Consider the following 57671-nt stretch of genomic DNA (forward strand, 5'->3'; position numbering starts at 1 on the left):
GACGGGCCTGGCGTGGACGTCCCACCCCCGTGCCGCCGCGGCCTCGTTGATCAGCCGGGAGAGCAGTTCGCCCTCGCGCATCGAGCACCACAGCCTGCGGGTGCCGGCGTCGTGCGCCTTCCACGCAGCCCATTCGGCGAACCCCGTCAGGACCGGGCCGAGCACGCCGGCGCCGTACCGCCACGCGACGTCCAGCGCCGACGTGGTGAACGGGACCCCCGAGTGGACGGCCTTGGCGCGCAGGCTGGTGAGGCCGAAGTCGCCGTACCGGTCGTCCAGGTCGGGGGCGTGGTCGCCGAACGGCTGGACGGGCTCCTTCTCGCGGCGCAGCACGTCCAGGTAGGCGTCGTCGAGCCGCCGGTAGTGCACCGTGCGGACGCCGAGCGCGGACGGCACCTCGTGGTCGGCGACCTCGTGGTCGCCGATGTGCACGATCTGCTCGGGGCTGCGGCCGAGGTCGCGCAGGACGATCTCCCAGAGGCCGGTCGCCTTGCCGGTGCCGTGCTGGTTGGAACGGAAGATCCGGACGGAGTCCATCGGGCCCAGCTCGGGGCGGTCGAGGAGCCGCGCGAGCTGGTCGTCGGTGAAGTAGGTGTCGGACACCAGGACGACCTCGATGTCCTGCTTGCGCGCCGCCCGCACGACCTCGGCGATGTCGAGGTCGACGATGGTGAGCTCCCGTTCCAGCCGCAGTTCGGCGTCGACGAGCTGCTCTAGGGGCACCGGGCCGAAGACGCCGTCCGGCATGGCGCGCCAAATGTCGAACAGCGAGACTTCGGGGCCGAGGGTGCCGCGGTCGCGGCGGGCGGCGTCCTCAGCCGCGATGCGCATCCGGCGGAACGTCGCGTCGGTCACCCACGGCGGGCACAGGCCCGCGTCCCGCAGCCGGGAGCCGAGCAGGCCGAACGCGTCGGCGGGCCGGGGGACGCGGCGCCACAGCACGGTGTCGAAGATGTCCAGGGACAGCACGGAGCACGCCCTGTCGGCGACGATGCGACGCACGTTGTCGAGCAACGGGCTCCCGGCTTCCTGCTTGGTCAACGCCGTACCTCTCCCCTGGCTCCGGACCGGCGGCGGCCGCTGCCCCGGCCGCGGCTCGGGATACCTTATCCACCGGTATCTCCCGCTGTGGTGGAAGTTCTGGCCGCGGCCGCCGCGGCGGCGGCCCGGCGGGCAGCGCGGTCTTCGCGGACCAGCCGGCCCGCCTCCTCGGTCGCCCCGTCGAAGATCAGCCGGCCCTGCCGCATCGTGATGCCGCGGTCGCAGAGGTCGACGAGCATCTTGATGTCGTGCGCGACGACGACCATGGTGCGGCCCTCGCCGCGCAGCTCCCGGATGCGCTCCAGGCACTTCTCCCGGAACGGCGGGTCGCCGACGGCCAGCACCTCGTCGATCAGGAACACGTCCGGCTCGGTGTGCGCCGCGATCGAGAACGCCAGCCGCATGAACATGCCGGACGAGTAGAACTTCACCTGGTCGTCCAGGAACCGCTCGACGCCGGAGAACTCGACGATCGCGTCGAACTTCCGGGCGATCTCCTCCCGGGACATGCCGAGGATCGCCCCGTTCAGGTACACGTTCTCCCGGCCGGTCAGCTCGGGATGCAGCCCGGCGCCCACGTCGATCAGCCCGGCGACGCGCCCGCGGACGCGCACCGACCCCTCGTCCGGCCGCATGACCCCCGAGATGAGCTTGAGCAGGGTGCTCTTCCCCGACCCGTTCAGCCCCATGAGGGCGACGGTCTCGCCCTGGTCGATGGTGAGGCTCACCTCGTCCAGCGCGCGGAAGCGGTCCGACAGCCGCTGGCGGCGCAGCGCGCGGACGCTCATCTCCTTGATCGACCGCGCGTGCCGCAGCGTGAAGTTCTTCGTCACGCGATCGATGACGATGGACGGCTTGGACGGCGTGGGTGGCGTGGATGAGGGTGGAGGTGGGGGCGTGGCGGGAGAGGGCATCGGCTAGAGCTCCTGCGCGAAACGCGTCTGCATGCGGGCGAACGCCGCGTGCCCCGCGACGAACACCAGCAGGCTCACGGCGAGGGACATGCCCGCGCGGGCGTACAGGTCCGGCGGGAACGCGAAGCCGCCGCCCTGCCCCGGATACCAGAAGGCCCGCTGGAACAGCGACACCGCGCTGACGAGCGGGTTGGCGAGGTAGACGTCCAGCACCCAGCCGGGCGCGTGGGTCCGGACGTGCGTCCACGGGTAGATCATCGGCACTGACCAGGTGATGACGATCATCAGGATGTCGACGACCTGCTCCAGGTCGCGGAAGAAGACGTTCACCGCGGCGCACAGCAGCGCGATGCCGAACCCGAGGACGATGATGATCGTGAACCCGAGGACGGCCGCGCCGAGGCCCGCGAGCGAGGGCCGCCAGCCGGCCGCGAGGGCCCCGCCGAGCAGGATCAGCATGCCGGGCAGGAAGTGGACCAGCGAGACCAGCGCCGACGCCGTCGGGAACAGTTCCCGGGGCAGGAACACCTTCCGGACGAGCGGCGCGTTGCCGGTGACCGACCGGGTGCCCGAGTGCAGCATCTCGGTGAACAGATTGATCAGCACCATGCCCGCGAACAGGTAGACCGGGAAGTCGTCGATCTGCCGGTCCATGCCGAGGAAGACGCCGATGACGTAGAAGTACACGGCGAAGTGCACGGCCGGCCGCACGTAGGACCAGCCGAGCCCGAGCAGCGACCCCTTGTAGCGTGCGCGCAGCTCGCGGCGGACGAGGAGGCGCAGCAGGTACTTGTTGCGGAACGTCCGGCGGAGCCCGCCGTCCTCTCCGGGTGTGCGCAGGCCGGTGTCCTCGCGGATCGGCGTGACGGTCATCCCGGCCCGTCCCCGGGACCGCCGCCGGAGCCGCCGGGAGCGGCGCCCGCGTCATCCTGGCCGGGGCTCGCCGCCTCGAACGTGGCGCGCCATGCCTCCGGCGAGGCGATCTCGGCCATCGCCGCCCGGTAGCGCCGGCTCAGCTCGGGCCACTCCCGGGTGAGCCGCGCGTGAAGCAGCGACGTCCGCGCGAGCAGCCGCCGGAACCGCTCCGGGTCGCGCTGGTACCAGGCCACCTTGGTGCCGTCGGCGGAGGAGACCAGCGCGCTGTCGACCTGCGCCAGCAGGCTCCAGTGCCGGTCGATGTGCGGCACGGCGAGCTGCGGGTTGCCGCGCGCCGCCGGGTCCACCGGGCGCAGCTGCTTGACGGTGCCGAGCATCGCGCTCGCCAGCACGTTCACCGTGCCGCGCGGGGGTTTGAACCCGCGTCCCCGCTTGGGCGGCCGGCTCCGCCGCACCCGCGGGAACTCCTCGTGGCTGGCCCGGTTCCGCGCGTCCGGGAAGTTCGCCCGGAACCGCATGATCTCGGGCAGCTTGGTGGCGATCCCGGCGTGCATGTGCTCCGGGCCGCTCAGCACGTCCTCGATCGCCGACAGCATCAGCTCGGCGGTGGAGTACTGCATGGCGAGCGCGTGCTTCACCGAGATGATGAAGCTCTCCTTGACGAGGTTGCCGCCGCGCTCGTAGGGCGAGTGCATCAGCGCGGTGACCAGCCGGTTGCGCTCGTGGAAGTACGCCTGCCAGTCGATGCCGTCGTCCTTGTCCTGCCAGGGGACGTGCCACGCGGCCATGCCGGGCAGGCTCACGGTCGGGAAGCCCGCCTCGCCCGCGCGGACGCAGTACTCGGCGTCGTCCCACTTGATGAACATCGGCATGGACAGGCCGACCTTGCGCACGACGTCGACGGGGATCAGGCACATCCACCAGCCGTTGTAGTCGACGTCCACGCGCCGGTGCAGCCACTTGGTCTTGCGCAGGCTCCCGGTGCTGGGCCGCGCCTGCTGCTTCGGGTGCGCGTCCGGGGAGGCGGCCGGGCTCGCCGGAAGCGCGAAGTCGTGCTCGCGCCTGGTGTGCGGGGCCTCCTCCCACCACCAGCGGTACCGCCCGATGGTCTCGCCGTAGGCGTGCAGCTGCGAGCGGACGAACAGGTTGAACATGTGCCCGCCGACGATCGTCGGCGTGCGGGCGAAGTCGGCGAACGCGACGCCGCGCAGGATGCCCTCGGTCTCGGTGACCACGTCGTCGTCGAGGAGCAGGACGTAGTCGCTCGCACCCGCCCTGACCGTCTCGTCCATGGCCCGGGAGAACCCGCCGGACCCGCCGAGGTTCCCCTGCTCGATGACGCGCAGCGTGTCGCCGAGCGCCGCGGCGGCCCGCGCGAAGTCCGCGTCGTCGCGGACGCGTTCGGTGCCCTGGTCGACGACGTAGACGGCGTCCACCACGCCGAGGACCTCGGGGGCGTCGGCCAGCGCGAGGAGCTGGGCCACGCAGAAGCCGGGGCGGTTGAACGTGGTGATGCCCAGGCTGACCCGGCCCTGCCGGACGTTCTTCGCCGGGTCCCGCACCGCGCACCAGTCGGCGCGTTCCAATACCGCGTCGCCCTCGCCGGCCAGGACGTCCATCCAGTACCAGCCGCCGTCGATGAACGGCCGGAGCGGCAGCCGGAACGACTCCTCGCGCGAGGTCTCCGAGTCGACGCGCACGGAGTCGACGCGCTGGATGTGCCCCTTGGCGCTGGACCGGTAGACGATCACGGTCGCCTGGCCGCGGACGCGGACGCGCAGGACCACCTCCTCCACCGACGTCCAGCGCCGCCAGTAGCCGGCGGGGAACGCGTTGAAGTAGGTGGCGAACGACACCCGCCGCCCGACCGGCACCACCACGCTGCGCCGGCCCACGCTGTCGGCGAGGCCGGCCAGGACGCCGGCCTCGACCGCGGCCTCGGCGGCGAGCGCCTCGGCGCCCCTGGCGATCTCGCCCTCGACGTACAGCTTGAGGACGTCGAGGTCGCGGTCGACGGGCATCACGACGCGCTGCAGGACGCGCAGGTCCGCGGGCGCCGCCCCGGCGTCGCGGCCGGCGGTCTCGGCGGGTGCGCTCATTCGGCCCTACCTCCGCTCTTGAGACGCGCCCCGTCCTCGAAATGGGGGCGCAGTTTGTTGTCGACCATGCTGAGCGCCGCGGCGATGGCCATGTGCATGTCCAGGTACTTGTAGGTGCCGAGCCGCCCGCCGAACAGCACGCCCGGCTCCCCCTTGGCCAGCTCGCGGTAGGCGAGCAGCCGGGCCCGGTCGGCCGCGGTGTCGACGGGGTAGTACGGCTCGTCGCCGCGCGCGGCCGCCCGCGAGTACTCCCGCATGATCACCGTCTTGTCGGGCGGGTAGTCCGCGCGCTCGGGGTGGAAGTGCCGGAACTCGTGGATCCGGGTGTAGGGGACGTCCTCGTCGGCGTAGTTCATGACCGGGGTGCCCTGGAAGTCGCCGGTGGGCTCGACCCGCGTCTCGAAGTCCAGCGTCCGCCAGCCGAGCTCGCCTTCGGCGTAGTCGAAGTAGCGGTCCAGCGGCCCGGTGTAGACGACCGGCACGTTGCCGACCGCGTCGCCGCGCAGGTCGAGGAAGTCGGTGTCGAGCCGGACCTCGATGCGCGGATGGTCGGCCATCCGCTCCAGCCAGGCCGTGTAGCCGTCGACCGGCAGGCCCTCGTGGACGTCGTTGAAGTAGCGGTTGTCGAAGGTGTACCGGACGGGCAGCCGCGTGATGATCTCCGCGGGCAGGTCGCGGGGGTCGGTCTGCCACTGCTTGGCCGTGTAGCCGCGGATGAGCGCCTCGTACAGCGGGCGCCCGATCAGGGAGATCGCCTTCTCCTCCAGGTTGGCCGGGTCGGTCACCTCCGCGGCCTGCCGGGCGATCAGCGCCCGCGCCTCGTCGGGGCTGAAGGCCCGGCCGAAGAACGCGCAGATCGTGCCGAGGTTGATCGGCATCGGGTAGACCTTGCCCCTGAACGTGGAGTACACGTGGTGCCGGTAGCCGGTGAAGGCGGTGAACCGGTTCGCGTACTCCCACACCCGTTCGTTGGACGTGTGGAACAGGTGCGCGCCGTACCGGTGGATCTCGATGCCGGTCTCCGGCTCGGCCTCGCTGTAGGCGTTCCCGCCGATGTGGCCGCGCCGGTCGAGGACGAGCACGCGCAGCCCGAGCCCGGCCGCGCACCGTTCGGCGACCGTGAGCCCGAAGAACCCGGAACCGGCCACCACGAGGTCGACGTTCACAGGGCGGCGTCCATCACAGGGCGGTGTCCATCACGAGGCAGTGTCCATCACAGGGGGTGTCCATCCCGTGCGGGGGGAGCGGAGGACTCGGCCGCGCCACGGTACCGGCCGGTCCATACGTACGGATTGCGGCTAAGATACCGGGGATTTCATCGGCACCAAGGCAGGGCTCCCCAAGGATCGCGGTGGTCGCACCCACTCCGGGCGGTACGGAAGGCGGTACCGCGGGCGGTACGGCGGGCGGCCCGCGCCGGGCGGTCTACCTGCACGTCGGAGCGGCGAAGAGCGGCACCTCGTTCCTGCAGGACGTGCTGTGGCAGAACCGCGGCCGGCTGCGCGAGCACGGCGTCCTCTTTCCGGGCGCCGATTTCTCCGCCCAGGTCAGAGCCGCTTTCGACCTGCGCCGGACGTTCTTCCCCGAGGCGTCCGACCCGTGGACGCGCGATGCCTGGCGCGACCTGGTGGACGAGGTCCGCGCCTGGCCCGGGAACGCGGTCATCTCCCAGGAGCTGTTCGCCCCGGCGAGCCCCGCGGACGTCCGGCGGGCCATGGCGGACCTCGGTTTCGCCGATGTCCACCTCGTCTTCACCGCCCGCGACCTCGGCCGGCAGATCCCCGCGCACTGGCAGGAGGACGTCAAGAACCGGTTCACCACCTCGTTCACCGAGTTCGTGGCCGCCCTCCGGCGGCGCAGCTGGCGGACGTTCGAGAGCGCCCGGCTGTTCTGGGGGCTCCAGGACCCGGTCGCGGTCCTCCGGCGCTGGGGCGCGGGCCTGCCGCCGGAACGCGTCCATGTCGTCACGCTGCCCCCGCCCGGCGCGCCCCGTGACCTGCTGTGGCGGCGCTTCTGCGCGGCCACCGGCCTCGCCCCGGACGAGTACGACCTCTCCGGCACGTTCGCCAACCCGTCGCTCGGGCTGACGGAGACCCAGTTCCTGCTCCGCCTCAACGCGGCGCTCGGCGAGCGGATCGGCTGGCACGCCTACAACGACGAGGTCAAGCTCTTCCTCGCGCAGCACGTGCTGGCGGGACGGCCGGCCCCGGTCCGGATCGAGCTGCCCGCCGAGCACCTGCCGTGGGCGACCGAGCGGGCGGTCGAGATGGCCGAGGGGCTGCGCGCGGCCGGCTACCACGTGGTCGGCGACCTGTACGAGCTGATGCCGATGGCCGCGTCCGGCCCCGCGCTCGGGACGCCTCCCGCGCCCGACCCCGACGAGCCGCGCTGGGCGGAGATGGCGGACGTGGGCGTCGACGCGGTCGCGGCGCTGCTCGCCCGCGTCCGGGAGCGGCACGAGCACGCGGCCTCCGTCCCCGGCGCCGAGATGCCGGTCCGCGACCGGATCGGGCCGCTGCGGCGGGACGCCGCCGCACTGGCGGAGGAGACCGCCCGGATGGCCCGGGACGCCGCGCCGTTCGCCGCGCGCGCCGCCCGGGCCGCCGGGGACCGCTACCCGGCCGTCCGCCGCCTCCGCGGCGCCTACCCTCGGTGGCGGGGCGCGGCGGCGCCGTCCGATGCCGAGACGAGAACGACGAGGTGAGCGCGCTGGTGAGCGAGCGGAGGTCCGGCAAGTCCGTCTACCTGCACGTCGGTGCGCCCACCGCGGGCACGGCGTACCTGCACCGGGTGCTGTGGGACAACCGGCGGCGGCTCGCCGACGCCGGCGTGTGCTACCCCGTCGCCGGGCCGCAGGAGCATTTCGGGGCCGTGATGGACCTGCGCGAGATGAGCTGGGGCGGCCGTCGCGACCCGGCCTGGGACGGTGCCTGGACGCGGGTCGCGGAGCGGGCGCGCGACTGGGACGGCCCGGCGGTCGTGTTCTCCCAGGGGCTGCTCGCCGGCGCGACCGAGGAGCAGGTGAAGCGCGCCGTGGCCGCGCTGGAGCCGGCCGACGTCCATGTGGTGTTCGCCACGCGCGGCCTGGGCTGGCAGCTCGTCCTCGACTGGCAGGAGCAGATCCGGCACGCCCACACGGTCCCGTTCGGGCGGTTCGCCGACGACCTCGTCGCGCTCGGCATCGAGGCGCCCGAACCGTACGGCGCGATGTTCTGGGGGCTGCACGACCCGGTGCGGGTGCTGGCCGCCTGGGAGTCCGCCGTGCCGAAGGAACGGATCCACGTGCTCACGCTGCCCGCGCCCGGCGGCGGCTCCGCCGTGCTGTGGGACCGGTTCCGCGCCGCGACCGGGATCGGCGCGGGCGTGTGCGACACCGGAGGGATACCGGCGGACGAGCCGCTCACGGCGGTGGAGGCCGAGCTGCTGCGCCGGTTGAACGAGCGGATCGGCCCCGCGCTGGGCGAGGACTACGAGCGCGTCGTCCGCGCGTACTTCCTCGGCGAGAACGGTGCTGGGGGCGCGGCGGCGGACCGGGCGCCGATGGGCCTGCCCGCCCGGCACGCCGAGTGGGCGGCGGCGCGGACACGGGAGACGGCCGCGTCGCTGCGCGCGTCCGGCTACGACGTGGTCGGCGACCTCGCCGAGCTCACGGACGCCCCGGCCCCCGCGGCCGGGCTCGTCCCGGACGAGGTGCCCGACGAGCTGATCGCGACCGCGTCCGTCGAGGTCGTGGCGCACCTGATGGAGGAGCTGTCGATGACGCGGGAGCGCGTCGGCCTCGCCCACCTGCACGGCGAGCTGGCCGGCATCCGGGAGAACGTGCGCGAGCTCATGGAGGCCGCCGCGGACCCGTCCCCGGCGCTGCGGCGCGCCGCGCGCCGGGCCGCCCGCCGGCGCGGCCGATGAGCGGCGGGGGTGAGCCGGAGGCGGACACGGCCGTGACCGCCGTGGTCGTCACCTACAACCGGTGCGACCTCCTGGCCGAGGCACTGGCCGCGCTCGCCGCCCAGACGCGTCCCCCCGACCGCACCATCGTGGTGGACAACGCCTCGGCGGACGGCACCGCCGCGATGGTCGCCGGCCGCTTCCCGGAAGCGGACCTGCTGTCGCTGCCCCGCAACGTGGGCGGGGCCGGCGGCTTCGGCGCCGGGATCGCCCGGGCGCTGAGCGGCGGCGCGGACCTGCTCTGGCTGATGGACGACGACACCGTCCCCGAGCCGCCCGCCCTCGCCGAGCTGCTCGCCGCGCGCGAGCGGGCCTCGGCCGGTGCGGACGGCCCGCCCGCGCTGGTGGCCAGCCGGGTCGTGTGGACCGACGGCCGCCCCCACCCCATGAACACGCCCCGCCCGAAGCCCCGCGCGACGGCCGCCGAATCGCGGCTCGCCGGCGCGGCGGGATGCGTGCCGATCCGCTCCGCGTCCTTCGTGTCCGTGCTCGTGGACGCCGCCGCGGTCCGGGAGCGCGGGCTGCCGGTCGCCGACTACTTCCTGTGGAACGACGACTTCGAGTTCACGACGCGGCTGCTGCGCGGCCGCCGCGGGCTGCTCTGCCCGCGCAGCGTCGCCGTCCACCGCACGGAGCGGTTCGGGGGCGCGGACGCCGATCCCGGCGACCGCTTCTACTACGAGGTCCGCAACAAGATCTGGCTGTTCACCGGCAGCCGGGGGCTGGCGCCGGCGGAACGCGTCCTGTACGCGGGGTCGACGCTGCGCCGCTGGTCCCGCACCTTCGCGGGCTCCCGGGACCGGCCGGTGCTGCGCCGCGCGCTGGCCCGCGGCCTCAGGGACGGCCTGACCGGGCGCCCGCGTCCCACGGCGGCGGTCCTCCGGGAGGTCGGGGTCGAGGTCCCGCCGGACCCCTACCGCACCTCGACGTAGTCGACCTGTCCCTGGCCCGGGCCGCCGAGCGGGCGCAGACCCACCGTGTTCCATCCGGCGGCCAGCTCGACCTGCGCCGTCACCGACGTCCAGGCGAAGCCCCGTGTCGCGCGCAGCCGGACGGACGTCGCGGCGTACCCGTTGACCGCGAACTCCATCTCGGCGTCGGCCCCCGCGGGGTTCGCGTACTGCGTCCGGACCGCGTACTTCCCGGCGACCGGCGCGAAGACCGGCACGTCCATCCGGCAGTCGGCGCGGACGAGCGGCCCGACCGCCACGCCGCCGGACGCGCCCGGCCGGGCCGCCGCGGGCGCGCAGCCGTTCAGCCGGCCGCGCTCCGCCTCGAAACGGGCGGGGACGCCGCGGACGGCGGGGCGGGCGCCGTCCCAGCCGAGGCGGGCGACGTACATGCCGCGGGTGACGCGGGAGCCGCCGTGGTAGTCGAGGATGCCGTGGAAGACCAGGTAGTCGCCGGTCTCGTCGGTGAGGACGTCCGCGCTCCCCGGGCCCTGCACCGCGCCGCCGTACTGCCCGGTCGACTGGATCGGCCCTGCCTTGCGGTACGGCCCCTCGATCGACGGCGCCACCGCGTAGCGGGTCTGGTAGTTCGACTGGAAGTACCAGCCCGCCGAGTAGAGCAGCACGTACTGGTTCCCGCGCCGGACGAGGTCGGGCGCCTCCACCAGGACCGGCTCGTCCGGCGCCCGCGCCATGATCTTCTTCGGCTCGGCCGCGCGGCGCAGCCCGTCCGGGCTCAGCTTGACCAGGTAGATCGACGCCGTGGCCCGGGCGTCGGTCTTGTAGAGCAGGTAGCGCGTCCCGTCCGTCTCGATGTAGGACGCCGGGTCGATGGCGCCGCCGAGGTCCAGCGGGCAGACCAGCGGCCCGCCCTCCACCGGGACGAACGGGCCGGCGGGCGCGGTGGCCGTGGCCACGCCGACGCACTGCGCGTCGCCGCCCTTGCGGCGGGCCGAGAAGTACAGGATGTAGGGGCCGGACCCGTGCTGCGGCGGGACGACCTCGGGCGCCCAGGTCCAGCCCTCGGCGGCCCAGGCCGGCAGCCGGGCGAGGGCGTCGCCGGACGTCCGCCAGGGCCCGGTCGGGGACGGCGCCGTCGCGACGGGCACCGCCGCGTCCGCGTTGTTGGTGCCGTAGGCGAAGTACGTCCCCGCGGCCTTGATCACGGTGGGGTCGGCGAACGAGCCGTCGATCACCGGCTTGACCGGCGAGTAACCGGGCGGGTCGAGCGGTACCGGGGAGCCGGCGGGGCTCGGCAGCGGCGGCCGCGCGGAGCCGCGCGCCGGCCCCGGCGAGGTCCCGCCGGAGGAGGGCAGGCAGGAGACGGCCAGCAGGACGACCAGCGCGATCACACCGCTGATCGCGGCCCCCGCGACCAGCGGCACCAGCGGCGCGAGCGCCCGCGGATCCCCGCCCGGTCTCCTCATCTCACCGGCATCATGCCAACAAGGCGCAGGTGCGGCGAACCGCCCGGACGCGCGGAACGGCGTCCGAATCGTTACGCTTGCCCGGCGACCGCATCGTGGAGGGGAAGACGTTGATCCGACACCGGGGGGCGGCCGCCGTCCTGTGCCTGATCGCCGTCCTCGCCCTCGGCGGGTGCTTCCTCCAGCCCGGCGGCGACGCGAAGACCGGCGGGGACGCGAAGGCGGGGCAGGGGGCGCGCAAGCCCAACATCGTCTTCGTCCTCACCGACGACCTCTCCTGGAACCTCGTCGCGCACATGCCGCAGGTGCTCCGGATGCAGCGGGAGGGGCTGACGTTCGACAACTTCATCGTGGCGGACTCGCTGTGCTGCACGTCCCGCGCCACGATCTTCACCGGCCAGTACCCGCACAACACCCGGGTCCGGACGAACTTCCCGCCCGACGGCGGCTTCGAGGTGTTCAAGCGGAACGGCGGCGAGCAGATGTCGTTCGCCCCGGCCCTCCAGAAGGCCGGGTACCGCACCGCCCTGCTCGGCAAGTACATGAACGGCTACCTGCCGAGCATGAAGCAGGGCGGGACGACGCCGTACGTGCCGCCGGGCTGGACCGAGTGGTACGTCAACGGCAACGGCTACCCCGAGTACAACTACAACCTGAACGAGAACGGCCGGCTCGTCCACTACGGTTCCGCGCCGCAGGACTACCTGACCGACGTCCTCGCGGGCAAGGGCGTGGACTTCATCAAGCGGTCCCAGGGCTCGGACAAGCCGTTCTTCATCGAGGTGTCCACGTTCGCGCCGCACGGGCCGTTCATTCCGGCGCCTCGGCACGCGGGGATGTTCGCCGACCTGCGGGCGCCGCGGTCGCCGTCCTTCAACGAGGCGGACGTGCGCGACAAGCCGTCCTGGCTGCGGTCGCACGCTCCGCTGCGCAAGCCCGGACTCAACGGGATCGACGCGGGCTTCCGCGACCGCGTCCGGATGGTCCAGGCGGTGGACGAGATGATCGGCCGAATCCGAACAACGCTGAAGGAACTGGGCATCGACCGCGAGACCTACGTGGTGTTCGGCTCCGACAACGGCTTCCACATGGGCGAGCACCGGCTCGCCGGCGGCAAGATGACCGCGTTCGACACCGACATCCGGGTGCCGTTCGTCTTCACCGGGCCGGGCGTCCCGGCCGGCCGCACCGTCCCGCAGATCGCTCAGAACACCGACCTCTCCCCCACCTTCCAGGAACTGGCCGGAGCGCGTCCCTCGCCCGCCGTCGACGGCCGGTCGCTCGTGCCGTTCCTGCGCGGCGGCACGCCGCCGGACTGGCGCGAGACGGCGCTCATCGAGCACGTCAAGCCGCCGCCGTCCGCGGAGGACCCCGACCGGCAGGACTCCGCGCCCGGCGCGCCGACGACCTACAACGCGCTCCGCACGAACGACATGCTCTACGTGGAGTACGCGGCCGGCGAGCGGGAGTACTACGACCGCACCCGGGACCCGCACGAGCTGAACAACATCGCGGGGACGCTCCCGGAGCAGCGGCGGCGGCACCTGTCCGACCTGCTGTACGCGCTGACGCACTGCGCGGGGGCGAAGTGCACCGCCGCCGGCCGGAGCCGGTGAGGACTTCCGTCCCTTATGCGCCGCTATCATCGCTGACGACTGCGGCGACGCAGCGCGACGTTCAGGGTGAGCAGATACGGGGAGAGCCGGCGTGACTCCAACCGGAAATCCGGACGACGACCACGAGGCGGAGCGTCCCGACCCCGGGCAGCCCGCTCAGGTCCCGCCGCCCCCGCGTTGGCTGGACGGCCAGGGCGGTCCCTCCGGGCCGCTGCTCCCCGGCGACGGCGGACCGGCGAAGGCCCTGCCCCCGGAACCCCCTGCCGAGGCGGCACCGCCCGCGGAGACGGCACCTCCTGCGGAGACGGCACAGCCCGCGGAGGCTGAGGCGGAACCGCCCGCCGCCGAGGAGGCGCAAGCCCCCGAGACCGGGGTGGCCGACCGCACCGTCCTGGAGTTCAGGTTCGAGCAGGAGAACGAGGCGAAGCCCGCGCCCGCGGCCCCCGTGGCTCCGGCGCCGGCCACGTCCACCGACATTCCCGGGCCGCCGCCGTTCCCGTACGCGCAGCAGCCGCCGGCACCGCCCGCACCGCCCGCGCCGGTCCCGGCTCCGCGTCCCCCCGCCGCGCAGCCTCCGGCCGTGCAGCCCCCTCCCGCGCAGCCCCCCGCCGTGCAGCCTCCGCCTTCGCAGAGCCCGCCGGCCCACGAGCCGTTCCCGTTCGCGCAGGAGATCCCGAGCGCCCCGCCGCGTCCGGCCCCGGAGCCGTTCCCGTACGCGCAGGAGGTGCCCGGCGCCCCGGCGCCTCCCGCACCCGAGCCCTTCCCGTACGCGCAGGAGGTCCCGGGCGCGCAGAGCGCTCCCCCGGCCGCGGAGCCGTTCCCCTGGGCGCAGCAGATCCCCGGCCCGGGCCCGGCCGCGCAGGACGCCGGCCGCCCGGCGCCGCCGCCACCGGTGATCGACGAACCGTGGCGGACGGGGCAGAGCGCGCCCAAGCAGCGCAGGAGCCTCAAGAAGCCGCTCCTCATCGGCGGGGCGGGGCTGGCCGCCGCGGCCCTGGTCGCCGCGGCGGTGCTCGTGGTGCCCGGCCTGTTCGAGGGCGAGGAGGACGCGGGCGGCGGTGACGCCAAGCTGGCCGGGGCGGTCTTCCCCGTCGACGGCGCGGCGCCCACCGACGGCCGCGACCAGCAGATCACCGGTGTCGCGGCGTCCGGCTCGACGGTCGTCGCGGTCGGCGGCGAGACCGATCCGCAGAACGCCCGCGGCCTGTTCCTGATCTCCGGGGACGGCGGCCGGACGTTCGAGTCCGTCCCGCAGCAGAGCACCGACGGCGGCGTCGCGCCGCCCGGCGGGGTGCCCGAGGCGGTCGGCGCCTCGCCGCGCGGCTGGGTCGCGATCGGCAGCCGCGCGGGCGGCGCCGGCGCCGTGTGGACCAGCGAGAACGGCCGGGAGTGGCGGCGGCAGCCCGACGCCGTCGGCGACGTCTTCGGCCCCAACGACCGGGTGACCCGCATCGTCGGCACCCGCAGCGGCTTCATGGCGATCGGCGAGTACTCCAGGAAGGGCGACTTCAGCGACGCCCAGCGCGCCATGTGGCTGTCCTCCGACGGCCGCCGGTGGGAGGCGCGGATCGGCGACCAGACCGGCCTGCGCGTGGAGAAGGCCGGCGTGTCGTTCGTCGAGGCCGCCGCGAGCGGCGACGTGATCCTGCTGCAGGCGCTCGTGACGCCCAGTTCCCGCAAGCCCGGCCCGTACCGGAAGGTGTGGCGCTCCCAGGACGGCGGCCGGACCTGGGCCGGCTCCGAGGTGCCGGTGCCGAAGGGCAGCCGCGGGCTGATGATCGGCGGCGGCGCGGCCGGGTTCGCGGCGATGCGGGAGATCACGGTGTCCGGCAGGCCCGCCGGGCAGGCGTTCCTTTCCAAGGACGGCAGGACCTGGACCAAGGCCGGCGTCCTGGCCGCGGGCGGCTACCGCAACACCACCGGGATCGCCGTCGACGGCGACGGCTTCACCGCCGTCGTCGCGCGGGACGGGGACACCCTGCTGGCGCGCAGCGCGGACGGCCGGACCTGGCGCAACGCGGGCACCGCCGAGTCGAAGCCGGGCCGGGAGATCCTGGACGCGGCGGCGGCGGGCGGCCAGGCGGTGCTCGTCGGCCGCGAGCCGGGCGGCGGCGACACCAACGCGGTGCTCGGCGTCTGGGACGCGAACGGCACCGAGGTTCCGATCGACCTCGCAAAAATCCCTGGCGCCGTCCGGCCCGACCACTCGGTCCGCTCCGTCAGCGCCACCGGGAACCTGGCCGTCGCGGTCGGGAGCGCGAGCGGCGACGCCGCCGTGTGGACGTCCCAGGACGGCGGCACCTGGAAGGCCGCGCAGGGGCTCGGCGCGGCGTTCACCCGCCCGGGCTCGCAGCAGCTGACCGACGTCGCCGCGGGGACGTCGGGCTGGCTCGCGGTCGGCTACGACCAGGCGGCGGCCCGCCGCCCGCTCGTCGTCACCTCGGCGGACGGCGTCGGCTGGCAGGCCGCCGACTCGGCCGCCGCCTTCGCCGCCGACCGGAGCGGCCAGCCCGTCACGTACGCGGCGGCGGCCGGCGAGCGCGGCTACGTGGTCATCGGCACCCAGGGGACGTCGGCGGTGACCTGGTTCTCGTCCGACCTCAAGAACTGGGAGCGCGGCACCGGGGCCGACCCGAAGGCGCTGACCGGCGGCAAGAACGACCCCCGCTGGATGCTGGACGTCACGACCGGCCCGTTCGGCTTCGCCGCCGTGGGCGGCGTCCGCGACGCCAAGGGCAACCATCCGTCGGTGTGGCTGTCGCCCGACGGCAAGAAGTGGGCGCCGCAGCAGCTGCCGCTGCCGTCCGGCGCCACCGAGGCCCACCTCACGAACGTGGCCGCCAAGGAGAGCACGGTCGTGGTCGCGGGGATCGCCGCGACGCCGAAGGGCCTGGACCGGTTCGGCTTCCTGTCCACCGACGCCGGCCGGACGTGGCGTCCGATCACGCTTCCGGGCGGCGAGACCGTCACGGTCACCGCGCTGGCCGCGACGGCCAAGGGGTTCGCCGCCACCGGCACGACCGGGCGGCCGGGTGCGACGGACGTCGTGTCGTGGACGTCCGCGGACGGCGCCTCCTGGAAGTCCGCGACGCCCGGCGGCACGGGCCTCGGCGGTGTCGGCGACCAGCAGATCACCGGCCTCGTGACCTTCAAGAACACGCTGCTGGGCGTGGGCCGCAGCGCCGACGGGAACGGGGACCAGCCCGTCCTGTGGTCCCGGCCGAACTGACCCGTCCGGCGTCCGGTCCGGGAGGCCGGGCCGGACGCCGCGCTCCGCTCGGCGGTCAGCGGGCGGGCGGGACGGGTGGGACGGGCGGCTCCTGCGGCGGCGTCGCGAGCGGCGGCGGGGCCTGGTTGGCGCGGCGGGCGTGGCGGGGGATGTAGGAGAGGGCGCCGGCCGGGGTGGTGCCGGTGTCGGAGCGGTCGCGGGTGCGGTTGCGGCGGGCGCCGTAGGGGGCGACGACCGCGCGGTAGAACGGTTTGCGGATCACGGTGGGGACGAGGCGGTAGCCGCCGCGGACGACGACGTTGCGCCAGTACTGCGGCTGGGAGATGAAGCCCTCGCGGAGCATCTCGCGCTGCAGCCGCAGTTCGGAGCGCAGCAGCTCGGTGCCGCCGCGGCGCTCGTAGGCGCCCTCGCCGACGCGGTAGTAGACGAGCGGCTCGGCGACGTTCACCATCCGGGCGCCGTTCGCGATCATGCGGACGAACAGCCAGTAGTCCTCCATGAGGGGCAGGTCGCCGTAGCCGCCGGCGGCGACGACGGCGCTGCGCCGGTAGACGACCGTGGGGTGGTTGAACGGGTCGTGGAGCCGCGAGTAGCGGGCGATGTCGGCGGGGTCGCTCGGCGGGATGCGGCGGCCGACGACGTCGGTGATGTCGGTGCCGAACTCCAGCAGGCCGGCGCCGACGAGGTCGGCTCCGGCGCGCACGAGCGGCACCTGGGTCTGGAAGCGGTGCGGCATGGCGACGTCGTCGGCGTCCATGCGGGCGACGATGTCGTGCCAGGCGGCGTGCAGGCCGGCGTCCAGGGCGGGGCCGAGGCCGCGGTTGTGCTCCAGCGGGACGAACACCACCTTGACGGGGCTCCCGGCCATGAGTTCGCGCAGGCACGCCGACAGCTCGGGCGGGACGGGGCCGTCCTGGACGAGGACGACCTGGTCGGGCCGCAGGGTCTGCAGGTGGACGGCGCTCCGGAACGCGTCCCGGACATGTTCCGCCTGGTCGCCGCCATAGACGGTCATCAGCAGGGAGAAGGGTTCGGGCTGCATGCGTCCGTTCCGGGGGAGCTCGGGCGGCCGGTGGAGCCCAGTGCGGGGAGGCGGCTCGTCGGGCCAGGGTCGGAGGGAGTCAACTAGGCCGTCCTACTAGGGACGCTTTGAGGCGGTTAAGGGTTTGCGCGGGCCAAGATATCGCTGATGCGGCTCCGCATCAGGTGTGGGCGCAGATGTCACGGTCCGCACGGATCTCGCCGGCCACCTTGGGCACGGCCGGCGCGAGCCCGCGCAGCCGCGCGCCGTCGTCGCCGATGAGGAGGTACACGTAGCCGGGCTTGGCGGACCGCCAGGGGCGCGGCGTGTGCCCGGGGACCGCGATCGCCACCCGCGCGGCCTGCCGTTCGGCGCCCTCGCCGTACAGGATCCGGGTGCGGGCGTACTTCTTCTTGCTGGTGCCGACCTTGACGACCTGGTAGCCGCGGTCGGCGAGCTGCTCGGCGGTCCGCTGGGCGAGGCCCTCGGTGGCGGACGCGTTGTAGACGCCGATCTTCACCTGCGCGGGAGGGACGGGCTGCACCGTGTTCTGCGCGGCCACCGGGGCGGGCGGCGGGGTCGGCTCCGGCTCGGGGAGCTTGTTGTCCTCCCGGACGGCCTGGAAGAGCGGCTCCGCCAGCGCCTGATTGAACTGGACGCGGTTCTTGTCCTGCGGGTACGCCTGCACCGGCACGGTCACGAACCGGACCTTCCCAGCGCTCATGCCGCGCAGGCTCGCCGCGAGCTTCTGCATCACCGAGAGCGTGAGCCGGTCGTCGGCCTTGATGGACTTGGTGGCGGCGGAGAGGAAGGCGTAGGTCCGCCCGGGGTCGGTGAGCATGCCCTTGTCGGTCGCCTTCTTGACGACGGAGGCCATGAACGCCTGCTGCCGCTTGATCCGGTCGAGGTCGGAGCCGTCGCCGAGGACGTACCGGGTGCGGACGTAGCCGAGCGCCTGGTCGCCCTGGACGACCTGCTTGCCCGCCTTGAGGTGCAGTTCGGCCTTGGGGTCGTCGATGCGCTTCGGCACGCAGATCTCGACGCCGCCGAGCGCGTCCACGACCCGTTTGAAGCCGGTGAAGTCGACCTCGACGTAGTGGTCGATGTGGATCTTGGTGAGGGACTCGATCGTCCGCCAGGTGCAGGCGGGGCCGCCGTTGGAGAACGCCGCGTTGATCATCCCGAACTGGGCCGGGACGACGGTGCCGTTCTTCTTCTTGCACGGCGGCATCCGCACCATGGAGTCGCGGGGGAAGCTGATCCCGATGGCGCTCTCTCCGCCGGGCGAGATGTGCAGCAGGATCGTGGTGTCGGAGCGCTGCCCGGCCTCCTCGCCGTAGCGGGCGTTCTCCCCGGCGCGGCTGTCGGACCCCATCAGCAGGATGTTCAGCGAGCCGTTCAGCTTGGGCGGGCGGTTCGCGCCGAGCCGGTCGTCGACGTGCTCGCGGTCGATCTGGCCGTCCAGCCGCCGCCAGAAGCCGTAGGCGGTGAGGCTGCCGGCCACCAGCACGACCGACAGCGCGATCGACAGGCCGCCGAGCACGCGCCACAGACGCCCCCGCACCGGCGGCTCCGGTGGCGTCGGGGCGTTGTCCGCGTAGTAGACGCCGGAGGGCGCGGCGGCTCGCTGCATCCGTAACATTTCAGCACAGATTGGACATGCGTCACCGGCGTCACCGGAAACTGCGGGACCCGCACCGCCCGGGGTCCGGCGGGCGCCCGGCCGGCGGGTGCTCCCGGTGACTAGACTCCCGGACGAGATGAGCACCGTAGACGCGCTGACCGACCAAGCGATGGTCGTCCTCCAGGACCGGCCGGTCGTGCCGCTGAGCGCCTGGCTGAACAAGGCCCTGGCCGACTGCGCCGAGACCGGCCGCACGCTGCAGCTCGTCACGCCGCTGGAATCCCGGCTGACGCTGCCGCTGCGCACCGCCGCGTCCGGCGACGGCGCGCAGTGGATCGTGCGCAACGGCGACGGCTACTACGAGGGCCTGACCGGACGGCCGATGAGATGGGGCGGCGGGACGTTCGTGCCCGTCCCCGAGGCCCGCGACTACGCGCCCGGGTTCACCACCCGCCCGACCGCGCCGATCGGCGCGCAGCTCACCCTCGTCTACCGGATCCGGCACGCCGCCGAGGGCGACCTCGCCGGGACGATCGAGCGCCTGCTGCAGCTGCTCACCGGCAAGTACCCGGCCGGGCTCGGGCCCGCCGAGCCGCTGGAGCACCCGTGGCGGCGCGACCGGCTCACCGAGTACGTGCGCGGACGCTCCAGCGTGCGGCTCGTCGTCGGCGGCGACGGCCCCCGCCCCGCCCAGGCGATCTGCGACTACAGCGCCGGCGAGGGCGGCGCCGTGGCCGAGACCAGCACCGTCACCGTCGGCTACGCCCCGCAGGACCCGCCGCCCCTCCAGCACCTCCCGACGCTCGTCGGCGCGCTCGCCGCCGACCAGCCGATCGCGTCGCTGTTCGTCCAGCTCACCCCCGGCCGCGCCGACCTCACCACCGAGCCGCGCTGGACGGGCGCGCCCGCCCCGGTCGCGCTGGCCGTCGCGGGCACCGTGGCGGGCCCGAACGGGATCCCCGGCCAGCAGGTCGGGCCGCCGCGCGCCCCGCTGACGTTCTTCCCGCTCGGCGACGGCCGCTCCCCGGACGGCTGGCAGCGGCACAGCGCGCTCATGCAGCACCTCCAGTCGTCCTGATCCGGGCCCGGCCGATCCGGCCCGGGCCGATCCGGGCCCGGCTGATCCGGTCAGGGCGGGGCGTCCCGCCCATGCCGTTCTTCGGCCGGATGATCTACCCGGAAGGGATGATGTACGGTCCTTGACCATGGTGATGGACGGCCGGCTCGACGCGCTTGAGCGGGCCGTCGAGGGGACGCTCGCCGAGGGGTCGTTCGAGTACGACGGAGACGCGGCGGTGCTCCGCATCGAGGGCTCCCCCGTCCGCACCGCCGGCTGGGGCATCGGGGCCGGCGCGGGCGGCGTGGCGCTGCTGCTCGCCGGGGCCGTGCTGTCCCTCGCCGGGCTCCCGGACGAGGCGCGCTGGGCGCTCGCCCCCGGCGCGGCGCTGCTCGGCGCCGTGGCCTGCTTCCTGCTGCTGTGGCGGTTCAGCCCGCTGTCGCGGCTCTGGACGGACCTGGAGCTGCGGTTCGCCGAGCGCGCCATCGTCCACCGGCGGACCCGGCTTTCGTTCGGCGACCTGCGCCCCGAGCACCTGGTGTGGAAGAACGGGCCGTTCTTCCGGCGGCTCTACGTCCGGCACCCGTCGCTGCGCAAGCAGCTCGCCGGGTTCTTCGGCAGCGAGGAGCGGCAGGCCGAGGAGTTCCGGAAGCGGCTCTGGGAGCTGATCTCCGCGCCCGACCTGCCCGGCGCACCCGGCGTGCCCGGCGTCCCGCGGCGCGGCGGCGACCTCACCCCCGTGCAGCGCTGGATCATCGGCGCGGGCGCGCCCTACGGCGCGATCAACGGGTTCCGGGTGGACCGCCTCGGCGCCGGCCCCGGCGCCGCCGCGGCCGCCGACCGGCGCGCCGCCCAGGAGCTGCTGCAGGACCCGTGGGGCGCCTACGACCTGGAGCAGCTGCTCGCCGCCCTCAACTGGCTCGTCCAGGACGGGCACCGCGCCGACTTCACCCAGGACGCCGACCTCGCCGCCCGTCCCCCGGCCGCGCAGGAGGAGTACGCGGAGCTGCTGCGGGAGGTCGACGGGCTCATCTCGGCCGACCGGCTCGAACCGCCGTTCGTCGAGCGGCTGATCGAGCTGGTCCAGGTGCGGTACGGGGACGAGGGCGACGAGTACGCGCGGCTCGTCCCGCCGCTGCTGCGCGACGAGCCCGGCGCGGACGCCAGCGAGGAGGGCGCCGAGCTGGCGCAGTTCCTCCACCAGCTGTTCAACGACCGCAACCACGCCGCCGAGGAGCTGCACCGGCTGAAGGTCCTCGCCGACCCGGCGCTGCGGGCCAACGTGGGGCGCTTCCTCATCTGGGACTACGGCCGCGCCCTGATGCTCTACCGCTGGGGCCACATGGTCGGGTGGCTGACCGAGGAGTACTGCTGGGAGCGGATGCTCCCGCTGGCCCTCGACATCCAGCGGCGGTACTCGTCCTGGCGGGACATGGCCACCTGCTACTTGCAAGGGCGGCTGCTCTGGTCGGGCGGCGGAGGCAAGGCGCAGGACGAGTACGAGCGGCTCGTCGACGACCTCGCCACCCAGCCGCGCAGCCCCTGGAACCTCGTCCCGTGGGACCTGGACCTCACCCGCGACTGGACCTGACCCGCGACTGGACGTGAGCCCGGCGCGCGGGACGGCGCGCGGGACGGGTCAGCCGATCACGCCGCCCTGGTAGGCGTCACCGGGCAGGCCGCCCGGCTGCGGGGCGTCCTCGCCGTGCTCGGCCGCCCTCCAGCTCTGGGCGGGCGGGTCGGTCGCGCCGTCGGGGTAGACGATGCCGCCGAGCCAGCGGACGAGGGAGTCGGCGAACGCGCGGGCGACGCGCATCGCGTCCGGGACGTCGGCGACGGCGCGCACGTCGACCCACCAGACCGGCACCCCGACGCGGTCGGCGAACTCGGGGCCGAGCAGCCGCCGGATCTCGCTCTGCGCCGAGACGTGCACCGCGTCCTCGATGGAGACGAGCAGCCGGCCCTCGGCGTCGTACAGCAGGGTCGGTTCGGGCTCCCCGCCGCGCAGCTCCAGCCGCTCGCCCATGGCGATCATGCCGTCGGCCACGGCGTGCACATCCGGATCGCGGCGCACCAGCGCCACCAGGTCAGTGCTCATCGGTCACCTCGGCGTCGGGCGGGACGGAGCGGGCCGCCGCCGCACAGGGCGGCCGGTCGCCGGCTTGAGTCGGACACGTGCCTCCCCTCTTCCCCGCAACTTTATGAGAGATCCGGACGCACTGCCCACGGGACGACCCTGCCTCCGCCGACATACCTACCATCTACCGCGATATCGGAACGTTCCGCCCGCTACTCTGGTCCGACCTTTCGCGACCCCCGCATGAGCATCGGCACGGAGCCAGCATGTACCCCCCCTCAGCAGCCGGGCCCTCCGCCCGGCGGCCCCGGCTACCCGCCGCCCGGCGGCCCGGGGTTCCCACCGCCGCCGGCCCCGCCCGGCCCCTACGGCGCCCCCGGATTCCCTCCGCCGCCACGGAGCGGCGGCGGCGCGCTCGTCCCGCTGCTGATCATCGGTGTGGTGCTGGTCCTCGCGCTGGTCGGGGTCGGCGCGTTTTTCATCCTGGGCGGGGACGACGACAACGACCGCTCGGTCGCGGTCCCCTCGTCCACGCCCTACTCGCCCCGCTACAGCTCGTCGCCGGAGCCGACGTCCACCCCGACGAGCGAGACGCCGTCGGGCGACCTGTCCGAGGTTCTGTCGACGACCATCCGGACGGCGAAGGGCAACACCTTCACCCGGGCCGGCACCCGCACCCAGTCGTGCACCTCGCGGGCCAACGACCGGCTCCGCACCGCGCTGCGCGCGCACCCGTGCACCGGGCCGATGTACTCGGCGGTGTACGCCGACCCGGACAAGAAGATCATCACCGCGGTGTCGGTCATGACGCTGGCCGATCCGTCCGCGGCGAGCAGCGTCAGCCGGGCCACCACCGAGAAGGGCTGGCCGCTGCTGCTCACCCCGTCCAACGCCAGCGGGCTGCCGCAGCCGCAGCCGGACCCCGCCTACTGGACGCGGTCGTGGACGCAGGGCTCGCGCGTGATCTACGCCCAGTCGTACTGGACCACCGGCGCCGCGACCGGCGGCCGCGAGGGGCGCGTCTTCGCCACCGCCGGGGAACTCGGCGTCGAGGTCACCAACACCCTCATCTGGAAGGGCTGACCCCCCGCGCGAGCGGCCCGCTCAGCGTGACCGGGCCGCTCAGCGTGACCGGCCCGCCCGGCGTCAGCGGGCCGCGCTGGGGGTGAGCGCCCGCGCGAAGACCTCGTGCACGACCCTGGTCACCGCCGTCCGCGCGGCGGCGGAGACCTTGCTCATGTCGACCGAGCTGCCCGTCGCCAGATGCCGGTCGTACGGCACGAAGACCACGGGCAGGCCCCAGGCGGAGAGCATCTGCTGCGCGCGGTGCAGGTCGGCGCCCACCTGGGGCGCGTGGGAGACCATCGCGATGACCGTCCGGCGCAGAAGATCCTGTAGGTCGTTGGCCGCGTACCATTCGAGCGCCCCGCGCGCGCTGAGCGCACCGTCCACCGTGCCGGGCGTCACCAGGACGAGGCCGTGCGCGCTCGCGACGACGCCACGGTTCAGCTCGGTGAGGATTCCGGCGCCGCAGTCGACGACGGTGGTGCCCACGTACCGGCCCACGACGCTGAGAGCGCTCTGGAACATGTCCAGCGTGAACTCGCCCGCGATGCGCCCGCCCCGCGTCGACGACAGCACGAACAGGCCCTCGGGGGTGCGCGCCAGGTACCGCGCCGCCTCCTCGAACGTGCTCGGGTTCTGCCCCGCGAGGTCGAACAGCGACAGCTCGGTGCGGACGCCGAGGCGCAGCGGCAGCGAGCCGAGCTCGGCGTCGGCGTCGGCGGCGAGCACCCGGTCCTGCCGGTAGCGGGCCAGCTCGGTCGCGACGAGCGCCGCCATCGTGGTCTTGCCGGCGCCGCCGCGCACGCTGGCCACGGCGATCCGCCGGGTGCTCGGGACCGGCCGCTGCATCAGGTCGATGAACCCGGCGTGCTCCCTGGCCTCGCGCCCGCCGCCGCCCATCGCGTTGCGGACGCCGCGTCCCACCCGGCGGGCGAGGGGGTCGCCGTGCTGGTTCCTGCGGACGAGCTCGTGCGCCGGGATCTGGTGGCCGACGCCCGAGGCCTGGTCGGCCGGCGCGGGCTGCGCGGCCGGGGCGGGCGCCTGCGGCGCCGGGGCGGCGCCCTCACCGGACGACGACGACACCCCGCCGAGGACGGGGTTGACCGCCGACTCCCAGTCGAAGTCGGAGTGCACGAGGGGCTCGACCGGCTCCGGCGCGGCCTCGGGGGCCTGCGCGGTCTCGGGCACCGGCGCGGGCTGCGGCGGCTGGGCGTTCTCGGGAGCCGGCGCGGGCTGCGGCGGCTGGGTGCTCTCGGGAGCCGGCGCGCTCTCGGCGGGCTGCGCGCCTTCGGCGGGCTGCGCGGTCTCGGGAGTCTGCGGGTTCACCGGCCACGCGGCGGGCTGCTGGACGTTCTCCGGCCGCGGCGCCTCCCGCTGGGCCGTCGCCTGCTGGTCGGTGGCGGACACGTCCTGCTGCGAGGGCCGCTCGTACCACTGCGGCGCGGTCTCGGGCTGCGGCGCGCGGGCCTCGGGCCGCGGCTCGGAGGGCGGCTGCGGGTTCTGGTGCTGCGGGTCGGGCAGGAGCGGAGCCGGTTCGCCGGACCCCGCGGACGACTGCATGGCGGGCGCGGCGAATGGCGGTGCCTCGGGAACCGGCCCGGCGGCGCCCTGCGCGGACGGGGCGGGCTGCGGCGCGGGCGGCACCGGCTGCGCGGCGGGAGCGGCGGGCTGTGCCTGCTCCGGCGCGGGACGGGGCGGAGCCTCCGCCCCCCACGACGCTCCGCCGAGGCCGAGCGGAGCTCGGTCGAGCCGCCGCAGCCCCCGGCGCGAAACGCCGATGTCACGCAGGACCGCATGCTGCCAGCTGGAGTCGGACACCTGCCTCCCCTCTCACCGGCCAGCCTACGAGACGCGTGTCACCGCACGCACCGGAACGGGGTGCGCGGGACACGCCCCCACACCCTAGGAGTCTTCGCGTCCCAGCGTTTCACCGGCGGGGGGACCTGCACAGGGGAACGCGGTCACGAATCGGACGCCTCGCCGGACCGGCGCGCCTCCTGCCGGGCCCGCGACGCCTCGTAGGCGGCGAGGGAGCGCTCCCCGCCGGGCCGCATCTCGAAGCGGATGCCCCGGTCGCCCTCGAACGGGTTGCGGTGGTCGAACCCGCCGCGGTAGATCTCGTTCGGCACCCGCTCGGGGAACGCGTCGCAGTACGGGATCCAGCGGTCGAGCGACGTCTCGGCGCCAGGATTGGACCTCTTCTGCAACCGCACGCAGGCGTCACAGATGTTCGGTCTCCTGCGCATCGTCAGCCACCCTCCAAGGTCGTACCACCGGTCCCAGCAGTGTTCCACACCCCCACCGCTGCGCGCCGCATCCCTCTATTGTCTTGGATCGCTGCATACCGGTTGCTAAAACCGGTTTGAAACCCGTATACATTGATCAATCCCTGTGTGTCTGTGATCGTGCGCGGTCGCGGGCTATCGCAAGCTCCCGACGAACAGAGGGGTGACCGTGCGCGCTGAATGGCAGGCGCATATCGACGAACTCCTGCAGACCTACCAGGAGAAGCGCCGGCAGATCGCGGACATGCAGTCCCGCCTGGAGACGATCGAGGCCGAGGCGGAGGCCGCCGACGGCATGGTGCGGGTGAAGGTCGACCGGCAGGGCCGGCTCACCTCCCTCGAGTTCGACCCGCGCGTGCAGCGCAAGCTCGGCTCCGAGGAGCTCGCCGAGGCGGTGCTGGAGGCGTCCCGGGACGCGCAGGCGCAGGTCGCCGACCAGATGCGCGCGGCGATGCAGGGACTCGTCCCCGACGGCCCGGCCGAGAGCGGCTTCGACATCACCAAGCTGCTGCCGGAGCGTCCCGACGACTTCGACGCGGTCCGCGAGCGACTGGGGATCCCGCCGCGATGACCTACGAATACCTAGAGGTCGACACAGAAGAGCTGAAGCGCGCCGGCAAGGGGTTCACCACCGGCGCCACGCAACTCGAGGCGATCTTCAACCGGCTCAGCTCCGCCCTGTCCGCCGAGGGCGAGTGCTGGGGCGCCGACGAGACCGGCAAGACGTTCGCCGAGGGCTACAAGGAGCCGAGCACGCAGGTGCTGGAGTCGTTCCCGAAGCTCAAGGAGGGCCTGGAAGGCATCCGGAAGGGCGTCGACCAGATGGCCAAGACCTACAAACAGGCCGAGGACACCTCAAGGCTGAAGTGAGCTGATCCGTGGGTCTTGAAATCCCAGAACCGGTCCAGTGGCTGTCCTGGATCATCGGCGCCGACTGGCCCGAGGGCGACGAGACGGCGATGCGCCGCTGCGCCGACGCGTGGCGCGCCGCCGGCACCGAGGTCGGCGAGCTGATCGAGGAGCTCAACCAGGCGGCGAACGACGTCCGCGGCGCGCTCGACAGCGGCGCCGCCGACGAGTTCGGCAAGAACTGGGAGAAGTGGGTTTCCACCGACCCGCAGATCCTCACGAAACTCGTCGAGTCGTGCGGCCAGTTCGGCGAGACGCTGGACGGCGGCGCACTCGACATCGAGTACGCGAAGTACATGTTCATCGCGCTGCTGATCATCACGGCGATCGAGATCGCCTATTTGATCGCGGCGGCCTTCGCGACGTTCGGCGCCTCCACCGCGGCCATTCCCGCCGTCGAGGCGGGGGCGCAGATCGCCTCCAGAACCATCTTCCAGCGGCTGCTGGAGTGGCTGAGCAGGCGCTTCCTCGGCGCCGTCCTGAAGGGCGCGCTCGTCGGCGCGCTGGAGGGCGGCGGGCTGGACCTGCTCGTCCAGGGCATCCAGATCGCGCAGGGCAACCGGGACGGCGTCGACTGGAAGAAGACCGGGGCGGCCACTTTGGACGGCGCGATCGGCGGCGCCATCTCCGGCGGCATCGGACACGGCATCGGCAAGATCCCCGGCGTGAGCGACGCCGCCGACACCGCGGCCGGCAACATGGTCAAGGGCATGGTCCGGGACGGCGCGTCCGAGGCCATCAGCGGCGTGGCCGGCACGGTCGCCACCGCCGCCATCCACGGCGACCCGCTGACCTGGGACGCCATCGCCAAGGGCGCCACGTCGGGCGCGTTCGGCGGCGCCGTCGGCGGCGGCAAGGACGGCCTCAACGACTACAACTCGTCCGTCCCCGGCGGCGACCCGCCCGCTCCGGGCACGCCCCCCACTCCCAGCCCCACCCCCACGCCGACCCCGACTCCGTCGACGTCGACCGACCCGGGCGGCTCGCCCTCCCCTTCCGGCGGTGGCGGTGATGGAGGCGGCTCCAACACCGGCGGCGGCGGAGGCGGCGGAGGCGGCGGCTCCAACACCGGTGGCGGAGGCGGCGGTGGCGGCTCGCACTCCGGTGGCGGCGGAGGCGGCGGCGGCTCCCACTCCGGCGGTGGAGACGGCGGCGGTTCGTCCTCCGGCGGCGGCGGCAACCGCATCTCGACTCTGCTCGGCGACACCGGCGGTGGCGGCGGCGGAGGCGGCGGCTCGCACTCCGGTGGCGGAGGCGGCGGCGGTGGCGGAGGTGCCACGCTGGCCTCCTCGGCCCCCGACGGCGGCGGCGGCGCGCCCTCCGGCGGGTCCGGCGGCTCGGGCGGATCGGGCGGCGGCCTCGGCGGCAACCCCGCCGCGTTCGGCGGCTCGTCACCGTCCGGCGGCGGTGTGCCCGGCGGCGCTCCCGCGGGCGGTGCGGCACCCGGCGGCATGGCGCCCGTGGGCGGCGGTGCCGCTCCGGGCGGCGCGGCCCCCGGCGGTGCCGCCCCAGGAGGCGCCGCACCAGGCGGGGCCGCTCCCAGCGGCGGATCGTCCTCGCCCGGGGGCAGTTCACCCTCGGGAGGCTCGACCTCCTCCAGCGGAGGGTCGTCCTCGTCTTCGTCCGGTGGCGGATCGTCTCCCGGCGGCTCCTCCCCGTCCAGTGGCGGGTCGTCCTCGTCGCCCGGCCGCGGTTCCACTTCTTCTTCGAGCACCGGTGGTTCTTCGAGCACCGGCGGTGCGCCCGACGGCGGCTCCAGCCCGCACAGCGGCTCCACTCCCCACGGCGACGGGTCGTCCACACCGCACCCCGGCACCGGCTCCACCAGCCCCGAGACCACGGGCGCGGGCACACCGCCGTCCAACGGCACCCCGTCCCCCACGCCCGGCGGCTCCCCCACCCCGGACGGCGCGACCCCGAGCAGCGGCCCGACCCCGGGCGACAGCCCGGCGCGGAGCGACGCCCCATCGCGAACCGACGGCACGACACCGGGCGACAGCCCGGCCCCGGGCGACGGGCGACCCCCCGGCGACCGCACCGGCACAACCCCGAACGAGGGCACGGCACCGGGCGACGGCACAACGCCGGGCGACGGCCGAGCACCGACGGACGGCACGACACCCGGCGACGGCACAACACCTGGGGACGGCACGACACCCGGCGACGGGACAACGCCCGGCGACGGCACGACCCCCAGGGACGACGCGGCGCCCGACGAGGGCACCGGCACGACACCGGACGAGGGGACGCCTCCCGCCGAGGAGCCCGCGCCCGGTGGCGAGCCCGCCCCTCGCGGCGCGGGGACCACGAACACCGCCTCCGAGTCGCCTCGCGGATCCGACGGGTCCGACGGGACGCGTGACCCGTCCTCGCCGTCCGAGGACGGTTCCGGCGTGCAGCCCGGTCTCATCGCGCCCATGCCGATGGGCATGATGGGCGGCCCCGCCGGCACCGCGTCGGCGGGCGGTGTCGGAGGTCCCTCCTCCGGCGGACCCTCCGTCGGTGGGTCCGAGCGGGCCCCCGGGTCCACGTCGCCGTCCACGTCCCGGGCGCCGGAACGTCCCGCCGGGGACGGCAACCCCAACCTGGAGTCCCCGCGCCCGAAGCCGGACTCCCAGCCCCACGCCCCCGTGGACTCCGACGGCGTCGTCCGCAACGAGCAGGCTCCGCCCGCGAACGAGTCGACGCAGCCGGACGGGGACGCGCCCCACAAGAAGGAGGCGGACGGCACCAAGCCGGACGACGGCTCCTCCGACGACGGCTCGTCCAGCGAGGGCCCCCCGGACAAGACCGACCCGGCCGACGAGGCGCAGCAGCTCGCGGACGCCGAGCAGCAGGCCCGGGACATCCTCGCCCAGTTCGGCGACGACGCGCCCACGGTGGACTTCACGTCCAGCCCGATCGACCCGGCCGCGGTCCGCGAGGTCAACAACGCCCTCCAGGCGCTCTCCGCGGACTACCCCAGCACCATGCAGGGCCTGACCCACATCGGGTCGGAGGACTTCAACCAGTCGCTCGGGCCGGGCAACGACGACGTCCTCGCCTACGCGACGCCGGAGTCGAACGACCCCGGCATCTACCTCAACGACGACGCGTTCGCGGACAACGCGCAGCGGGCCGAGGACGGCGCCGACGAAGAGGCGACCGGCTTCACCGTGCCCGGCGGCGGCTCCACCGAAGGCGTCTTCACCCACGAGTTCGGCCACCACCTCGGCGAGCAGCTCCTCAACGACCCGCAGATGCTCGCGGACCTGAACCAGGCGGTCTCCAACTCCCTCGGCATCCCCTACGACGCGACCCAGCCACACGACCCGGCCACGCAGCAGCGCGTGGAGAACGCCCTGTCCGACTACGGGTCCGGCGACCCGCACGAGATGATGGCGGAGGCGTTCACCGAGTACCGCCTCTCCGAGAACCCCCGTCCGCTGGCCCAGGCCATCGGCCAGGTCATGGACCGCCACCTCGGCGCCAACAGCGGCAACACGCCCGCGCCGGACGGCACGAACGGCACCACGCAGAACGGCGACTCCACGCAGAACGGCGAGGGCAAGCCCCGCATCGGGGAGAACCAGCCGGGCTCCGACCCGACTCAGGACGCACCCGGCGGCGACACGCCCCGCACGGACGACGCCAACCCTCAGCCGGACGAGGGCAGCCCGCGCACTGACAACGAACAGCCCCGCACCGACGAGGGCCAACCCCGCGACACCGACCAAGGCCAGCCCCGCCACGACGCCGAAGGCCAACCACGCGACGCAGAAGGCCAGCCCCGCGATGGGCAGCCGCGCGACGCCGACGAGGGCCAGCCCCGCGACGGGCAGCCGCGCAACGACAGCGAGGGCCAGCCCCGCAACGACGGCGAAGGCCAACCACGCGACGGCGAAGGCCAGCCCCGCGACGGGCAGCCGCGCGACACCGACCAAGGCCAGCCCCGCAACGACGGCGAGGGTCAGCCGCGCAACGACAGCGAGGGCCAGCCCCGCAACGACGGCGAGGGCCAGCCGCGCAACGACGGCGAAGGCCAGCCCCGCAATGACGGGGAAGGGCAGCCGCGGGCGCGGGAGGGGCAGCCGGAGGACTCCGCCGACGGGCAGCCCGGGCAGCGGGACGTCCCCGAGGGGCTGCCGGACCGGCTGCACGACACCTGGCGCAACAGTGCGGAGACCCCGGCGGGGCGGGCGCTGTACGGCCCCGACGAGCCGCACATGCGCGGCGCGGCGGCGATGGTGCCGCCCGATCCCGCGGGCCGGTTCGTGCTCGACGCGCACGGCGACCGCAACGGGCTGATCGTCGGCGACCAGCGGATGAACGCCACGGACCTCGCGGCGCTGATCCGCAGCGACCCGAACTGGAACGGGCGCGACCTGCTCCTGCTGGCCAACAACAGCGGCGACGGCCGGCTGGCGGCCGACGTGGCGCAGCAGCTCGGCGTCCGCGTCACGGCCCCGATCGGCGCCGTCGACCTCAACGCGCTCGGCCATCCCGAGTCGACGGGCTGGACGGTCCACGACCCGGACGGCGGCCGCGTCGCGCCCGACCCGGTGCGCCGCTTCGACACCAACGACGAGGGCCAGCGGTACGGCGACGAACGGCTCGGGGACCAGTACCGGAACCTGCCGCCGGAGCTGCGGAACGCGCTGTACCAGTACACGGTGCAGTCGATGCCGAACGCGTTCCTGCGTCCCGGCGCCGACCTGCCCGGCTACCTGAACCACCTGCAGGGCGAGTACGGCACGGCGTGGGCGCTGAACAACATGAACGGCGGCAACGGCCTGCCGACGCTCGACACGCTGAACCAGTGGGCGTCCAACCCGAACCTGACGCCCGACCAGCGCGCGCTGGTCGACCACGTGATGTCCGCGCCCGATCCGGCGGATCGGCTCGCGCAGATCGCCGGCAACGCGAACTACTGGTCGTTCCTGCACGGGTACTTCGGTGAGACGCCCACCGTGGACGCGTTCAACGCGCGCGTCGGCGAGCTCGACCAGGCGCTGAACCAGCCGCTGCCGGAGCCGGTGCAGACCGAGCGCGGCCTGCACGACGTGAGCTTCATGCGGCTGCCCGACGGGACGGCGCTCGGCCCGCGCGACGCGCAGCTGCTCGTCGGGACGGTCCAGACCGAGCCGGGGTACATGTCGACGTCCCTCGGACGCGACCCCGCCGTCGTCGACAACAACCCGTTCGGCTACCGGATCCACATGGACCTGCCGGAGGGGTCGCGCGGCGTGTGGATGGGCGGCGAGAGCGCCTACCCGGACCAGCGCGAACTGGTCCTGCCGCGCGGCACCCGCTACGAGATCACCCATGTCGACCCCGACGCCCGGGACGCCGACGGCAACCCGATCGTCGAGATCCGCGCCACGGTGATCCCGCCGGACCCGGACCCGGGCGCGCCCGGCACGGGAGGCACGCCGGCGCCGAACGGCGACGGCTCGTGGCCCGGCGGCGCACCGCCCAACCCGGGCCCGGCGCCCAGTCCAGGACCGGCGCCGAACCCCGGCCCGGCCGGTCCGGGGTCGGCCGACCCCGGTTCGTCCCCGTCGGGGCCGTCGCCGCGGTTCCGCTCGACGCCGCCGTCCGACCCGGGTTCCGCGCCCGGGACTTCCGGCTGCGGTAGGCGGCGAGCGTCCGCAGCGGCTCACGGCCGCGCTCGGCCTCCAGGCGGGGACGGCCACCGCCGCCCCCGCCCAGGCCGCCCCGGTGCAGGCCCCCGGCCCCGGCAACCCCGGCCAGCTCCCCGCCAAGGTGAGCGCCAAGGAGTACAAGGCGCTCGTCGGCCAGGCCAAGGCGCAGCAGGACGCGACCGCCTCCCAGCTGAAGCTCGGCGACAAGGTCGAGTTGAAGGCGAAGACCGTCGTCAAGGACAACGACGGCACCACCCACACCCACTACACGCGCACCTACGACGGGCTGCCCGTCCTCGGCGGCGACCTCATCGTCCACCGGGCCCCGTCCGGCTCGATCACGCGCGTCACCCAGGACGCGACCCGCCCGCTGAAGGTCGACACGGCGCCGAAGACGCTCGCGTCCACCCGTCCGGCGACACCGGAGGCGGCGGGCAGCGTCACCCCGCGCAAGGTCGTCTGGATGGCGGACGGCGAGCCCGTCCTCGCCTGGGAGACCGTCGTCGGCGGGACGCAGCGGGACGGCACCCCCAACCGGCTGCACGTCGTCACCCACGCCCTCACCGGCAAGAAGATCATCGAGTGGCAGGGCGTGCAGACCGGCACCGGCAACAGCCAGTACTCCGGCACGGTCCAGCTCGGCACCACCAGCTCCGGCGGCTCCTACGTCCTGCGCGACACCGGCCGCGGCAACCACGACACCACCAACCTCAACGGCGCCACGTCCGGCCGGGGCACGCTGTTCACCGACAGCGACGACGTCTGGGGCACCGGCTCGCCGAGCAACCCCCAGACCGCGGCCGTCGACGCCGCCTACGGCGCCGGCGAGACCTGGGACTTCTACAAGAACGTCTTCGGACGGTCCGGCATCCGCGGCGACGGCGTGGGCGCCTACTCGCGCGTCCACTACAGCAGCGGCTACGTCAACGCCTTCTGGGACGACTCGTGCTTCTGCATGACGTACGGGGACGGCCAGGGCAACAGCAGGCCGCTGACCGAGCTGGACGTCGCCGGGCACGAGATGACGCACGGCGTCACGTCCAACACGGCGGGCCTCATCTACCAGGGCGAGTCCGGCGGGCTGAACGAGGCGACGTCCGACATCATGGCCACCGCCATGGAGTTCTGGTCGAACAACGCCAGCGACGTGGGTGACTACCTCATCGGCGAGAAGCTGAACATCCGCGGCAACGGCGCGCCGCTGCGGTACATGGACCGTCCCAGCAAGGACGGCAGCTCGCTCGACAACTGGTCGCCGAACGCCGGGAACGTCGACGTCCACTACTCCTCGGGCATCGCGAACCACTTCTTCTACCTGCTGTCCGAGGGCAGCGGCTCGAAGGTGATCAACGGCGTCCAGTACAACTCGCCGACCGCCGACGGGCAGCCCGTCACCGGCATCGGCCGGGAGAAGGCCGCGGCGATCTGGTACAAGGCCCTCACCGAGGAGATGCGGCCGACCACCGATTACGCCGACGCGCGCCGCGCCACCCTCGCCGCCGCGTCCGGCCTGTACGGGGCGACCAGCGCCGAGTACGCCGCGACCGCCAACGCGTGGGCCGGCGTGAACGTCGGCGGCCGCGTGGACGACCCGGGCCCCGGCGACCCCGGCGACCCCGACCCGAGCGGGACGTGGACCGTCGGCACCGCCTACAACGTGGGCGACGTCGTCACCTACGACGGCGCGTCCTACCGGTGCCTCCAGGCGCACACCGCCCTGCCCGGCTGGACCCCGCCGAACGTCCCCGCCCTCTGGGAGCAGGTCTGACCGCTCGCTCCGAGCCACGGCGTCCCCTCTCCGGGGGCGCCGTGGCCGCGAGCCCCTGCCGCGCGGCTCAGCGGAGGGGCACCAGGCACGCCATCTGGTTGTCGGCCTCGATGGCGCGTGCCCATCCCTCCGCGTTCTCGCACTCCTCCTCCGGGTCATGGGTTTCGCCCGGCTGATCCCGCCCCCAGTGGACGATGAGGGTGGCCTTGTACTCGGCGGCGGGAGACCAGCAGGGGACCGCGGCCAGGTCGCCGCCGACGTCGGTGGCGCACTCCCGCAGATCGACCCCGGAGGCCCCGCCGCTCAGCAGTCCGCTGAGCCAGACGGAGTACGGCTGGGGATAGACGTAAAGGAAGGCGACCGTGGCCACGAGCACGAGAATGCCCGCCGCGCTTGCCCATGCCTTGTTCGGTGCCGCGTCGCTCCCCGGCAGCGAACCCCTGAACCCGGAGGCGGGCTCCTTCGTACGCGCGGGACGGGCCTTCGCCGTCTCGGCCGCAGGACGGGGACGAGGTTCCAGCAGTGTCGCGACGCGCGTCCGGTGCCGGGTGACGACCTCGGTGACGGCCTCCGGCAGCCACCCCCGCCCGGCGCCGTCCCCATCGGGCGGGGGTGGCCCGGTGAGCTCCTCCAGGATCCGCGAGGTCGACGGACGGGCGGCCGGATCCTTGGCCAGGCAGGCCGCCACCAGGCCCGTCAGCGGCTCGGGCACCCCCGCCAGGTCGGGTTCGGCGTGCACGATCCGGTAGATGACCGCGTGGCCCGGCCCCTCCCCGAACGGGCTGCGGCCCGTCGCGGCGAACGCGAGGACGCAGCCGAGCGAGAACACGTCGCTCTCCGGCCCGGCCGGCCGCGCCGTCGCCTGCTCGGGCGACATGAACGCCGCGGTGCCCAGCACCGCGGACGTCTGCGTGTACGACGTCGCGTCCAGGGCGCGGGCGATGCCGAAGTCGATCAGCCGGGGCCCGTCCTGGGCGAGGATCACGTTGGCGGGCTTGAGATCGCGGTGCACCAGCCCGCACGCGTGGACCGCCGCCAGCCCCTCGGCCAGCCCGGCGCCCAGCGCCGCGACCGACTCCGCGGGAAGCGGGCCGTGGTCGGCGACCGCCCGGTGCAGGGACGGCCCGGCGATGTAGGCGCTGGCCAGCCAGGGCGGGTCGGCATCCGGATCGGCGTCCACGACGTGCGCGGTGTAGAAGCCGCCCACCTTCCGGGCGGCGGCGACCTCGGCGGCGAAGCGGCGGCGGAACTGCTCGTCCCCGGCCAGCTCCGGCCGGGCGACCTTCACGGCGACCGCGTGGCCGCCGCGCGAGCGGCCCAGGAACACCTGCCCCATGCCGCCCTGGCCGAGGCGACCGTACAGCCGGTAGGGGCCGACCCGGGCCGGGTCGCCTTCACGCAGGGGGTCTGGCATCGTCCCGCTTCCACTCGGACGGCGCGTACGCGGTCGCTCCAGATGATCTCAAAGGAGCGGGGCGCGCGGCACTCCCGCCGGGCACGGCGTGACGCCCCCGCGGACGGTTCCACGGGGGCATCGCGAGCGGAGCGGCCGGCGGCCGGGGATCAGCCGAAGCGGCCGGTGATGTAGTCCTCGGTGGCCTTCTGCTCCGGGTTCGCGAAGATCTTGCTGGTGTCGTCGATCTCGATGAGCTTGCCCGGCTTGCCGGTGCCGGCGATGTTGAAGAACGCCGTGCGGTCGCTGACCCGGGCCGCCTGCTGCATGTTGTGCGTGACGATCACGATCGTGTACTGGGTCTTCAGCTTGTCGATCAGGTCCTCGATCGCGAGCGTGGAGATCGGGTCGAGCGCGGAGCACGGCTCGTCCATCAGCAGCACCTGCGGCTGGACGGCGATCGCGCGGGCGATGCACAGCCGCTGCTGCTGCCCGCCGGACAGCCCCGCGCCGGGCTTGCCGAGCCGGTCCTTGACCTCGTTCCACAGGTTGGCGCCGCGCAGCGACTCCTCGACGATCTCGTCCAGCCGGGACTTGCGCCGCACGCCGTTCAGCTTCAGCCCGGCGGCGACGTTGTCGTAGATCGACATGGTGGGGAACGGGTTGGGCCGCTGGAACACCATGCCGACGACGCGGCGCACCGCGACGGGGTCGACGGACGAGTCGTACAGGTCCTCGTCGTCCAGCATGACCTTCCCCTCGACGCGCGCGCCCGGGATGACCTCGTGCATCCGGTTCAGCGTGCGCAGGAAGGTGGACTTGCCGCAGCCCGACGGCCCGATGAACGCGGTCACCGAGCGCGGCTCGATCGTCATCGAGATGTCCTCGATGGCGTGGACGCCGCCGTAGTAGGCGTGGAGCCCGGAGACGTCGATCCGCTTGGCCATGGGGTTTTCCTTTCTGAGGGTCAGCGGCTCGTGGGCGCGGTGCGCCGGGCGACGAGGCGGGCGACCAGGTTGAGCAGCATGATGATCCCGATCAGCACGAGCGCGCCCGTCCAGGCCCGGTCGATCGAGTGCTGGTTGGGGTCGGCGGCCTGCTCCCAGATGAAGGTGGGCAGGGACGCCTGCGGGCCGGTGAACGGGTCGTTGTTGATCGCCTTGGTGAAGAAGATCGTGAGCAGCAGCGGCGCGGTCTCGCCCATCACGCGGGCGACGGCCAGCATCACGCCGGTGACGATCCCCGTCATCGCCGTCGGGAGGACGACGAAGCAGATCGTCCGCCAGCGCGGCACGCCCAGCGCGTAGGACGCCTCGCGCAGGTCGTTCGGGACGAGCTTCAGCATCTCCTCCGCGGCGCGCACCACGGTCGGGATCATCAGGATCGTCAGCGACAGCGCCCCGGCGAAGCCGGAGAAGCCGAAGCCCATCGTGAGCAGCCACAGCGCCAGCACGAACAGGCCCGCGACGATCGACGGGATGCCCGTCATCACGTCCACGGTGAAGCTGATCAGCTTGCCGAGCCGCCCGTTGCCGGCGTACTCGACCAGGTAGATCGCGGTGAGCAGGGCGAGCGGCACGGCGATCACGGTGGTGATCGCGACCTGCTCCAGGGTGCCGATGATGGCGTGGTAGGCGCCGCCGCCGGGGTCGCTGCCGCTGACCGCGTTCATCGAGAACTGGAAGAACGTGGGGTCGAGCCGCTTGGCGCCGTTGACGACGACCGTCCACAGCACCGAGACCAGCGGGACGACGGCGAGCGCGAACGCCAGATAGACCAGCCCCTGGACGAGCCGGTCCTTGATCTTGCGCCCCGCCGACACCGAGGTGAGGCTCCCGCCCTTGCGGGTGGAGACGGTGGTCACGCGAACTCCTTCCGCCGGGCGACGACCGCGCGGGCGGCGATGTTGACGACCAGGGTGATCACGAACAGCACGAGGCCGGAGGCGATCAGCGCGCCGCGCCCGGTGACGGACGCCTCGGCGAAGCTGTTGGCGATGTTCGCGGCGAACGTCGCGCCGCCGTTCTCCAGGAGGTGCCAGTTGATCCCGGGGACGAACGTCAGCACCATCGCGACGGCGATCGTCTCGCCCATCGCGCGGCCGAGGCCGAGCATCGAGGCGCCGATCATGCCGGACCGCCCGTACGGCAGCACCGCCATCCGGATCATCTCCCAGCGGGTCGCGCCGATCGCCAGCGCCGCCTCCACGTTGGCCCGCGGGACCTGGAGGAACACCTCCCGGGAGATGGACGAGATGATCGGCAGGATCATGATCGCCAGCACCACCGAGGCGGTGAAGATCGAGTTCTTGCCGGGGCTGTCGCCGCCGAACAGCGGGATCCAGCCGAGGCCCGCGTTGAGCGCCTTGCTGATCCCCTCCATGTGCTGGGACAGGAACGCGAGGCCCCACAGGCCGTACACGATGCTGGGCACGGCGGCGAGCAGGTCGACGACGTAGCCGAGCCCGGACGCCAGCCGGCGCGGCGAGTAGAACGAGATGAACAGCGCGATCCCGATCGCCACCGGCGTCGCCATGAGCATCGCGAGCAGCGACGAGATCACCGTGCCGAACGCCAGCTGCGCGATGCCGAACTCCGGCGGCGTCGCGTTCGGGTTCCACTCCTCGCTGGTGAGGAAGTTCGCCTCGTTGGCCCGCAGGGCGGGGATCGCCTTCCAGATGAGGAACGCCGCGATCGCGGCGACGATCGCCAGCACGGCGATGCCGGAGCCGCGGGCGGCCCCGGCGAAGATCTTGTCTCCGGCCCGTCCGGTGCCCATCGCCGCGGCGGCGCGGTCCCGGGTGCCGGCGCGCGCCTCGACGCCGGTCTCGGTGGTCATGGGGGAACCTCCTTGGATGACGTCGGAACCCACGTCGGCCCCGCCGCCGAGGTCGTCGGCGGCGGGGCTGCGGGAACCGTCGCGCTCGGTCAGGACAGGGCCTTCACGGACGCCTGGACCTTGGTGAGCACGCTCTGCGGCAGCGGGGCGTACCCGAGGTCGGTGAGGATCTTCTGACCGTCCGCGCTGGAGGTGTAGGTGAGGAAGGACTTGACGAACCCGGCCTGCTCGGCGGGCAGCCCCTTCTCACACGCGATCTCGTAGGTGACCAGGACGATCGGGTAGGCGCCCGGCTCCTTGGTCGTGTAGTCGATCTCCAGCGCGACGTCGTTGCCGGTACCGGTGACCTTCGCCCCGGCGACGGCCTTGGACGCGCTCTCCGGCGACAGCTCGGTGTACTCGCCGGCGCCGTTCTTCACGTGGGCGGTCTGCAGCTTGTTGTTCTCGGCGTACGACATCTCCACGTAGGAGATGGCGCCCTGGGTGTTCTTCACCTGGCTGGTGACGCCGTCGGACTTGGCCGCGCCCTGGCCGGTGGAGTTCGGCCACTTCTTGGCCTTCTCCCAGGTCCAGACGTTCGGGACGACCGTGTTCAGGTAGTTCGTGAAGTTGTCCGTCGTGCCGGACTCGTCCGAGCGGTAGATCGGCTTGATGTCGGAGGCGGGCAGCTTGGCGCCCGCGTTCTCCCCGGCGATCGCGGGATCGTTCCACTTCTTGATCTTGCCGGAGAAGATCTTGGCGATGTTCTCGGGCGACAGCTTCAGCCCGTCCACGCCCTGCACGTTGTAGACGACCGCGACCGGGCCGACGACCATCGGCAGGTTCAGCGCGGCGCCGCCCTGGCAGCGCTTCTGCGCGGCGGCGGCCTCCTCGGGCTTGAGCGCCGAGTCGGAGCCGGCGAACGACACCTGCCCGCTGGTGAACGCCTGGATGCCGGCGCCCGAACCGCTCGGGTTGTAGTTCAGGTTGGCGCCCGCGCACTTGCTGGCGTAGAGCTTCGTCCACTCCTCGATCGCGTTCTTCTGCGCGCTCGACCCGGCCGCGTTGACGCTGGCCTTGGCGCAGTCGATGTCGCCGGCCGGCGCGCTGCTCGAGCTCGCGGTCGTGTTGTTGTCGCTCCCGCAGGCGGACAGGGCCAGCGCGCCCGCGACGACCACACCGCCCAGGGCGGCGAGTCGGGAACCGTTCTTCACCGGAGGGTCTCCTCTTAGATTTCGTCGGCCGGGTCTGCCCGCGCCGTCTTCGCACACCGTCGTGAGGCGTGTCGGACGGTGGGTTCGCCGTCGAATGCGACGCTAAGCAGGCGAGGTGACCAGCCGCCCCGATCCAGGTGAACGGCAGATGAACGCGGCCGAGCACGATCACGAAGAATGCCCCGATTTGGGATGGACGCCGGGTTAACGGCGCAGCTCAGGCAGCAAAAAACCCGGTCGAGACTCGCTCAACCGGGTTTGGCGCCGGGGGTGCCGGGGGTCAGGCGTACATGACGTCGACGGCGTACCGCGTGAAGCCCAGCGACTCGTACAGGCGGACCGCCGCGACGTTCGACTCGTCCACGTACAGCATGATCTGGTCCATCCCCATGGACCGCAGATGATGCAGACCCACCAGGGTCAGGGTGCGCCCAAGCCCGAGGCCCTGCGCGTCGGGATCGACGCCCACGACGTAGACCTCGCCGATCTTGCCGGGGTGCACCTTCGTCCAGTGGAACCCGGCGAGCCGCCCCTCCCGCTCGGCGAGGAAGAACCCGGCGGGATCGAACCAGCCCTCGGCCTCGCGCGCCCGGACGTCGTCCATGGTCCAGGCCCCCTGCTCGGGGTGGTCGGCGAAGGCCCGCGCGTTCACCGCGAGCCACGCCTCCTCGTCCCGCCCGGGCTCGAAGGCTCGAATGCTCACCCCGTCGGCGACGCGCGCCTCGGGCAGCGGATCGGACGCCGGACGACGCATCTGGAACAGCGCACGGACCCGCGCCATCCCCTCTGAACCCGCCAGCGCCGCCGCAGCCGGAAGATCGCCATGCGCCCACACCCGCACGGACCCGCCGGCCTCCTGACGCAGCGCCCGCAGCAGCACGCGCCCATGCCCCCGGCGCCGGAAATCCGGATGGACGACCAGCTCGCCCGCCGCGGGCTCGTCCTCCGAAGCCGGGTCGTAATGCGCGTAAGCCACCACGGACCCGCCCTCGGCGACCGCCAAGCCCGACCGCCCACCACGCAACGCCAGCAGGGCATGCTCCGACAGCGGCCCGACCCCGTCGGCCCGCTCCGCCGCCTCGACCAGCGCCAGCGCCTCCGCGACCTCGGCCTCACCCAGCGTTCCGCGCGCCCGCAGCTCACCCACGCCGCCACCCTATGCGCCGCGACCACGGGGAAGATCGTCCGGGGGTCCTGATCGATTTGTCACAAAAACGTCACCGCGCCGCCGGGATCCGTATGCCGGGCGAACCTACCGTCCGCAGAATGACTCGACGACGCACCATCCTGGCCTGCGCCGCGGCGGGGCTGACCGTCATGGGACTGGCCGCGCAACCCGCCGCCGCCCACCCCGCGCCGACCGCGTCCGTGCGGCTCCTCGCGCTCAACGACTTCCACGGCAACCTGGAGCCGCCCTCCGGAAGCTCGGGCAGGGCCGTCGACGAGGACGGCAACACCGTCTTCGCGGGCGGCGCCGCCTACATCGCGGCCCACCTCAAGCAGCTGCGGAACCGCGACACCCTCACCGTCGCCCAGGGCGACCTGATCGGCGCCTCACCGCTGATCTCCGCCGCCTACCACGACGAGCCCTCGGTGCAGTTCCTCGGCAACATCGGCGTCACGGCCTCCGCGGTCGGCAACCACGAGTTCGACGAGGGCTACCAGGAGCTGCTGCGCATCCAGAACGGCGGCTGCCACCCCGTCGACGGCTGCTCGCCCGAAGGCGCCTGGCCCGGCGCGAAGTTCGACTACCTCGCCGCCAACGTGCTGAAGGAGCAGGGCCGCCCCGCCATGAAGCCGTGGACGATCCGCCGCATCAACGGCGTCCGGGTCGGCTTCATCGGCGTCGTCACCAAGACCACCCCGAGCATCGTCACCCCCGAGGGCGTCAAGGGCCTGACGTTCGACGACGAGGTCGCCGCCGCGAACCGCGCCGCCCGCGAGCTGAAGCGCCGCCACGTCCGCGCGATGGTGCTGCTCGTCCACGAGGGCGACCAGGTGAAGGACGGCTCCCGCCCCGACGAGTGCGGCATCGTCCCCGGCGCCGGCTCGCGCATCGCGCGGCAGGCCGACCCGGAGATCGACATGGTCCTCTCGGGCCACACCCACCAGCAGTACATCTGCTCGGTCGAGGACCCGAACGGGCAGCCGCGCCTGTTCTCCTCCGGCTCCTCCTTCGGCCGCGTCATCACCGAGGTGAACCTCAAGGTGAACCGGCGCACCGGCGACATCGTCCGCTCCTCGGTGAAGGCCGACAACCACGTCGTCACCCGCGACATCAAGCCGGACCGGCCGACGGAGACGTTCGTCCAGACCTGGAAGGACCGCGTCTCCGCCATCGCCGACAAGCCCATCGGCAAGATCACCGCGGACCTGACCCGCACCCCGTCCCCGGCGGGCGAGACCGCGCTCGGCGACGTCATCGCCGACGCCCAGCTCGCCGGCACCAAGGACCTCGGCGCCCAGGTCGCCCTGATGAACCCCGGCGGCGTCCGCACCGACCTCACCTACGCCGAGAGCGGCTCCGAGGGCGACGGCGTCGTCACCTACGGCGAGGCGTTCGCCGTCCAGCCGTTCAGCAACGTGATGGGCGTGACGTCCCTGACCGGCGCGCAGCTCGACGCCCTCCTCGAACAGCAGTGGACGTCCGCCGGCGAGAAGATCCTCCAGCCGTCGGCGAACCTGCACTTCACCATCGACCGCGCCAAGCCCGTGGGCGACCGCGTCTCCGCCATCACCATCGACGGGACCCCGATCGACCCGTCCACCACCTACAAGGTCGCCGCGAACAACTTCCTCCTGGGCGGCGGCGACGGCTTCACCGTCTTCACCGAAGGCCAGAACCAGGCCCTGGGCGCCGTAGACCTGGACACCTTCGTCGCCTACTTCAACACCCAGGGCACTATCGCACCCCCACCCCTGAACCGCATCACCGGCCAGTAAGACGCCACCAACCCCACCCCAAAGAAACAGCGTGGCCCGGACCGCCCAGCGGCCCGGGCCACACCCGCCTCACTCAAGGACCTCAGCCACCGGTCGCGGGCAGGCACGCGGAGCGAGCGCCAGCGAGCGCAGCGGGCCTGCCCGCCGAGCCGGGCGACCGCAGCGACACGCCGCGAACCTGCACGGTCGCAACACACCCGCACCGTGGCGTGAGGATCGACCGGCTCGTGACGGGGGGATTGGGGGGTCGCCCCCCCAATGAATCACGCGCCGAAGAAGTGGACCGCGTAGTAGACGACGGCGGCGACCAGGGCGGCCGCCGGCATGGTGAGGACCCAGGCGACGAGGATGTTGCCGGCGACGCCCCAGCGGACGGCGGAGAGGCGCTTGGTGGCGCCCGCTCCCATGATCGCCGAAGTGATCGTGTGGGTGGTGGAGATTGGAGCGTGCCAGATGAACGCGGTGGTGTAGAGGACGACGGAGGCGGTCGCTTCGGCGGCGAAGCCCTTCGGCGGGTCGACTTCGATGACCTTGCGGCCGAGCGTGCGCATGATGCGCCAGCCGCCCGCGTACGTTCCGGCGGACAGGGCGCCCGCGCAGACGATGACCACCCACCAGGGGACGGTGCTGCCGTCCGCGTGCCCGGTGGTGACGAGCGCGAGGACGATGATGCCCATGGTCTTCTGCGCGTCCTGCAGGCCGTGCCCGAGCGCGAGGGACGCGGCGGACATGGTCTGCGCGATGCGGAACCGGCGGCCTATCCGGCTGGGGTTGGCCCGCCGGAAGATCCACAGGATGGCGACCATCGCGAGGTAGGCGAGGCAGAACCCGACGACCGGTGACAGCACCATCGGGACGGCGACCTTCTCGACCACGGTGTGCCAGTTCACCGACGACAGCGAGGCCAGGCCGGCGCCGACCACGCCGCCGATGAGGGCGTGGGAGGACGACGACGGCAGCCCGAAGTACCAGGTGATGAGGTTCCAGGTGATGGCGCCGAGCACGCCCGCGGCGACGACGGTGAGGCCGTGCAGCCCGGACGGGGGAGTGATGACCTCGCTGACGGTCTTGGCGACGCCGACCCCGAGCAGCGCGCCGATCATGTTCATGGCGGCGGCCATGCCGAGCGCGACGCGCGGTGTCAGCGCGCGGGTCGAGACGGCGGTGGCGATCGCGTTGGCGGCGTCGTGGAAGCCGTTGGTGTAGTCGAAGACCAGCGCCACGACCACGACGAGGACGAGGACGGCCATCTGCGCGTCGGACCGGAGCCCGAGCGCGCCGCCGAGCATGACCAGCAGGATGCCGGCCAGCAGCAGCAACCAGGCCCGGCCGGTGACCCGGCGCGTGGCCTGCTCGCCAAGGGAGGCGGGATCGTCCTCCGCGGACGGGTCCCGGGTGACGGTCACGCCGGGATCCTTGGCTGCGCTCATGATTCCTTGACCGCGATGGTCTCGACCGTGTTCGCGACGTGCTCGAACGCGTCGGCGGCGTCCTCCAGCCGGTCGATGACCTGCTTCAGCTTCAGCACGGTCAGCGTGTCGTACTCGCCGCTGAACAGCTGTGCCAGCAGCTTGCGGTACACCTGGTCGCCCTGGTTCTCGAGCCGGTTGATCTCGATCCAGTACTCGTTGAGCTCTTTCATCGAGCGCAGCCGCGGCATGGCCTCGGCGGTCAGCTCGGCGGCGCGCTCGAGGACCTCCACCATGGCGACGATGCCCTTGGGGAACTCTTCGATCTTGTAGAGGACGACGAGGTCGGCGGCCTCCTCCATCTCGTCCATGACGTCGTCTATGGACGAGGCGAGCTGGTAGATGTCCTCGCGGTCGAACGGCGTGATGAACGTTTCGTTCAGGCGGCGCATGATCGCGTGGGTGCATTCGTCGCCCGCGTGCTCGCAGGCGCGCATCTTCTCCGCGATGGCCGCCCGGTCGGCGCCGTCGCTGATGAGTTCCACGAGGAGCCTGGCGCCGGTGACCAGGTTGTTCGCCGAGTCGGTGAACATGTCGTAGAAGCTGTCCTCACGCGGCGTGAGACGCAAGCGCACGTCGTTCTCCTGATGTGCTGGAACAGTCCGCAGAGGATCGTAGGCGCTACCCGCCGTAAAAAGAACCTTTGCCCCAGCTTCGGCTGGTGTCACCCATCCTCTCACCTACAAGATTGCCCTAGATCGGCAGGTACATACCCTTGCCGCTGCGGGCTATCTGGAGGAAGGCCCGCCGGTTGCGGGCCTCCCGGCGACCCGGCGGGCCGGGCTAGGGTGACCGGAAGTGAGATTCCTTACATCGCCCGCCCGTGACCTGCGGCGGGACGGCGGTGACGGGGGCCGGAAATGACGAACCGGGGACGCCCCGAATCTCGGCGTCCCCGGATCCAGCGAGCCCGGGACCTGCTTCTAGTCCTGCGGCGTCAGCTCGCGACGACCGGCTTCGTCGGACCGTACTCCGAGCACCATGTCGATTTCCGCGATGGTCAGCGGCCGCTCTGCCGCCGCCACCGCACTGAGCATCTCGGCATAGAGTTCGATCTCGTCCAGCGCAACACGGTCGTGGACGCGCAGATCAAGGTTCTGGCGCACCGCGTCCACCTCCCGTTCGTTCCCCACACCCAAGTCGAGGCTACGCGCACGCCCCCGACGGGCACATGACCCAAGAGGGCCATTCGAGGGCCACCCTGACGACTGGTCTTCCCGGGTGATGCCCATCTGATGCCACCGTCCCGCCAGACGGGGGACGTCCAGCCGCTCAGGCGCCGGCGCGCTTCATTGTGGGGGGCGACCCCCCACACCCCCCGGAAGGGGTTCCGCGCGGGCACCTTCGCTGCGCTCAGGTACCCGCGCGGAAATCGCCGAGCAGCTGCTCAAGCGGGGTTTCGGGGAGGTCGCGGGCCGTGAGGCGGGCGACGGTCGCGGCGTTGACGTCGGCGCCGGCGAGGCGGGCCGCCTGGCGGGCCACCGTCTGCTCGAACAGGGCGCGGACGGTCCGGGCGTAGGCGAACCGGGGGTCCTCGCGCATCGCGGCGAAGCGGGACAGCAGCTCGACGCGCAGCTCCTCGTCCAGCATGTAGAGGTCGCGTTCGGCGTAGCTCTGGAACAGCCGCACCATGTCGCGGTCGCCCATCCCGGTGAACTCCATGACGCGGCCGAACTCCGCGCGGAACGCCGGGTTGCCCGCGAGGAAGCCCTCCATCTCCGCCGCCGGGCTGGAGCAGACCACGATGAACCGGGCGCCGGACTGGTGCATCCGGCGGAGCAGCTCGTCCACGACGGCGGGCGCCCGGTCGAGCCGGTACGCCTCCTGGATGAGCAGCACCCCGCCGAGCGCCTGGTCGACCATGGCCCCGACGCGGTTGCGGGTGTCGACCTGGTCGCGCCCGGCCAGATGGACGGGACGGCACGCCACCACGTGCCCCGACTGCAGCAGCCCCAGCGCCGCGTAGACGCCGCCGACCAGCCCCGCCACGGTCGTCTTCCCGGTGCCGGGTGGGCCGGTGAACACCAGGTGGCGGGGGTCGTCGCCGGACACGCCGTACCGCGCGCGGTCGGCGGCGAGCGCCGCCTCGTCGGCCAGTTCGTGCACCGCCGCCTTGACGTCCTCCAGCCCGGTGAGCTGGTCGAGCTGGCGCAGGTAGCCGCCGATGTCGCCGGGCGGCCGCAGCGCGGGCTCGATGCCCTCCGCGACGCCCGCGAGGTCGTCCGGGGTCAGCACGAGCCGGTCGTGGGACGCCCCGGCGCGCTCCATGTTCCGCTGCGCCGCCTGGTCCAGGTACGCCTCGACGAGGCGGGCGTTGACCAGGTCGCCGGGACCGCGGAGGCGCTCCAGGTCGGCCCGGACGGCCTCCAGCGCCGCCGCGCCGATCGTCACGCGCCGCTCGTCCGCGAGCAGGTGCAGCAGCGTCATCCGGTTGTCGAGGTCGCCGAAGTCGGGCAGCCGGTGGACGCGGAACGCCTGCACGAGCTTCGGGTGCTCCTGCAGCAGCCGCCGGTACGCGCGCGGCTCGCACGTCGCGATCACCGGGGTGGTGTTCACCGGGTCGCGGCGGGCGCGGCGCACCGCCCCGACGACGGCGCCCGGGTCGGCGGCGTCGGCGATCGCGACGTCCAGCCGCTCGAACAGGATCACCGGGCCCGGCTGGGCGAGCAGCTGCCCGATCCGCTCCGGCGGGGCGTTGCGGACGTCCTCGGCGTCGTGCGCGCGGATCGACCCGTCGCCGAGGCCCGCGTTCGCCAGCGTCAGCGCGATCATCCGGGACAGCCGGCGCTGGCCCGAGTGCGGGTCGCCGACGAGCAGCACCGCGGGCACGCCCGACTTGATCGCGCTGGGCGCGCCGTCCACGCGGGTCGCCTCGGCCTGGTCGCCGGTCGGCTTGTTCCACTCCTCGGCCTGCGCCCGGACGTCGCCGAGCAGCACCGACGCGTCGTGCTCCCCGTAGACGAACCCGAACCCGAACCGCTCCAGGACGCGGCGGGTGCTGCGGTCACTGGGCGGCGGGATCTCGTCGACGGGGCGCTCCGGGGACGGCGTGTCGTCCAGGAAGTCGAAGTCGCCCACCATCGTCTTGGACATGACCTTCGTCCCCGGAGGAGGCGCCACGGAGCCGCCGGGGGCGGGCTGCGGTGCCGCGGGCGGGTCGTCCTCGAGGTCGCCGGGGCCGAGGATGCGCGTCCCGGGCGGCTGGTTCGCCGGCGGGGGAGGCGTCGGGGTCTGCGCGGGCGGGCCGGGCTGCGGCGACCCCTGGCCCTCGACGCGCGTCGAGTACGCGTCGAACGTGGTCGCCTGCGGCTCCGGCGGGGCCGCAGGCGCGGGCGGTTCCGGTTGCCGGACGGGCGGCGGCGGGGGCTGCGCCTGGACCGGCGCGGGCGCCGGTGCCGCGCCCGCCGGCTGGTAGCCGAGCTGCGTGTACGGCGGGACGAAGTCCTCGTCCTGCGCCTCCTCCTGTGGGGAGAAGCCGCCGAGCTGCGGGTCCGGCTGCGGAGCCGCGGCCTGCACCGGTGCCGGGTTCTGGACCGGCGGGGGCGGCGCCGGGCTCTGCATGGGCGCAGGCGGCTGCGCAGGCGCCTGTACAGGCGAGGGCGGCGGCGCGGCGGGGCCGGGGCGCTGGAAGCCGAGTTCGGTGTAGGGCGGGGCGGCGCTCGCCTCGTCCTCGCCGGAGGGCGTGCCGAGCAGCGGATCCGGCGAGGCGAACGCGGCCTGCTGGCCGGGGCCGGGCTGCTGGTGCGCGGCGGGCGCGTCCTCCCGGCCCGGCTGCGCGGGCGGCTGCACGAACGGCCGGTCGGGCTCGGACGGCGCGCCCTGCGGCTGCGGCGGCGCGCCGGGCGCGAGGCCGGGCTGGCTCTGCATCGCGAGCGGCGACGGCTGCGCCGGGGCCGGGTTCGGCTGCGGCGTGGCCATCGTGGACGCGGCCGTGGCGCGGGCCCGGTTGCGCCCGATGATCCCGGCGATGATCGCGGTCGGGACGGGAAAGCCGCGCGGCCGGGCGGGCATCCCGCCGAGCCGGCACCACGCCAGGTCGGCCTCGTACATCGCGGCCAGCAGCGACTCGGCGCCCTGCCCGGACCCGGCCGCCGAGCGCAGCGGCTCGGGGAGGCGCATGTCCGAGGGCCAGAGCCGGCGCAGCGGATGCCCCTTCTGCTCCGCCACCGCCTGCACCGTGTACCGGATCTCCGGGTCCAGCCACGGGACGATCGTGCCGACCATGTCCTTGCGGACGACGTTCAGGTCGGCGGCGAGCAGCGCCGCCGCCACCAGGCGGGGCTCCAGGTAGGCGGGGTCGGCCGGGTCGCCGGACAGCTCGGCGATCAGGTCGCTGAGCGTGTAGAACGCGTGGCGGAAGTTGTCCCCCGGCGAGCTCTCGTTCCGCAGCGACGGGACGAGGTGCGGCGGGCAGCGGGTGAGCCACTGCTGGACGATCGCCTGGTCGCCGTACGGCAGCGCGCCGTAGTCGACGGTCGGGTTGGCGAGCGTGGTGCTGAGGATGGCGAGCAGGGCGTCCGCCCGCATCTGGAACCGGACGTCCTCGCGGAGCGCGCTGGCGACGGCCCACATCGTCCGCAGGATGACGACCGCCGCGTCCACCCGGCTGGCCCGGAGCCGCTCCGCGTACAGCGCGACGAGGCTCTCCAGGGTGGGCGGGGTGAGCCAGCGCGGGCCGTCCACGTCGGGGAGGGGGCGGGCCCGGTAGGGCTTCCAGAGGTCGAGCATCTGCGCGTCGAGCCGCGCGTCGAACGCCGGGGCGGCCGAGCACCACAGCATCACGCCCCACGCGGCCGCGACGGTCGAGGGCGTCTCGCCGGTGAAGTCGGGCCACCAGTGCGGGTAGTCGGGGGCGGCGAGCGTGGCGGCGGACTCGACGGTCGACCGCACGCGCGAAGTCAGGTCGGTCGCGAACCCGTGCCCGACGAACGGCAGCCCCTTGGGCGGGTCGTAGCCGAAGTCGGGCCCGGCCGGGACGACGTGCGGCGGCAGGTTCGGCACCTGCCCGGCGCCCTGCTGCGCGGGCCTGGCCGCCATCCGGACGGCGGGCGTGCGGGGCGGCGGGCACAGGTACCACTGGCCGTCGGACGGGTGCAGCCGGTACCAGCGGGCCCACGCGCCGAACAGCCACCACGTCCCGTCGGGGAGCACGAGCATGCGGCCGCCGATGGCGTGGTGGCGCTGCTGCGGGGGCGCCGACGGCCACCACGCGGCGGCCACCATCGCCCGCGTGTCGCGCTCCGCCTCCGTGAACGGATCCTGCCCCCGCTGCGGGCTGGGCGGCGGAGCGCTGCCATAGCCCGGTCCCCACACCACGATGGTCATCGTAGTCAGCAGAACCCGCCCGGCGGGTTCCTGACCGGCGCGGAAGCGGCGTCGTCGCAGGTCAGCGTGAGATCAAGGAGGGCTTGACGTCACTGCCACTCGGCGGCGCGGTGCCGCTCGGCCTTCTCCATGTAGACCGTGGGCGTGTGCTCCAGGACGAGCCGGTCGTCGTCGGTCAGCTCCCGGACGATCTTGCCCGGCGTCCCGGCGACCAGCACCCCGGCCGGGATCTTCTTGCCGGGCGGCACCAGCGCGCCCGCCGCGATCAGCGTGCCGGCCCCGATGCGGGCGCCGTTCAGCACGATCGCGCCGATCCCGATGAGCGCGCCGGTCTCGACGTGGGCGCCGTGCACCATCGCCTTGTGGCCGAGGCTGACCCGGTCTTCCAGGACGGCGGGCATCCCCGGGTCGCAGTGCAGGCAGCTGAGGTCCTGGATGTTGCACTCGTCGCCGACGACGATCTCCTCGTCCTCGGCGCGCAGCACCGAGCCGTACCAGACGCTGGACGCGCGGCCCAGCGTCACCCGCCCGACGACGACCGCGCCGGGGGCGACCCACGCCGACGGGTCGATCTTCGGCCGGTCCGCGCCCAACGCTCCCAGGTAGCTCATGCCGCCGATGCTAGGACGCGGCCCGCCCCGCCCGGGGACCGGGGGGCATCGGATTTGACCGGATTGGATAGTTTGTCGAGCCTGTCGGCAAGAAGAAACGGCAGCAAGAAGCGTGTTCCGGTTGCGCGAAAGGGGTGGACCGGACAAGAGTCGTCCTGACGTATCCGTGCGTCCGTGTGGTACGTCCGTATCCTGTGGGCCCGCTCAGGCGGGTGAGGCTTGTTATCGCGTCCGACCCTGACGGGGTGATGACCCCCGCCAACGACCCCCCAAGGCACCATGAGCAACGAAGCCGAGATCCTGCCCAACCTCCTCCAAGACGAGTCGTTCGAGATCGTCATGCGCGGCTACAACCGCCGCCAGGTCGACGACTACATCGCCCGCGCCCAGCAGAAGCACCGCGAACTGGAGGCGCGCCTCGCCCGCGCCCAGGACGACGGTGAGCGCCTCCGCCGCGAGATGGCCGAGCTCAGGGAGGCGCGCAAGCCCACCGGCGACGACCTGAGCGACCGCCTCCGCCAGATCATCAACCTGGCCGAGGACGAGGCCCAGGACAAGGTCGCCCAGGCCGAGGCCAAGGGCGCCGAGATCCGCGAGGACGCCGAGCACGAGTCCAAGCGCATCATCGACGAGGCGCGCGCGCACGCCGACAAGAACCTCGCCCAGGCGCAGGAGAAGGCCGACCACGTGCTCGCCTCCGCCAAGAAGGAGTCGGAGAGCGTCCTGTCGTCGGCGAAGCAGGAGGCCGAGCAGACGGTGACGAGCGCCCGGCTGGAGGCCGAGCGCACCCTCACCGCGTCCGAGCGCCGCGCCAGCGTGATCAACGAGGGCGCCACGCAGCGGCTCACCGCGCTCACCAAGAACCACACGCAGGCCCTGCAGCGGCTCACCGAGATCAGCGACACGCTGCACCGGCTGCTGACCGCCGAGAACGAGGCCGGCCCGCTGGAGAAGATGGTCGAGGACGCCGTCCGGCAGAGCAGCCCGCGCAAGCAGGCCCCGCCCGCGCAGCCCGCGCCCGCCGCCAAGCCGGCGCCGGTCGCCACGGCCAAGCCGGCCACGGCTCCGGCGCCCGCGTCGCCGAAGCCCGCGTCGGCCCCCGCCCCGGCCCCGAGCCCGGCGCCCAAGCCGGCGTCGGCCGCCGCCCCGCCCGCCGCGCCGTCGATCAAGAAGCCCGAGCCGACGTCCGCCGAGCCCGCGGGGCCGTCCGCGCCGTCCGGGGCGTCCGCGCCGTCCGCCTCCGCCGCGCCGCCGCAGGCCAAGCCCGCCCCGCGCCCGGTCGAGGACGCCGCCCCGGTGCACCCCCCGGTCCCGCCGCAGCAGCCCCGCGGCCCGATCGAGCTGTAGCGGAGCCGGGCCGCGGCACCGGCCCGTCCGCCCGGCGGTGCGCCCTCCCCTCGCGGGGACGGGCGCACCGCCGTCCGCTTTGTAGGATCTTCGCCGTGAGGAAAAGGACCCATCCGCGGGGCGGGACGGCCCGCCCGGTCAGGCTTCTCGGCGACCCTGTGCTGCGCACCGAATGCGACCCGGTCCGGACGTTCGACGCCTCTCTGGAGCGCCTCGTCGACGACATGTTCGTCACCATGTACGAGGAGGAGGGCGCCGGGCTGGCCGCGAACCAGATCGGCGTCGGCCTGCGCCTGTTCGTGTACGACTGCGAGGACGACAAGGGGCGCCGCCACATCGGCCACGTCGCCAACCCGGTGCTGGTCGCCGCCGACGGCGAGCAGCTCGTCGAGTCGGAGGGCTGCCTGTCGGTCCCCGGCCTGCGGTTCGAGACGCCGCGCCACGCGCACGCCGTCGTCGAGGGCGTGGACGTGAAGGGCAGGCCCGTCCGCGTCGAGGGCACCGGCTACTTCGCCCGCTGCCTCCAGCACGAGTGCGGCCACCTGGACGGCCGCGTCTACATCGACGTCCTGTCCGGCGACGCCCGCCGCGAGGCGATGCGGGCCATCCGCGCCCTCCAGCGCTGACCCCCGCCCGCGCGGACTCGCCTACCCTGTCCAGTCGCGCTTCCAGTCGGACCGGGGGCGGCGCTCAACGTATCCTCGGCCGCCATTCAGGGGACGTTCAGGTTCGGCTGGAATCCTCGGCGATGATGTGGAGGGGGACTGGGCATTGTCTGAACGGACGGCGAACGGCGGCGGCAAGGCGACGGCGGAGGCGACCCTGCTCGTCGTCGAGGACGAGCCCAACATCCTGGAGCTGCTCGCCGGCAGCCTGCGCTTCACCGGGTTCGACGTGGTCACGGCCACGAACGGGGCGGACGCGGTGCAGTCGGCGCGGCGGCACCGCCCCGACCTGATCGTGCTGGACGTGATGCTGCCCGACATCGACGGGTTCGACGTCGCGCGGCGGCTGCGGTCCGGCGGCGACCACACCCCGGTGCTGTTCCTGACGGCGCGCGACGCCGTGCAGGACCGCATCAAGGGGCTGACGATCGGCGGCGACGACTACGTCACCAAGCCGTTCAGCCTGGAGGAGGTCATCGCCCGGATCCGGGCGGTGCTGCGCCGGTTCCGCGGCGGCGCCGCCGAGCCGCCGCCCCGGCTGGTGTTCGCGGACGTGGAGCTGGACGAGGACAGCCACGAGGTGTGGCGGCGCGGCAGGCCCATCCAGCTGTCCCCGACCGAGTTCAAGCTGCTGCGCTACTTCATGGCCAACGCGGGCCGCGTCGTGTCGAAGGCGCAGATCCTCGACCACGTGTGGAACTACGACTTCCGCGGCGACGCGGGGATCGTGGAGTCGTACGTGTCCGCGCTGCGCCGCAAGGTGGACAACGCCGAACCGCGCCTCATCCACACGCTGCGCGGTGTGGGGTACGTCCTGCGCGAACCGTCGAGATCGGGCTGATGTCGCGGTCGCCGCGCCGCGCCCTGGAGCGGCTGTGGGGGCGGACGTCGCTGCGCGTCAAGCTGATCGCCGGGATGCTCGTGCTCGTCACGTTCGGGATGACGGTGATGAGCGCGGCGGGCGCGTCGGTGCTGCGCCAGTACCTGGTGGGCCGGGCCGACGACCAGCTGCGCAGCTCGGTGGGGCGGGCGGTCGAGCAGGTCGTCCCGCAGCTGCGGCGCGGCGAGGTCAACATCGACGTGCGCATCCCGAGCGAGATGTACGGGCAGGTCCGCACCGACGACGGCCACGCCCTCGGGCAGAACCCGGCGTGGAGCGAGACCGGCCACCCGAAGCTGCCCGCGGACCTGCGCGAGCACATCGACCGGCCGTTCACGGTGCGCGGCACCGGCGGTTCGCAGTGGCGGATCCTCGCCGAGCCGATCCCGGGCGGGATCATCGTCCTCGCGTTCAGCATGGACGAGGTCGACCGCACGGTGCAGCGGCTCGTGGTGATCGACGCGATCGTGGGGCTGCTGGTGCTCGGCGTCCTGGTCGCGCTCGGCGTGTGGGTGGTGCGGGCCAGCCTGCGGCCGCTCGCCGCGGTCGAGGAGACGGCGGGCGCGATCGCGGCCGGGGACCTGTCGCGCCGCGTCCCGCAGGCCGACCCGCGGACCGAGATGGGGCGGCTCGGCCGGTCGCTGAACACGATGCTCGGGCAGATCGAGGCGGCGTTCGGGGCGCGTGCCGAGTCGGAGGCGGCGGCGCGGCGCTCGGAGGAGACGGCGCTGCGCTCGGAGGAGCGGATGCGGCGGTTCATCGCGGACGCCAGCCACGAGCTGCGCACGCCGCTGACCGCGATCCGCGGCTTCGCCGAGTTCTACCGGCAGGGCGCGGCGCGCAGCCCCGCCGAGCTGGACCGGCTGATCGGCCGGATCGAGGAGACCGCGTCCCGGATGGGGCTGCTGGTGGAGGACCTGCTGCTGCTCGCCCGGCTGGACCGGCAGCGCCCGATCGAGCGGCGCCCGGTGGACCTGCTCGCGGTGGCCGCCGACTCCGTCCAGGAGGCGAGGGTTCTCGCGCCCGAGCGCAAGATAGACCTGTCCGTCGAGGGAGGGCTGGCGTACCAGGTGCGGGGGGACGAGCCGCGGCTGCGCCAGGTGCTCGGGAACCTGCTGTCCAACGCGATCGCGCACACGCCGGAGGGGACGCCGGTCGACGTCCGGCTCCAGCCGGGCACGCTGCGCGGCGGGCCGGCGGCGGTGATCGCGGTCGCCGACCAGGGCCCCGGCCTGTCCGCCGAGCAGGCGGAACGGGTCTTCGAGCGGTTCTACCGCGCGGACGAGGCGCGGTCCCGCGACTACGGCGGCGCCGGGCTCGGCCTCGCCATCGTCGCCGCGCTCGTCGCCGCCCACGAGGGCATCGTGGAGGCCGACTCGACGCCGGGCGGGGGCGCCACGTTCCGGGTCGTCCTGCCGCTGGCCGATGACTAGCCCCTGCCGGGTGGACGGATCGTTCGGCGGAGACCTGGGTCACATTCAGGCAATGTTCAGGTAAGTGCGCTTAGGTGGACGGACAGGGCGCGCCCCGGTCTCGACGGGGAACGGGAGTCCGCGCCCTGGCCAGCTCACCCCCGGGTCGCCCCCCGGGGGCCACCGCGACCGTGGACGCGCCGCCCACGGTCGCGGTTTTTTCATGTCTTGTCGGCTTTCAGCACACTTTCAGGTTCAATCCAGGCGGCCTGCAGCCCCGGCGCGCACTCTCGATGGTGAGCGAACGACAGGGGGATCCGCATGAACACCGATGCCGGACGGCCGCAGCCGTCACCATGGGAGCCGCGACAACCGGACTTCGCCGCGCAGGGGCAGTGGCCCTGGCAGGGCGCCCCGCCGCCCGGCGCGGGCGCTCCGGAGCCGGCCGGACCGGCGGCTCCGGGGCTGTTCGGCACGGCACGGCGGAAGCTCGCGGCGGTGGGGGCCGCCGCGGCGCTGGCGCTCGGGGCGGGCGCCGGAGGCGCGGCGGTGGCGCTCGCGCTGACGCACGAGAGCACCGTCTACGCGAGCCCGACGGCGGTCTCGGGGGCCTCGTCCACCAGCACGACCGCGCAGGTGGCGGCCGCCGTCCAGCCGAGCGTGGTGTCGATCCAGGCGCAGACCTCGTCCGGCGTCTCCGGCGGGTCCGGCGTCATCCTGCGCTCGGACGGGGTGATCCTCACCAACGCGCACGTCGTGTCGGGCGCCCGGCAGGTCGCGGTGAAGTTCAGCGACGGCCGGACCGCCGCGGCGCGGGTCGTCGGGGCCGACTCCCGCGCCGACGTCGCCGTGATCAAGGCGCAGGGGGTGTCGGGCCTGAGGCCCGCGACGCTCGGTGACAGCGACCGGCTCGCCGTCGGCGACCAGGTCCTCGCCGTGGGGAGCCCGCTCGGCCTGGACGGTTCGGTGACGTCCGGCATCGTCAGCGCGCTGGGCCGCGAGGTGCAGGAGGGCGACTCCGAGCAGCAGCTCCCTCCGGGGCTGCGCGGGCAGCTGTCCCAGCAGCAGCAGACGGTCATCAAGAACGCGATCCAGACGGACGCCGCCATCAACCCCGGCAACTCAGGCGGTGCCCTGGTGAACGCGTCCGGCCAGGTGATCGGCGTCAACACGGCCATCGCCACGTCCGGTGGCAGCGACGGGAACATCGGGGTCGGCTTCGCCATCCCGATCGACTCCGCCAAGAAGACCGCCGACGAGATCATCGCCGGCGCCTCGGTCTGACCCGGCCGCCGTTCGGCCAGGCTCTGGGGGGAGCGGGCGGACGGGCGGCGGACCGGTCAGAGGGTCCTCCCGGCCGGGCCGGGTTCGGGAGGGCCGGCAAGGGAGAACGGCCGCGTGGTCTGCCTGTGGATCACGCGGCCGTTCAGCTGCGCACGCTGATCGCGGGCCTCCGCTTCACCTTGGCCAGCATCCTGCGCGTCGAGTGCAGGTAGTACTCGCGCGGCAGCGTCCGGATCCGCAGCGGCAGCCGCGGGTACACCGCCGACAGCACGGTGAGCAGGAGCCGGAACCGCGCCTCCCGCGCCCTGGTCCACTTCCAGCCGTACTGCTCGCGGATCGGCGGCGGCATCAGCCCCGCGGTGAGCAGCCGGATCATCATCAGGCCGGGCGCGTTCAGCGGCCCGCCCGGCAGCTTCGGGTGCAGCACCTGCTCGGCGACCGCCCGCGACGCGTCGCTGATCTCCAACGTGTTGAGCATGTCGGCGTAGTAGGCGCGGAAGTCGCGGTAGGTCTCCGGCATCCGCCCCTCGGGGCAGCCCAGGATCGTGGCGTAGATCTTGGTCTGCCCGTAGAACTCCTCCAGCTCGGCTTCGGTGAACGTCCGGCGGAAGAGTACCTGGTAGAACTGCGTCGCGACGGCGAACAGGGTGGACGCGACCCACACCTGCAGCTCCGGGTCGTTGGCCTCGTAGTCGGGGCCGGTGATGGACTCGTGCCCCTTGGTGACGAGCGCGCTGAGGGTCTCGGCCTCCTCCCGCGTCCCGAACTGCACGACGTAGAGCCACCCCATCGTGTTGCGCAGCCGCCGCGCGGGGTCGTCCGCCGTGTAGCTGTGGTCGTACACGCCCTGCGCCACCTTGGGATGCGCCGTCTGCAGCAGCGACGCGGCCCCGCCCGCCGCGATGAGCGCGCCCTCCCGCGAGATCACGCGGATGAGGTCGCCGTCCTGGAAGATTCCCGCAGTCATGGCGAGCATTGTAAGTAAGTGCTTGCAGTTGGTGCCAGGTGGGGCTTAACCGGACGACAAGCCCGCATCGCCCCTGCGACAATGGGGGCATGCCCGCCCAGATCCACGTCCGCGGCTCGGTCACCATCCCGGAGACCGAGCTCAGCTGGCGCTTCTCCCGGTCGTCGGGGCCGGGCGGGCAGCACGTCAACACCAGTGCCACCGCCGCCGAGCTCTCCTTCGACGTCGCGAACTCCCCGTCCCTCCCCGAGCACCTGCGCGCCCGCGCGCTCGACCGGCTGGCCGGACGCCTCGTCCGCGGCGTCCTGACGATCCGCGCCGAGGAGTACCGCTCCCAGCAGCGCAACCGCGACGCCGCCCGCACCCGCCTCGCGACCCTGCTGGCCGAGGCGACGGCCCCGCCGCCGAAGAAGCGCATCCCGAAGAAGGTCCCGCGCGGCATCAACGAGCGCCGCCTGGAGAACAAGAAGCGCCGCTCCGCCGTCAAACGACAGCGCTCCGCCCGCTGGGACTGAGCGGGTCCGCCGCGCGCCACGCCGCCTGAGGTGACGGCCGCCGCCGTCGACCTGGTCTACGGTTCCGTTGGATCGGGCTCAGGGCTGCCGACGTGGGGGCGAAAGGCAGTATGGCCGTTGGCTGGAAAGGCGTGTGCGGGCTCCGCCGTGGCTGCGTGACGCTGGTCGTCGCGGCCGCGCTGACGGGATGCGGGGGAGGAGCCCGTACGGGCAAGGCCTCGGTCACCGTCCAGGTGGGGCGGACGCACTGCGGGCAGGGGTGGTCCCGCTCGCACGCCGGAACAGAGACCCTGCTCGTGCAGAACGCCGACAGGGCGGCCGTCGATGTCGCCGTCGTCTCGGGCGGCGAGATCTTCGCGGAGCTGGAGGACGTCGGGCCGGGGACGACTCGTCCGCTGCACGTCAGCCTCAAGGCCGGAACGTACGCGGTCGCATGCCGGCCGGCGGACGCGTCGTCCGTCATGGGGCCTGCGGTGCGGGTGACGGGGGCGGGCGGGGGAGCGCGCGGCGTCCGGCCCATCACCCGGAACGACCTGTATCCGGCGGTGCGCGCCTACCGCGCCTACATCGTCAAAGGGCTGCGGACGCTGCAACAGCGCACGGACGAGCTGCGCGACGCCGTCCGATCGGGGGATCTCGGCGCGGCGCGCAGGGCATGGCTGCCCGCGCACCTGGCGTGGGAACGGCTCGGCGCCGCCTACGGGACGTTCGGGGACGCCGCCGACGAGATCAACGGGCGCCCGGCCGGGCTGCCGGACGGCGTGCGCGATCCCGGCTTCACCGGGTTCCACCGGGTCGAACGGGGGCTGTGGCACGGCGAGCCGACAGCCTCGCTGCGCGCTCCGGCCGACCGGCTCGCCCACGATGTCGCCGCCTTACGGGACGCCTTCCCGCAGCAGCAGATCGACCCGAACGACCTCGGCCTCCGCGCGAACGAGATCCTGGAGAACACGCTCCAGTTCGAGCTGACCGGCAAGGCCGACCAGGGCAGCGGGACGACGCTCGCCACGGCCGCCGCGAACCTCGACGGGACGCGGGCCGTCCTCGCACCGCTCCGCCCCCTGCTCGAAGACCGCATGGACCTCACCGCGATCGACGCCTGGCTCGACCGTGCCGCGCGCCTGATCAGGGCGGAGCACAGGCACGGCCACTGGACGCCCCTGGCCCGGCTGACCACCATGGAGCGGGAACGCATCGACGGCGCGATCGGCGAACTCGTCGAACGGCTGTCATCGGTCGCGACCATCGCCGAAGTGCGGAGAACCCCGTGACCGCGCCGGGGCGGCGGACGTTCCTGCGCGG

43 protein-coding genes and 1 pseudogene (2 of these 44 running past the window's edge) are annotated in these 57671 nt (G+C 73.5%); 21 read left to right on the forward strand and 23 right to left on the reverse strand.

Features of this window, described 5'->3' with window-relative positions:
* From AB0K34_RS05350 to glf, 5 genes are all read right to left on the reverse strand, one after another.
* Nucleotides 1-1041: the start of an HAD family hydrolase gene (locus AB0K34_RS05350; protein ID WP_301176427.1), read on the reverse strand. It extends 1623 nt beyond the left edge of the window; the window shows 1041 of its 2664 coding nt (coding positions 1-1041); its start codon is at nucleotides 1039-1041; its stop codon lies beyond the left edge, outside the window.
* A gap of 65 nt (nucleotides 1042-1106) precedes the next feature.
* On the reverse strand, nucleotides 1107-1874 hold the full coding sequence (locus AB0K34_RS05355; RefSeq protein WP_364545811.1) for an ABC transporter ATP-binding protein: 768 nt from the start codon (nucleotides 1872-1874) through the stop codon (nucleotides 1107-1109).
* Between the two features lie 84 nt (nucleotides 1875-1958).
* Nucleotides 1959-2828, reverse strand: coding sequence for an ABC transporter permease (locus tag AB0K34_RS05360; protein ID WP_301176429.1), 870 nt, complete (start codon nucleotides 2826-2828; stop codon nucleotides 1959-1961).
* Nucleotides 2825-4930: a glycosyltransferase gene (locus tag AB0K34_RS05365; RefSeq protein ID WP_364545814.1), complete on the reverse strand. Its 2106-nt coding sequence runs from the start codon at nucleotides 4928-4930 to the stop codon at nucleotides 2825-2827. Before AB0K34_RS05365 ends, AB0K34_RS05360 begins: the two co-directional genes overlap by 4 nt.
* Nucleotides 4927-6096: a UDP-galactopyranose mutase gene (glf, locus tag AB0K34_RS05370; protein WP_364545816.1), complete on the reverse strand. Its 1170-nt coding sequence runs from the start codon at nucleotides 6094-6096 to the stop codon at nucleotides 4927-4929. The genes AB0K34_RS05365 and glf overlap by 4 nt, the downstream gene beginning before the upstream one ends.
* Before the next feature lie 185 nt (nucleotides 6097-6281).
* Between glf and AB0K34_RS05375 the strand changes: the two genes are divergently transcribed.
* From AB0K34_RS05375 to AB0K34_RS05385, 3 genes are read left to right on the forward strand one after another with little or no spacing between them, the layout of a single operon-like run.
* Nucleotides 6282-7634 carry a hypothetical protein gene (locus AB0K34_RS05375; protein ID WP_364545819.1) on the forward strand — a complete coding sequence of 451 codons (1353 nt, stop codon included), beginning with the start codon at nucleotides 6282-6284 and terminating at the stop codon, nucleotides 7632-7634.
* Between the two features lie 8 nt (nucleotides 7635-7642).
* Nucleotides 7643-8836, forward strand: a complete 1194-nt coding sequence (locus tag AB0K34_RS05380; protein ID WP_364545822.1) for a hypothetical protein — start codon at nucleotides 7643-7645, stop codon at nucleotides 8834-8836.
* Nucleotides 8833-9807 carry a glycosyltransferase gene (locus AB0K34_RS05385; RefSeq protein WP_364545824.1) on the forward strand — a complete coding sequence of 325 codons (975 nt, stop codon included), beginning with the start codon at nucleotides 8833-8835 and terminating at the stop codon, nucleotides 9805-9807. The genes AB0K34_RS05380 and AB0K34_RS05385 overlap by 4 nt, the downstream gene beginning before the upstream one ends.
* On the opposite strand, the gene AB0K34_RS05390 is transcribed toward AB0K34_RS05385, so the two are convergent.
* Complete coding sequence (locus tag AB0K34_RS05390) at nucleotides 9789-11252, reverse strand: family 43 glycosylhydrolase (RefSeq protein ID WP_364545826.1); 1464 nt, start codon at nucleotides 11250-11252, stop codon at nucleotides 9789-9791. The two genes, AB0K34_RS05385 and AB0K34_RS05390, sit on opposite strands and share 19 nt — an antisense overlap.
* A 110-nt stretch (nucleotides 11253-11362) precedes the next feature.
* Here AB0K34_RS05390 and AB0K34_RS05395 point away from each other — a divergent pair, with 110 nt between their 5' ends.
* On the forward strand, nucleotides 11363-12868 hold the full coding sequence (locus tag AB0K34_RS05395; RefSeq protein ID WP_301176436.1) for a sulfatase: 1506 nt from the start codon (nucleotides 11363-11365) through the stop codon (nucleotides 12866-12868).
* A 91-nt stretch (nucleotides 12869-12959) separates the two neighbouring features.
* Nucleotides 12960-16097 carry a hypothetical protein gene (locus AB0K34_RS05400; protein WP_364545829.1) on the forward strand — a complete coding sequence of 1046 codons (3138 nt, stop codon included), beginning with the start codon at nucleotides 12960-12962 and terminating at the stop codon, nucleotides 16095-16097.
* A gap of 55 nt (nucleotides 16098-16152) precedes the next feature.
* On the opposite strand, the gene AB0K34_RS05405 is transcribed toward AB0K34_RS05400, so the two are convergent.
* Together AB0K34_RS05405 and AB0K34_RS05410 are read right to left on the reverse strand one after the other, a co-directional pair.
* A complete protein-coding gene (locus tag AB0K34_RS05405; protein WP_364545831.1) occupies nucleotides 16153-17139 on the reverse strand; it encodes a glycosyltransferase in 987 nt (328 codons plus the stop codon).
* Between the two features lie 160 nt (nucleotides 17140-17299).
* Nucleotides 17300-18751, reverse strand: a complete 1452-nt coding sequence (locus AB0K34_RS05410) for an LCP family protein (protein WP_301176439.1) — start codon at nucleotides 18749-18751, stop codon at nucleotides 17300-17302.
* 127 nt (nucleotides 18752-18878) lie between these two features.
* On the opposite strand from AB0K34_RS05410, the gene AB0K34_RS05415 reads away from it, so the two are divergent.
* Together AB0K34_RS05415 and AB0K34_RS05420 are read left to right on the forward strand one after the other, a co-directional pair.
* A complete protein-coding gene (locus AB0K34_RS05415) occupies nucleotides 18879-19820 on the forward strand; it encodes a DUF6177 family protein (protein WP_301176440.1) in 942 nt (313 codons plus the stop codon).
* A gap of 127 nt (nucleotides 19821-19947) precedes the next feature.
* Nucleotides 19948-21390: a DUF1266 domain-containing protein gene (locus tag AB0K34_RS05420; RefSeq protein WP_364545835.1), complete on the forward strand. Its 1443-nt coding sequence runs from the start codon at nucleotides 19948-19950 to the stop codon at nucleotides 21388-21390.
* 48 nt (nucleotides 21391-21438) lie between these two features.
* On the opposite strand, the gene AB0K34_RS05425 is transcribed toward AB0K34_RS05420, so the two are convergent.
* Nucleotides 21439-21897, reverse strand: coding sequence for a hypothetical protein (locus AB0K34_RS05425; RefSeq protein WP_203596557.1), 459 nt, complete (start codon nucleotides 21895-21897; stop codon nucleotides 21439-21441).
* A 222-nt stretch (nucleotides 21898-22119) separates the two neighbouring features.
* Here AB0K34_RS05425 and AB0K34_RS05430 point away from each other — a divergent pair, with 222 nt between their 5' ends.
* Nucleotides 22120-22959 (forward strand): hypothetical protein, encoded by an 840-nt coding sequence (locus AB0K34_RS05430; RefSeq protein WP_364545838.1) that lies wholly within the window; start codon nucleotides 22120-22122, stop codon nucleotides 22957-22959.
* A gap of 63 nt (nucleotides 22960-23022) precedes the next feature.
* Here the strand turns inward: AB0K34_RS05430 and AB0K34_RS05435 are convergent, their stop codons facing one another.
* Both AB0K34_RS05435 and AB0K34_RS05440 read right to left on the reverse strand, forming a co-directional pair.
* The gene (locus AB0K34_RS05435; protein WP_364545841.1) at nucleotides 23023-24759 is read right to left on the reverse strand and encodes a hypothetical protein; all 1737 of its coding nucleotides are present in this window, start codon (nucleotides 24757-24759) and stop codon (nucleotides 23023-23025) included.
* Nucleotides 24760-24902: 143 nt separating this feature from the next.
* On the reverse strand, nucleotides 24903-25187 hold the full coding sequence (locus AB0K34_RS05440) for a hypothetical protein (protein WP_301176445.1): 285 nt from the start codon (nucleotides 25185-25187) through the stop codon (nucleotides 24903-24905).
* Between the two features lie 208 nt (nucleotides 25188-25395).
* On the opposite strand from AB0K34_RS05440, the gene AB0K34_RS05445 reads away from it, so the two are divergent.
* The 4 genes and pseudogenes from AB0K34_RS05445 to AB0K34_RS05460 all read left to right on the forward strand — a co-directional run bounded on the left by AB0K34_RS05445 (nucleotide 25396) and on the right by AB0K34_RS05460 (nucleotide 33527).
* Nucleotides 25396-25797: a YbaB/EbfC family nucleoid-associated protein gene (locus AB0K34_RS05445; RefSeq protein ID WP_138641914.1), complete on the forward strand. Its 402-nt coding sequence runs from the start codon at nucleotides 25396-25398 to the stop codon at nucleotides 25795-25797.
* On the forward strand, nucleotides 25794-26096 hold the full coding sequence (locus tag AB0K34_RS05450) for a WXG100 family type VII secretion target (protein ID WP_138641915.1): 303 nt from the start codon (nucleotides 25794-25796) through the stop codon (nucleotides 26094-26096). Before AB0K34_RS05445 ends, AB0K34_RS05450 begins: the two co-directional genes overlap by 4 nt.
* Nucleotides 26097-30988: 4892 nt before the next feature.
* Nucleotides 30989-31444 (forward strand): annotated as a pseudogene (locus tag AB0K34_RS05455) (ADP-ribosyltransferase); the annotation flags it as partial.
* A gap of 436 nt (nucleotides 31445-31880) precedes the next feature.
* Nucleotides 31881-33527 (forward strand): M4 family metallopeptidase, encoded by a 1647-nt coding sequence (locus tag AB0K34_RS05460; RefSeq protein WP_364545845.1) that lies wholly within the window; start codon nucleotides 31881-31883, stop codon nucleotides 33525-33527.
* A gap of 67 nt (nucleotides 33528-33594) precedes the next feature.
* On the opposite strand, the gene AB0K34_RS05465 is transcribed toward AB0K34_RS05460, so the two are convergent.
* From AB0K34_RS05465 to mshD, 6 genes are all read right to left on the reverse strand, one after another.
* A complete protein-coding gene (locus tag AB0K34_RS05465) occupies nucleotides 33595-34941 on the reverse strand; it encodes a serine/threonine-protein kinase (protein ID WP_364545847.1) in 1347 nt (448 codons plus the stop codon).
* A 149-nt stretch (nucleotides 34942-35090) separates the two neighbouring features.
* Entirely contained in the window at nucleotides 35091-35867 is a 777-nt protein-coding gene (gene pstB / locus AB0K34_RS05470; protein WP_131943583.1) for a phosphate ABC transporter ATP-binding protein PstB, read from the reverse strand.
* Between the two features lie 20 nt (nucleotides 35868-35887).
* The gene (gene pstA, locus AB0K34_RS05475) at nucleotides 35888-36784 is read right to left on the reverse strand and encodes a phosphate ABC transporter permease PstA (protein ID WP_138639412.1); all 897 of its coding nucleotides are present in this window, start codon (nucleotides 36782-36784) and stop codon (nucleotides 35888-35890) included.
* Entirely contained in the window at nucleotides 36781-37698 is a 918-nt protein-coding gene (gene pstC / locus AB0K34_RS05480) for a phosphate ABC transporter permease subunit PstC (RefSeq protein ID WP_240808276.1), read from the reverse strand. The genes pstA and pstC overlap by 4 nt, the downstream gene beginning before the upstream one ends.
* A gap of 149 nt (nucleotides 37699-37847) precedes the next feature.
* Nucleotides 37848-38951, reverse strand: coding sequence for a phosphate ABC transporter substrate-binding protein PstS (pstS, locus tag AB0K34_RS05485; protein ID WP_138639410.1), 1104 nt, complete (start codon nucleotides 38949-38951; stop codon nucleotides 37848-37850).
* A 280-nt stretch (nucleotides 38952-39231) separates the two neighbouring features.
* Nucleotides 39232-40098, reverse strand: coding sequence for a mycothiol synthase (gene mshD, locus AB0K34_RS05490; RefSeq protein ID WP_138639409.1), 867 nt, complete (start codon nucleotides 40096-40098; stop codon nucleotides 39232-39234).
* Between the two features lie 119 nt (nucleotides 40099-40217).
* Between mshD and AB0K34_RS05495 the strand changes: the two genes are divergently transcribed.
* A complete protein-coding gene (locus tag AB0K34_RS05495) occupies nucleotides 40218-41894 on the forward strand; it encodes a bifunctional metallophosphatase/5'-nucleotidase (RefSeq protein ID WP_301176797.1) in 1677 nt (558 codons plus the stop codon).
* A 263-nt stretch (nucleotides 41895-42157) separates the two neighbouring features.
* Here the strand turns inward: AB0K34_RS05495 and AB0K34_RS05500 are convergent, their stop codons facing one another.
* From AB0K34_RS05500 to AB0K34_RS05520, 5 genes are all read right to left on the reverse strand, one after another.
* Nucleotides 42158-43324, reverse strand: coding sequence for an inorganic phosphate transporter (locus tag AB0K34_RS05500; protein ID WP_138639407.1), 1167 nt, complete (start codon nucleotides 43322-43324; stop codon nucleotides 42158-42160).
* Nucleotides 43321-43938, reverse strand: coding sequence for a DUF47 family protein (locus AB0K34_RS05505; protein WP_138639406.1), 618 nt, complete (start codon nucleotides 43936-43938; stop codon nucleotides 43321-43323). Before AB0K34_RS05505 ends, AB0K34_RS05500 begins: the two co-directional genes overlap by 4 nt.
* A gap of 348 nt (nucleotides 43939-44286) precedes the next feature.
* Complete coding sequence (locus AB0K34_RS05510; protein WP_089327902.1) at nucleotides 44287-44478, reverse strand: hypothetical protein; 192 nt, start codon at nucleotides 44476-44478, stop codon at nucleotides 44287-44289.
* Between the two features lie 238 nt (nucleotides 44479-44716).
* A complete protein-coding gene (locus tag AB0K34_RS05515) occupies nucleotides 44717-48688 on the reverse strand; it encodes an AAA family ATPase (protein WP_364545853.1) in 3972 nt (1323 codons plus the stop codon).
* Between the two features lie 89 nt (nucleotides 48689-48777).
* Nucleotides 48778-49299: a gamma carbonic anhydrase family protein gene (locus AB0K34_RS05520; RefSeq protein WP_138642286.1), complete on the reverse strand. Its 522-nt coding sequence runs from the start codon at nucleotides 49297-49299 to the stop codon at nucleotides 48778-48780.
* Nucleotides 49300-49578: 279 nt separating this feature from the next.
* On the opposite strand from AB0K34_RS05520, the gene AB0K34_RS05525 reads away from it, so the two are divergent.
* The 5 genes from AB0K34_RS05525 to AB0K34_RS05545 all read left to right on the forward strand — a co-directional run bounded on the left by AB0K34_RS05525 (nucleotide 49579) and on the right by AB0K34_RS05545 (nucleotide 54887).
* Entirely contained in the window at nucleotides 49579-50646 is a 1068-nt protein-coding gene (locus AB0K34_RS05525) for a DivIVA domain-containing protein (protein WP_364545856.1), read from the forward strand.
* Nucleotides 50647-50741: 95 nt separating this feature from the next.
* The gene (gene def, locus AB0K34_RS05530; protein WP_171069458.1) at nucleotides 50742-51272 is read left to right on the forward strand and encodes a peptide deformylase; all 531 of its coding nucleotides are present in this window, start codon (nucleotides 50742-50744) and stop codon (nucleotides 51270-51272) included.
* Nucleotides 51273-51417: 145 nt separating this feature from the next.
* On the forward strand, nucleotides 51418-52152 hold the full coding sequence (locus tag AB0K34_RS05535) for a response regulator transcription factor (protein WP_301176953.1): 735 nt from the start codon (nucleotides 51418-51420) through the stop codon (nucleotides 52150-52152).
* Nucleotides 52152-53624, forward strand: coding sequence for a HAMP domain-containing sensor histidine kinase (locus AB0K34_RS05540; RefSeq protein ID WP_301176954.1), 1473 nt, complete (start codon nucleotides 52152-52154; stop codon nucleotides 53622-53624). Before AB0K34_RS05535 ends, AB0K34_RS05540 begins: the two co-directional genes overlap by 1 nt.
* A 300-nt stretch (nucleotides 53625-53924) precedes the next feature.
* Nucleotides 53925-54887, forward strand: coding sequence for a trypsin-like peptidase domain-containing protein (locus tag AB0K34_RS05545; protein ID WP_364545860.1), 963 nt, complete (start codon nucleotides 53925-53927; stop codon nucleotides 54885-54887).
* 142 nt (nucleotides 54888-55029) lie between these two features.
* Here AB0K34_RS05545 and AB0K34_RS05550 read toward each other — a convergent pair whose 3' ends face one another.
* On the reverse strand, nucleotides 55030-55854 hold the full coding sequence (locus tag AB0K34_RS05550; RefSeq protein WP_138641600.1) for an oxygenase MpaB family protein: 825 nt from the start codon (nucleotides 55852-55854) through the stop codon (nucleotides 55030-55032).
* Nucleotides 55855-55943: 89 nt separating this feature from the next.
* Here AB0K34_RS05550 and arfB point away from each other — a divergent pair, with 89 nt between their 5' ends.
* The 3 genes from arfB to AB0K34_RS05565 form a co-directional block, all read left to right on the forward strand.
* Nucleotides 55944-56369 carry an alternative ribosome rescue aminoacyl-tRNA hydrolase ArfB gene (arfB, locus tag AB0K34_RS05555; protein WP_138641601.1) on the forward strand — a complete coding sequence of 142 codons (426 nt, stop codon included), beginning with the start codon at nucleotides 55944-55946 and terminating at the stop codon, nucleotides 56367-56369.
* A gap of 155 nt (nucleotides 56370-56524) precedes the next feature.
* Nucleotides 56525-57640, forward strand: coding sequence for an EfeM/EfeO family lipoprotein (locus AB0K34_RS05560; RefSeq protein WP_364545864.1), 1116 nt, complete (start codon nucleotides 56525-56527; stop codon nucleotides 57638-57640).
* Nucleotides 57637-57671, forward strand: partial view of a Dyp-type peroxidase gene (locus tag AB0K34_RS05565; protein ID WP_364545867.1) — the 5' portion only. It continues 1162 nt past the right edge of the window; the window shows 35 of its 1197 coding nt (coding positions 1-35); its start codon is at nucleotides 57637-57639; the stop codon falls past the right edge of the window. Before AB0K34_RS05560 ends, AB0K34_RS05565 begins: the two co-directional genes overlap by 4 nt.

Source organism: Actinomadura sp. NPDC049382 (assembly GCF_040677125.1).
Lineage (GTDB): Bacteria > Actinomycetota > Actinomycetes > Streptosporangiales > Streptosporangiaceae > Spirillospora > Spirillospora geliboluensis.

Excerpts from the sequence above, each read along its gene's own strand:
- AB0K34_RS05360 (WP_301176429.1), bottom strand. The coding sequence starts at position 2,828 with ATGACCGTCACGCCGATCCGCGAGGACACCGGCCTGCGCACACCCGGA.
- AB0K34_RS05365 (WP_364545814.1), bottom strand. The coding sequence starts at position 4,930 with ATGAGCGCACCCGCCGAGACCGCCGGCCGCGACGCCGGGGCGGCGCCC.
- AB0K34_RS05385 (WP_364545824.1), top strand. The coding sequence starts at position 8,833 with ATGAGCGGCGGGGGTGAGCCGGAGGCGGACACGGCCGTGACCGCCGTG.
- AB0K34_RS05390 (WP_364545826.1), bottom strand. The coding sequence starts at position 11,252 with ATGAGGAGACCGGGCGGGGATCCGCGGGCGCTCGCGCCGCTGGTGCCG.
- AB0K34_RS05405 (WP_364545831.1), bottom strand. The coding sequence starts at position 17,139 with ATGCAGCCCGAACCCTTCTCCCTGCTGATGACCGTCTATGGCGGCGAC.
- AB0K34_RS05410 (WP_301176439.1), bottom strand. The coding sequence starts at position 18,751 with ATGCAGCGAGCCGCCGCGCCCTCCGGCGTCTACTACGCGGACAACGCC.
- AB0K34_RS05415 (WP_301176440.1), top strand. The coding sequence starts at position 18,879 with ATGAGCACCGTAGACGCGCTGACCGACCAAGCGATGGTCGTCCTCCAG.
- AB0K34_RS05420 (WP_364545835.1), top strand. The coding sequence starts at position 19,948 with ATGGTGATGGACGGCCGGCTCGACGCGCTTGAGCGGGCCGTCGAGGGG.
- AB0K34_RS05425 (WP_203596557.1), bottom strand. The coding sequence starts at position 21,897 with ATGAGCACTGACCTGGTGGCGCTGGTGCGCCGCGATCCGGATGTGCAC.
- AB0K34_RS05430 (WP_364545838.1), top strand. The coding sequence starts at position 22,120 with ATGAGCATCGGCACGGAGCCAGCATGTACCCCCCCTCAGCAGCCGGGC.
- AB0K34_RS05440 (WP_301176445.1), bottom strand. The coding sequence starts at position 25,187 with ATGCGCAGGAGACCGAACATCTGTGACGCCTGCGTGCGGTTGCAGAAG.
- AB0K34_RS05450 (WP_138641915.1), top strand. The coding sequence starts at position 25,794 with ATGACCTACGAATACCTAGAGGTCGACACAGAAGAGCTGAAGCGCGCC.
- AB0K34_RS05465 (WP_364545847.1), bottom strand. The coding sequence starts at position 34,941 with ATGCCAGACCCCCTGCGTGAAGGCGACCCGGCCCGGGTCGGCCCCTAC.
- pstB (WP_131943583.1), bottom strand. The coding sequence starts at position 35,867 with ATGGCCAAGCGGATCGACGTCTCCGGGCTCCACGCCTACTACGGCGGC.
- pstC (WP_240808276.1), bottom strand. The coding sequence starts at position 37,698 with ATGGGCACCGGACGGGCCGGAGACAAGATCTTCGCCGGGGCCGCCCGC.
- AB0K34_RS05495 (WP_301176797.1), top strand. The coding sequence starts at position 40,218 with ATGACTCGACGACGCACCATCCTGGCCTGCGCCGCGGCGGGGCTGACC.
- AB0K34_RS05500 (WP_138639407.1), bottom strand. The coding sequence starts at position 43,324 with ATGAGCGCAGCCAAGGATCCCGGCGTGACCGTCACCCGGGACCCGTCC.
- AB0K34_RS05515 (WP_364545853.1), bottom strand. The coding sequence starts at position 48,688 with ATGACCATCGTGGTGTGGGGACCGGGCTATGGCAGCGCTCCGCCGCCC.
- AB0K34_RS05520 (WP_138642286.1), bottom strand. The coding sequence starts at position 49,299 with ATGAGCTACCTGGGAGCGTTGGGCGCGGACCGGCCGAAGATCGACCCG.
- AB0K34_RS05525 (WP_364545856.1), top strand. The coding sequence starts at position 49,579 with ATGAGCAACGAAGCCGAGATCCTGCCCAACCTCCTCCAAGACGAGTCG.
- AB0K34_RS05540 (WP_301176954.1), top strand. The coding sequence starts at position 52,152 with ATGTCGCGGTCGCCGCGCCGCGCCCTGGAGCGGCTGTGGGGGCGGACG.
- AB0K34_RS05545 (WP_364545860.1), top strand. The coding sequence starts at position 53,925 with ATGAACACCGATGCCGGACGGCCGCAGCCGTCACCATGGGAGCCGCGA.
- AB0K34_RS05550 (WP_138641600.1), bottom strand. The coding sequence starts at position 55,854 with ATGACTGCGGGAATCTTCCAGGACGGCGACCTCATCCGCGTGATCTCG.
- arfB (WP_138641601.1), top strand. The coding sequence starts at position 55,944 with ATGCCCGCCCAGATCCACGTCCGCGGCTCGGTCACCATCCCGGAGACC.